54 protein-coding genes (1 of these 54 running past the window's edge) are annotated in these 57,671 nt (G+C 46.7%); 20 read left to right on the forward strand and 34 right to left on the reverse strand.

Features of this window, described 5'->3' with window-relative positions:
* Positions 1 to 457: 457 nt before the first annotated feature.
* Positions 458 to 904, forward strand: coding sequence for a hypothetical protein (locus QUA77_RS06580; protein ID WP_333082147.1), 447 nt, complete (start codon positions 458 to 460; stop codon positions 902 to 904).
* 433 nt (positions 905 to 1,337) lie between these two features.
* Here QUA77_RS06580 and QUA77_RS06585 read toward each other — a convergent pair whose 3' ends face one another.
* From QUA77_RS06585 to tyrS, 3 genes are read right to left on the reverse strand one after another with little or no spacing between them, the layout of a single operon-like run.
* Complete coding sequence (locus QUA77_RS06585; RefSeq protein ID WP_333449624.1) at positions 1,338 to 1,934, reverse strand: hypothetical protein; 597 nt, start codon at positions 1,932 to 1,934, stop codon at positions 1,338 to 1,340.
* A gap of 37 nt (positions 1,935 to 1,971) precedes the next feature.
* Positions 1,972 to 2,682 carry an orotidine-5'-phosphate decarboxylase gene (gene pyrF / locus QUA77_RS06590; RefSeq protein WP_333449625.1) on the reverse strand — a complete coding sequence of 237 codons (711 nt, stop codon included), beginning with the start codon at positions 2,680 to 2,682 and terminating at the stop codon, positions 1,972 to 1,974.
* A 42-nt stretch (positions 2,683 to 2,724) separates the two neighbouring features.
* Positions 2,725 to 3,957 (reverse strand): tyrosine--tRNA ligase, encoded by a 1,233-nt coding sequence (tyrS, locus tag QUA77_RS06595; protein WP_333039774.1) that lies wholly within the window; start codon positions 3,955 to 3,957, stop codon positions 2,725 to 2,727.
* Between the two features lie 310 nt (positions 3,958 to 4,267).
* On the opposite strand from tyrS, the gene QUA77_RS06600 reads away from it, so the two are divergent.
* Positions 4,268 to 6,187 carry a transglycosylase domain-containing protein gene (locus QUA77_RS06600; protein ID WP_333449626.1) on the forward strand — a complete coding sequence of 640 codons (1,920 nt, stop codon included), beginning with the start codon at positions 4,268 to 4,270 and terminating at the stop codon, positions 6,185 to 6,187.
* Positions 6,188 to 6,336: 149 nt separating this feature from the next.
* Here the strand turns inward: QUA77_RS06600 and QUA77_RS06605 are convergent, their stop codons facing one another.
* From QUA77_RS06605 to rimI, 4 genes are all read right to left on the reverse strand, one after another.
* Positions 6,337 to 6,660: a DUF1825 family protein gene (locus tag QUA77_RS06605; RefSeq protein WP_006632589.1), complete on the reverse strand. Its 324-nt coding sequence runs from the start codon at positions 6,658 to 6,660 to the stop codon at positions 6,337 to 6,339.
* Positions 6,661 to 6,884: 224 nt separating this feature from the next.
* Entirely contained in the window at positions 6,885 to 7,478 is a 594-nt protein-coding gene (lepB, locus tag QUA77_RS06610; RefSeq protein ID WP_333449627.1) for a signal peptidase I, read from the reverse strand.
* Positions 7,479 to 7,876: 398 nt separating this feature from the next.
* Positions 7,877 to 10,354, reverse strand: coding sequence for an ATP-dependent Clp protease ATP-binding subunit (locus QUA77_RS06615; protein WP_006632591.1), 2,478 nt, complete (start codon positions 10,352 to 10,354; stop codon positions 7,877 to 7,879).
* Between the two features lie 743 nt (positions 10,355 to 11,097).
* Positions 11,098 to 11,775, reverse strand: coding sequence for a ribosomal protein S18-alanine N-acetyltransferase (gene rimI / locus QUA77_RS06620; protein ID WP_333449628.1), 678 nt, complete (start codon positions 11,773 to 11,775; stop codon positions 11,098 to 11,100).
* Between the two features lie 185 nt (positions 11,776 to 11,960).
* Between rimI and lysA the strand changes: the two genes are divergently transcribed.
* From lysA to QUA77_RS06640, 4 genes are all read left to right on the forward strand, one after another.
* The gene (gene lysA, locus QUA77_RS06625) at positions 11,961 to 13,379 is read left to right on the forward strand and encodes a diaminopimelate decarboxylase (protein ID WP_333449629.1); all 1,419 of its coding nucleotides are present in this window, start codon (positions 11,961 to 11,963) and stop codon (positions 13,377 to 13,379) included.
* Positions 13,380 to 13,609: 230 nt separating this feature from the next.
* On the forward strand, positions 13,610 to 14,503 hold the full coding sequence (gene cdaA / locus QUA77_RS06630; RefSeq protein WP_333062910.1) for a diadenylate cyclase CdaA: 894 nt from the start codon (positions 13,610 to 13,612) through the stop codon (positions 14,501 to 14,503).
* A gap of 20 nt (positions 14,504 to 14,523) precedes the next feature.
* Complete coding sequence (locus QUA77_RS06635) at positions 14,524 to 15,270, forward strand: isoprenyl transferase (RefSeq protein WP_015176364.1); 747 nt, start codon at positions 14,524 to 14,526, stop codon at positions 15,268 to 15,270.
* A gap of 87 nt (positions 15,271 to 15,357) precedes the next feature.
* Positions 15,358 to 15,540 carry a hypothetical protein gene (locus tag QUA77_RS06640; protein ID WP_333184719.1) on the forward strand — a complete coding sequence of 61 codons (183 nt, stop codon included), beginning with the start codon at positions 15,358 to 15,360 and terminating at the stop codon, positions 15,538 to 15,540.
* Between the two features lie 46 nt (positions 15,541 to 15,586).
* On the opposite strand, the gene QUA77_RS06645 is transcribed toward QUA77_RS06640, so the two are convergent.
* From QUA77_RS06645 to QUA77_RS06670, 6 genes are all read right to left on the reverse strand, one after another.
* Positions 15,587 to 15,859 carry a DUF3143 domain-containing protein gene (locus QUA77_RS06645; RefSeq protein WP_333039717.1) on the reverse strand — a complete coding sequence of 91 codons (273 nt, stop codon included), beginning with the start codon at positions 15,857 to 15,859 and terminating at the stop codon, positions 15,587 to 15,589.
* Positions 15,860 to 15,949: 90 nt separating this feature from the next.
* Complete coding sequence (locus QUA77_RS06650; protein ID WP_333039716.1) at positions 15,950 to 16,429, reverse strand: J domain-containing protein; 480 nt, start codon at positions 16,427 to 16,429, stop codon at positions 15,950 to 15,952.
* Between the two features lie 158 nt (positions 16,430 to 16,587).
* Positions 16,588 to 18,174 (reverse strand): chloride channel protein, encoded by a 1,587-nt coding sequence (locus QUA77_RS06655; RefSeq protein WP_333039714.1) that lies wholly within the window; start codon positions 18,172 to 18,174, stop codon positions 16,588 to 16,590.
* Between the two features lie 410 nt (positions 18,175 to 18,584).
* Positions 18,585 to 20,021: a hypothetical protein gene (locus tag QUA77_RS06660; protein ID WP_333449630.1), complete on the reverse strand. Its 1,437-nt coding sequence runs from the start codon at positions 20,019 to 20,021 to the stop codon at positions 18,585 to 18,587.
* 50 nt (positions 20,022 to 20,071) lie between these two features.
* On the reverse strand, positions 20,072 to 20,587 hold the full coding sequence (locus QUA77_RS06665; protein WP_333039711.1) for an isoprenylcysteine carboxylmethyltransferase family protein: 516 nt from the start codon (positions 20,585 to 20,587) through the stop codon (positions 20,072 to 20,074).
* Between the two features lie 176 nt (positions 20,588 to 20,763).
* Entirely contained in the window at positions 20,764 to 21,708 is a 945-nt protein-coding gene (locus QUA77_RS06670; RefSeq protein ID WP_333449671.1) for an aldo/keto reductase, read from the reverse strand.
* A gap of 150 nt (positions 21,709 to 21,858) precedes the next feature.
* Here QUA77_RS06670 and QUA77_RS06675 point away from each other — a divergent pair, with 150 nt between their 5' ends.
* Together QUA77_RS06675 and QUA77_RS06680 are read left to right on the forward strand one after the other, a co-directional pair.
* On the forward strand, positions 21,859 to 23,292 hold the full coding sequence (locus QUA77_RS06675) for a BCD family MFS transporter (RefSeq protein WP_333449631.1): 1,434 nt from the start codon (positions 21,859 to 21,861) through the stop codon (positions 23,290 to 23,292).
* A gap of 75 nt (positions 23,293 to 23,367) precedes the next feature.
* Entirely contained in the window at positions 23,368 to 24,201 is an 834-nt protein-coding gene (locus tag QUA77_RS06680; protein ID WP_333449632.1) for an inositol monophosphatase family protein, read from the forward strand.
* Positions 24,202 to 24,710: 509 nt separating this feature from the next.
* Here the strand turns inward: QUA77_RS06680 and QUA77_RS06685 are convergent.
* From QUA77_RS06685 to QUA77_RS06700, 4 genes are all read right to left on the reverse strand, one after another.
* Positions 24,711 to 25,292 carry an NAD(P)H-dependent oxidoreductase gene (locus QUA77_RS06685; RefSeq protein WP_333449633.1) on the reverse strand — a complete coding sequence of 194 codons (582 nt, stop codon included), beginning with the start codon at positions 25,290 to 25,292 and terminating at the stop codon, positions 24,711 to 24,713.
* A gap of 38 nt (positions 25,293 to 25,330) precedes the next feature.
* On the reverse strand, positions 25,331 to 26,212 hold the full coding sequence (locus QUA77_RS06690) for a ChaN family lipoprotein (RefSeq protein WP_333449634.1): 882 nt from the start codon (positions 26,210 to 26,212) through the stop codon (positions 25,331 to 25,333).
* A gap of 549 nt (positions 26,213 to 26,761) precedes the next feature.
* Complete coding sequence (locus QUA77_RS06695) at positions 26,762 to 27,124, reverse strand: cupin domain-containing protein (RefSeq protein ID WP_333039703.1); 363 nt, start codon at positions 27,122 to 27,124, stop codon at positions 26,762 to 26,764.
* 95 nt (positions 27,125 to 27,219) lie between these two features.
* The gene (locus tag QUA77_RS06700) at positions 27,220 to 27,495 is read right to left on the reverse strand and encodes a hypothetical protein (RefSeq protein WP_333039701.1); all 276 of its coding nucleotides are present in this window, start codon (positions 27,493 to 27,495) and stop codon (positions 27,220 to 27,222) included.
* Positions 27,496 to 27,655: 160 nt separating this feature from the next.
* On the opposite strand from QUA77_RS06700, the gene QUA77_RS06705 reads away from it, so the two are divergent.
* From QUA77_RS06705 to QUA77_RS06725, 5 genes are all read left to right on the forward strand, one after another.
* Positions 27,656 to 28,294: a peroxiredoxin gene (locus QUA77_RS06705; protein ID WP_333039700.1), complete on the forward strand. Its 639-nt coding sequence runs from the start codon at positions 27,656 to 27,658 to the stop codon at positions 28,292 to 28,294.
* Between the two features lie 191 nt (positions 28,295 to 28,485).
* Entirely contained in the window at positions 28,486 to 29,067 is a 582-nt protein-coding gene (locus QUA77_RS06710) for a Uma2 family endonuclease (RefSeq protein ID WP_333039697.1), read from the forward strand.
* Between the two features lie 35 nt (positions 29,068 to 29,102).
* Complete coding sequence (locus QUA77_RS06715) at positions 29,103 to 29,687, forward strand: Uma2 family endonuclease (protein ID WP_333039696.1); 585 nt, start codon at positions 29,103 to 29,105, stop codon at positions 29,685 to 29,687.
* A 65-nt stretch (positions 29,688 to 29,752) separates the two neighbouring features.
* A complete protein-coding gene (locus QUA77_RS06720) occupies positions 29,753 to 30,727 on the forward strand; it encodes a cysteine synthase A (protein WP_333449635.1) in 975 nt (324 codons plus the stop codon).
* Positions 30,728 to 30,848: 121 nt separating this feature from the next.
* The gene (locus QUA77_RS06725; RefSeq protein WP_333039692.1) at positions 30,849 to 31,148 is read left to right on the forward strand and encodes a (2Fe-2S) ferredoxin domain-containing protein; all 300 of its coding nucleotides are present in this window, start codon (positions 30,849 to 30,851) and stop codon (positions 31,146 to 31,148) included.
* Between the two features lie 14 nt (positions 31,149 to 31,162).
* Here QUA77_RS06725 and QUA77_RS06730 read toward each other — a convergent pair whose 3' ends face one another.
* From QUA77_RS06730 to QUA77_RS06760, 7 genes are all read right to left on the reverse strand, one after another.
* Positions 31,163 to 32,395, reverse strand: a complete 1,233-nt coding sequence (locus QUA77_RS06730; protein ID WP_333039690.1) for a hypothetical protein — start codon at positions 32,393 to 32,395, stop codon at positions 31,163 to 31,165.
* A gap of 165 nt (positions 32,396 to 32,560) precedes the next feature.
* Positions 32,561 to 32,935 (reverse strand): HNH endonuclease, encoded by a 375-nt coding sequence (locus QUA77_RS06735; RefSeq protein ID WP_333449636.1) that lies wholly within the window; start codon positions 32,933 to 32,935, stop codon positions 32,561 to 32,563.
* Positions 32,936 to 33,010: 75 nt separating this feature from the next.
* Complete coding sequence (locus QUA77_RS06740) at positions 33,011 to 33,634, reverse strand: heme-copper oxidase subunit III (protein WP_333062934.1); 624 nt, start codon at positions 33,632 to 33,634, stop codon at positions 33,011 to 33,013.
* Between the two features lie 122 nt (positions 33,635 to 33,756).
* Positions 33,757 to 35,562, reverse strand: coding sequence for a cytochrome c oxidase subunit I (gene ctaD, locus QUA77_RS06745; RefSeq protein ID WP_333039685.1), 1,806 nt, complete (start codon positions 35,560 to 35,562; stop codon positions 33,757 to 33,759).
* Positions 35,563 to 35,640: 78 nt separating this feature from the next.
* On the reverse strand, positions 35,641 to 36,642 hold the full coding sequence (locus tag QUA77_RS06750; protein ID WP_333449637.1) for a cytochrome c oxidase subunit II: 1,002 nt from the start codon (positions 36,640 to 36,642) through the stop codon (positions 35,641 to 35,643).
* A gap of 221 nt (positions 36,643 to 36,863) precedes the next feature.
* Positions 36,864 to 37,622, reverse strand: a complete 759-nt coding sequence (locus tag QUA77_RS06755; RefSeq protein WP_333449672.1) for a class I SAM-dependent methyltransferase — start codon at positions 37,620 to 37,622, stop codon at positions 36,864 to 36,866.
* Between the two features lie 97 nt (positions 37,623 to 37,719).
* Positions 37,720 to 38,757, reverse strand: coding sequence for an LD-carboxypeptidase (locus QUA77_RS06760; protein WP_333449638.1), 1,038 nt, complete (start codon positions 38,755 to 38,757; stop codon positions 37,720 to 37,722).
* A gap of 73 nt (positions 38,758 to 38,830) precedes the next feature.
* On the opposite strand from QUA77_RS06760, the gene QUA77_RS06765 reads away from it, so the two are divergent.
* Entirely contained in the window at positions 38,831 to 40,264 is a 1,434-nt protein-coding gene (locus tag QUA77_RS06765) for a carotenoid oxygenase family protein (RefSeq protein WP_333449639.1), read from the forward strand.
* A gap of 760 nt (positions 40,265 to 41,024) precedes the next feature.
* The gene (locus QUA77_RS06770) at positions 41,025 to 41,846 is read left to right on the forward strand and encodes an SDR family NAD(P)-dependent oxidoreductase (protein WP_333449640.1); all 822 of its coding nucleotides are present in this window, start codon (positions 41,025 to 41,027) and stop codon (positions 41,844 to 41,846) included.
* Positions 41,847 to 42,109: 263 nt separating this feature from the next.
* On the opposite strand, the gene QUA77_RS06775 is transcribed toward QUA77_RS06770, so the two are convergent.
* From QUA77_RS06775 to QUA77_RS06785, 3 genes are all read right to left on the reverse strand, one after another.
* Positions 42,110 to 42,343, reverse strand: a complete 234-nt coding sequence (locus QUA77_RS06775; protein ID WP_333449673.1) for a type II toxin-antitoxin system RelE/ParE family toxin — start codon at positions 42,341 to 42,343, stop codon at positions 42,110 to 42,112.
* 71 nt (positions 42,344 to 42,414) lie between these two features.
* A complete protein-coding gene (locus QUA77_RS06780; protein ID WP_333449641.1) occupies positions 42,415 to 42,690 on the reverse strand; it encodes a type II toxin-antitoxin system ParD family antitoxin in 276 nt (91 codons plus the stop codon).
* A gap of 33 nt (positions 42,691 to 42,723) precedes the next feature.
* Positions 42,724 to 46,023, reverse strand: a complete 3,300-nt coding sequence (locus tag QUA77_RS06785) for a CHAT domain-containing protein (protein ID WP_445302064.1) — start codon at positions 46,021 to 46,023, stop codon at positions 42,724 to 42,726.
* Positions 46,024 to 46,173: 150 nt separating this feature from the next.
* Between QUA77_RS06785 and QUA77_RS06790 the strand changes: the two genes are divergently transcribed.
* Positions 46,174 to 46,437: a hypothetical protein gene (locus QUA77_RS06790; RefSeq protein WP_333449643.1), complete on the forward strand. Its 264-nt coding sequence runs from the start codon at positions 46,174 to 46,176 to the stop codon at positions 46,435 to 46,437.
* Between the two features lie 29 nt (positions 46,438 to 46,466).
* On the opposite strand, the gene tsaB is transcribed toward QUA77_RS06790, so the two are convergent.
* The 3 genes from tsaB to QUA77_RS06805 form a co-directional block, all read right to left on the reverse strand.
* Positions 46,467 to 47,330, reverse strand: coding sequence for a tRNA (adenosine(37)-N6)-threonylcarbamoyltransferase complex dimerization subunit type 1 TsaB (gene tsaB / locus QUA77_RS06795; RefSeq protein ID WP_333449644.1), 864 nt, complete (start codon positions 47,328 to 47,330; stop codon positions 46,467 to 46,469).
* Positions 47,331 to 47,332: 2 nt separating this feature from the next.
* Positions 47,333 to 49,045, reverse strand: a complete 1,713-nt coding sequence (locus QUA77_RS06800) for a serine/threonine-protein kinase (protein ID WP_333449645.1) — start codon at positions 49,043 to 49,045, stop codon at positions 47,333 to 47,335.
* A 263-nt stretch (positions 49,046 to 49,308) separates the two neighbouring features.
* Entirely contained in the window at positions 49,309 to 49,557 is a 249-nt protein-coding gene (locus tag QUA77_RS06805; RefSeq protein WP_006632635.1) for a Ycf34 family protein, read from the reverse strand.
* Positions 49,558 to 49,665: 108 nt separating this feature from the next.
* Between QUA77_RS06805 and QUA77_RS06810 the strand changes: the two genes are divergently transcribed.
* Positions 49,666 to 50,916, forward strand: a complete 1,251-nt coding sequence (locus tag QUA77_RS06810; RefSeq protein WP_333449646.1) for a CCA tRNA nucleotidyltransferase — start codon at positions 49,666 to 49,668, stop codon at positions 50,914 to 50,916.
* Between the two features lie 127 nt (positions 50,917 to 51,043).
* On the opposite strand, the gene QUA77_RS06815 is transcribed toward QUA77_RS06810, so the two are convergent.
* From QUA77_RS06815 to QUA77_RS06830, 4 genes are all read right to left on the reverse strand, one after another.
* Entirely contained in the window at positions 51,044 to 51,391 is a 348-nt protein-coding gene (locus QUA77_RS06815) for a DUF952 domain-containing protein (protein ID WP_333449647.1), read from the reverse strand.
* Positions 51,392 to 51,410: 19 nt separating this feature from the next.
* Positions 51,411 to 53,003: a CocE/NonD family hydrolase gene (locus QUA77_RS06820; protein ID WP_333449648.1), complete on the reverse strand. Its 1,593-nt coding sequence runs from the start codon at positions 53,001 to 53,003 to the stop codon at positions 51,411 to 51,413.
* A gap of 141 nt (positions 53,004 to 53,144) precedes the next feature.
* Entirely contained in the window at positions 53,145 to 53,597 is a 453-nt protein-coding gene (locus tag QUA77_RS06825) for a cupin domain-containing protein (protein ID WP_333449649.1), read from the reverse strand.
* Positions 53,598 to 53,810: 213 nt separating this feature from the next.
* The gene (locus tag QUA77_RS06830) at positions 53,811 to 54,581 is read right to left on the reverse strand and encodes a cysteine hydrolase family protein (RefSeq protein WP_333449650.1); all 771 of its coding nucleotides are present in this window, start codon (positions 54,579 to 54,581) and stop codon (positions 53,811 to 53,813) included.
* Positions 54,582 to 54,794: 213 nt separating this feature from the next.
* Between QUA77_RS06830 and QUA77_RS06835 the strand changes: the two genes are divergently transcribed.
* The 3 genes from QUA77_RS06835 to QUA77_RS06845 form a co-directional block, all read left to right on the forward strand.
* Positions 54,795 to 56,240: an amidohydrolase gene (locus QUA77_RS06835; protein ID WP_333449651.1), complete on the forward strand. Its 1,446-nt coding sequence runs from the start codon at positions 54,795 to 54,797 to the stop codon at positions 56,238 to 56,240.
* A 110-nt stretch (positions 56,241 to 56,350) separates the two neighbouring features.
* The gene (locus QUA77_RS06840; RefSeq protein WP_333449652.1) at positions 56,351 to 57,484 is read left to right on the forward strand and encodes a serpin family protein; all 1,134 of its coding nucleotides are present in this window, start codon (positions 56,351 to 56,353) and stop codon (positions 57,482 to 57,484) included.
* A 131-nt stretch (positions 57,485 to 57,615) separates the two neighbouring features.
* A protein-coding gene (locus QUA77_RS06845) for a glycoside hydrolase family 10 protein (protein ID WP_333449653.1) crosses the window boundary here: on the forward strand, positions 57,616 to 57,671 show its beginning. The gene runs 1,147 nt beyond the window's last position; the window shows 56 of its 1,203 coding nt (coding positions 1–56); its start codon is at positions 57,616 to 57,618; its stop codon lies off the right edge, out of view.

Consider the following 57,671-nt stretch of genomic DNA (forward strand, 5'->3'; position numbering starts at 1 on the left):
TCAGAACCAATTTTTCTTTGAGACATCTTCTCAAACCCCCTTGACAACTGCCATACAAGCTTAACTTGTTACCAATGGTCAGGAACAGGCAAGATGCCTGTTCCACAGTAAAATTATTTTCTGTGGGGAGTAGGGGTTGGGCGTCTCGCCCGCAAGATGGGGAGCGTGTCATTTTTGCGATGAGTATAAATACTGGTTAACCCCACCATGACTTTTTTGCCGATCATCAGTATCAATAGTCGGGACAGTTTTTATATAGCCCAATGGCTTATGCTCGCTTGATTTTGAGCCACTATGGATAATTAAATCAATGTCAGATCCACGCCTGACTTACATTGAATTCGACTTTTTTATGATCCTTGCCCCGCGTAAGCTTGTAGTCTCGTTCCAAAAACTGTCCGGAGTATTGCAGTATAATAGGGAATAATTATCATCTCTTCCCACTTGATATATAATCATGAACAACTTTATTGAAGCTATTGGTGGACTAATAGGAATCCTAGCTTTTGTGAAAGGCATTCTTGAGTTCGTAGAACTCAATAGGATAAGTAGATATGAGAAGTTTCATGAGATGAGCAAAAGATTCGATGAGAACGAGTCAATCCAGAAAGTCTGTGAGCTTTTGCATGATAGCTCTAGCAGCATATCAGTCACAAAACAGGAAAAAGAGGTATTTATCTGCTTTTTGGAAGAGATTTACTTTATGATTATGTCTGGTATAATGAAAAAGGAAATTGCACTGTACACATTTGGCTATTATGCAAGAGAAGCAATGCACAGCCAAAGATTTTGGCACGATCTTGATAGGGGAGAAGAGTATTACACAGTATTCCATAAGTTCTGTCGAATGGTCTCTATCTTTGAGCCAAGCAAACTCGGAGTCAAGGAAACTCTGAAATACTGAGCACCATGAAGATAAATTCTTAGGTCACAATGTACTTTTGACGGGTTATCCTTTGATTGAGAATTGAGTATTTCCTAATTTATAAGGTCAAACATCTTCGGAATTTCCAACTTATCTATTTCCACCTCGTGATTTATTAACAGCGGACATTATACTAGATATTATAAAAAAAGGTGTTATTAAAAAAAGAGGTAAAAGTAATGACACAGGTATAAGTCCTACAACCATTGGGACTCCAACCCAAGGGTTAGAACTAACAAAAGACATGAAGCCGCTCCAATCCAGACTGTTAATTAGACCCCAACCCACAACCAACCGCAAGATGCCTGTTCCACAATAAAATTATTTTCTGTCCGGAACAGGCAAGATGCCTGTTCCACAATAAAAATTATTTCATGTGGGGTGGGCGTCTCGCCCGCCCAAAAAATACAATTTAGTTGCGAGACAACTTATTTTTTGCATGACAATCGCGCAACCACAAACGAATAGCCTCACCAAGTTCGCTGGCACTATCTTGACTTAATAAAGTACGAATATTCGCCGCATTACCAAACCGAGAAACAATTTTTACTAATTCCCACCCCTTCTCAGTTTTAGTTAAAAACAACCAATGATATTGCTGAATTTCAACTCGTTGTCCGCCGCGATACTGCCGTTCTAATGTAGTAATAAAAACTTGACTAGCATTGTCAGGAAGTGCATCTTCAAAATTTAAAGGTAACGGTTCAAACTCCGGCCGGCCGGCTAAAATTATTTGCGGCAGCGCGTAACCGGGCGGTGTGTTTTTATTAGGAGAAAAGTGCGATCGCACAATTACGCGATTAGCATAACTCGGCAAATCTTGCAACAGGCGCTCGACCAAAGTTTCTAACTCAGCGGGACAGGGCGATCGCACTAACAAACCATACCGACTTGCATTGATACTGTTAGTATGATTTGTCACCCAATTAACTGCCAAAGTCGGAGTTGCAACCGCAGATATCAGCAGATAAACACAGATAAACGCAGATAAAATTTTATTGGCGTTCATCGGCTTTTATCTGCGGTAAAAAACAACATTTCTATTGTTACTCCAACTCTTCACAAATACGGGTAAAAGCCGCCACTGGATCGGGCGCAGCAGTAATTGGCCGCCCAATCACCAGATAATCCGCACCAGCTTTCAAAGCAGCCTTCGGAGTCATCGATCGTTTTTGATCGCCCCCATCAGCCCATTTCGGACGCACACCGGGACAAACTAACAGAAAATCATCCCCGCAACTCATTCTTAACTGTTCCACCTCTTGCGGAGAACAAACAGCACCAGCTAAACCCGTTTCCTTAGCCAACAATGCCATGTGCAAAGCAAATTCTGGCAACTCCAAAGGTATTTTCAACTCAAAAGCCAACTGTCGCGAATTCAAACTCGTTAACAGGGTAATTGCAATCAACTTAGGAGTCGGTTTATCCACAGCCGCCGCCCCTTCAGTCAAAGCCAAATGTGCCGCTTTCAAAGCATCTTTACCACAAGTAGAATGGATCGTCAATAAATCCACCTTATACTTAGCAGCAGCCCGACAAGCACCAGCCACAGTATTCGGGATATCGTGAAACTTCAAATCGAGAAAAATCCGCTTTTCCCGCTGTTTTAAAATTTCCAAAATCCCCGGCCCGGAACTCACAAACAGTTCCAAACCGACTTTCCAGAAAGATACATCAGGCAGTTTGTCCAGAAGTGCGATCGCCTCTTCTTGACTGGAAACATCCAAAGCAACAATAATTCGATTATCAGCGTTCATCAGCGTTCATCTTCAGTATTCATCTGCGGTTAAAAAAGAGATTCAAGACACCAATCGCACAAACTTATTCTTCCCAACCTGCAAAACCTTACCGCATAAATCAGCAGGTGATTCAAAAGCAATATTAACATCAGAAACTCGATCGCCCTCCAACTTCACCCCGCCGCCCTGCATCAACTTCCGCGCATCGCCGCTGCTTTTACAAAGCCCGCTAGCACTCAGAATATAAAACAACTTAGCCGGAAACTGGACATTTGCCAAAGAAAACTCGGGCACTGCATCAGCTTGTCCAGCAGCACCTTTAACCAGCGCCATTGCATCTTGTTGTGCGCGATCCGCCGCTTCCGAACCGCGATACTGGCGCACCACATCCACAGCCAAAAGTTTCTGTTTTTCTCGCGGATTTTCTGGCAATTCATCAAGTGGCAAATCTGTCAATAGTTCAAAATACTGGGCGATCGAACTATCAGCAATTTTCTCCAACTTAGAATACATCGTCAGCGGGTCTTCCGACAAACCCACATAATTGTTCAAAGACTTCGACATCTTCTGCACCCCGTCAGTCCCGATCAAAATCGGCATCAGCAAACCAAACTGCGGTTTCATCCCAAAATGCCGCTGCAAATCTCTCCCCACCGCAATATTAAACTTTTGGTCACTTCCCCCCAACTCAACATCAGCTTCCAAAGCCACCGAATCGTAACCCTGCATTAGTGGGTACAGAAACTCATGCAGATAAATCGCATTCTCCTGCTGCATCCTGTTATCAAATCCCTCTTTAGCGAGCATCTGCTGCACCGTCATCGTGCCTAGCAGTTCCAAAATCTTCGCCATGTCCAATTTTGACAACCACTCGGAGTTATAGCGAATTTCCAAACGTCCGGGCGTGTCAAAATCTAGAATCGGACGCACTTGGTCTAAATAAGTTTTGGCATTTTCCGCCACTTGTTCTGCCGTCAACTGGCTACGCATCTCCGACTTACCTGTGGGATCGCCAATTCTTGCGGTAAAATCTCCGATGACCAGTACCGCTGTGTGACCAGCATCTTGAAAAGCCCGCAGCTTGCGGAAGCAAATGCTGTGTCCCAAGTGAATGTCCGCCCCTGTGGCGTCAATTCCGAGTTTGACGCGCAAAGGTCGATCGACTTTTGCCATAAATTGGGCCAGATTTTCGTCAGGGTTGCTAGAATCAGGTCGATCAGGAAAAATCTCGCTGACGCCGCGGTAAAGCGCTGAAAGGTTAGGAGTTATCATCGGGGAGCGATCGTCCATCATATTATTTTGCCAAAGTGCAGCAGAATTAGTTACACTCACTGGTTGACGCATAAAAACATAACTATCAAGCTACTATAATCCCAAAGCTGACCGGCTTTCATTAGCTGACCCCGCCCAAAAACGGATACCAGCCCCCGACAACAGTCGTGGAGATCCCCAAATTTTAGACTCTTGTTCAAACTCCCAGATTCATCTGTGGAATCAATCTAAAATCTAAAATCTAACATCTAAAATCGACTGACAGTCTCTAGGTTTCGCATCTAAAATTAAAAGTCTTAAACCCCAAATCGAGTGAGGAAGTGAAATCCACGTGTCAACCAACGCAGTCCGCAATAACACGGAAAACTCAGCCCCCGTATTCGAGTTTGTTCAGTCAGTCAGTAAAGTGACCGCCGGAACCATACTCAGCATGACAATGCTTGCCAGTTCCGTAGTCGCTGGTGGACTGGTTGGCTTAGCGATCAGCTTCCGCAATTTGCCAGATGTTCGGATCTTGCAAACCTACTCTCCCACAGAAACTACCCACATTTACGACATCAACGGCAAGCCGCTAGCCAGCATTCACGACGAAGCCAACCGGGATGTCGTACCCCTTGACCAAATCTCCCCGAACCTGAAACGAGCTGTTCTGGCGATCGAAGATAGCAACTTCTTCACCCACAAAGGCATCAACCCCGGCGGGATAGCCCGAGCTCTCATAGTCAACCTAGAGAAAGGTAGAACCGTTGAAGGCGGCTCCACTATGACTATGCAGCTAGTCAAGAACCTGTTTCTATCTCCCCAGTCAAAATTTAGTCGCAAGGTAGCTGAAGCGGTAATGTCTATCCGCTTGGAGCAAATTCTCAACAAAGACCAAATTCTGCAACTATACCTGAATCAAATCTACTTAGGGCACAACTTGTACGGCGTAGAGACAGCCTCTCGAAGCTATTTCAACAAATCAGCAAGTAATTTGACTCTTTCGGAAGCAGCGATGCTGGCAGGCTTAATTTCTGCCCCCGAAGAATACAGTCCTTTCGTCAATTACAAGTTGGCAAAAGAGCGGCAAACCCTCGTTTTAGGCCGCATGAAGGATCTTAAATGGATTACGCCGGCCCAAGAGACTGCTGCCCGCCAGGAAAAAATTAAGCTAGGCAAAATTACCTCTTTTGGGGGATCTCAAGTTCCTTACGTAACACAAGCCGTAGTCCAGGAACTAACAAGGCGTTTCGGGCGAGATGCCGTGGTTAAGGGAGGAATGCGCGTTCAAACCACGATCGACCTCAAAATGCAGCGCATAGCCGAAGAAACCGTGAAAGCGTGGCACAATCGGCTTTACTACCAAGGGCTGTTTTACGATCGCGAGGAAGGTCAAATTGCCCTAGCCGCCGTCGATCCCCGCACCCACTTCGTCAAAGCCATGGTTGGCGGCGTCGATTACGAAAAAAGTCAGTTCAACCGCGCCATTCAAGCACGCCGCCAGCCCGGATCTTCTTTTAAGCCTTTTATCTACTACGCTGCCTTTGCTAGCGGCAAATACGGCCCGGATTCAGTTGTCTATGACTCCCCTGTCGGCTACCGCGACGGCGACGGCTACTACTACCCTCAAAACTACGGTGGCGGCTTCTCCGGTGCCGTCAGCATCCGCAGAGCTTTGGAAGTATCTCTCAACATTCCCGCCGTCAAGCTGGGCCAAGAAGTCGGATTGAATAAAGTGATTGAGATTTGCCGCGTGCTAGGCATCAGAAGTCCGATGGAACCGGTGATTTCTTTGCCCTTGGGTGCCGTTGACCTCACTCCTTTAGAAATGGCCGGAGCTTTTGCTACCTTTGCGAACAACGGCTGGCATTCTGACACCACATTTATCGTGCAAGTCACTGACAGCAGTGGCAACGTCTTGCTCGACAATACGCCAAAACCCAAATTAGTTCTTAATTCCTGGGCTGCGGCATCTGTCAATAGCGCTCTACAAGGGGTAATTAGCAGCGGAACGGCAAGGGCTGCTCAGCTTGGGCGACCGGCTGCTGGGAAAACTGGTACAACTTCCTCAGAACGGGATATCTGGTTTGTGGGTTACGTGCCGCAGTTGTCGGTGGCTGTTTGGATGGGCAACGACAATTACAGACCGATGAGCTACGGTGCTACTGGCGGTACTATTGTCGCCCCTGTTTGGCGCGATTTTATGAGCCAAGCTTTGGAGGGAGTTCCCGCAGAAAATTTCAAACCCGCTTCATCTTTTGAGCGGCCTTAATTATCAGTGAGTAGGCAGTAGGGAGTAGGCAGTAGTTGAAAATTACCCCTTAGTTGTTTTATCTTCCTTCTTCCTTCTTCCTGACATCCGTTACATCCGTTACATCCGTTACACAATCCGTTGCCGAACTTCCTTCTTCCTTCTGCTCCCTAGGATTGTTTTTCCAGCTCAGATTTCATCCGCTCCAGCGTTGAGTTCATTTGCTCAAACATCTGCTGGGGCGTGATACCAAATTGATTGAGCTGTGTTTTTAACTGCTCTACAGTCATCTGAGCCATGAAGTCCTCAGACAGCTCAAAGCGCTTCATAAAAATACGGTAGCGCTCCATCATCGATTCCATCTGAGCGATGAACATTTTCTTGCCTTCGCGATCGAATTTGCCGTAATTGCCACCTAGTTTGATGAGAGATTGATAGTCTTCAAACAACAGCTTGGCTTCTTGCTGAACAATTTCTGAATCAAAAAATCCCATAGCTTTCCTAATTTTTTAATATTCTACTAATTTTGATCTAGGCGAGAAATCCCGCTGCTTTTTCTACTATTTTATCAGTTGCCGGAGGAAGTCCCTACCCCTTAAGGCGCAACAATAAGTAGAAATTTCCGTACAGGATAAGGCATGGGAATGGGGGATTGGGCATTGGGCTTGCGATGACAACAGTCAACTGTCAACAGTCAACTGTCAACAGTCAACTGACTTTAAACTTCCCCGATGCGTTCTAGAGGCCAAAACCGCACTACAGCGCGGCCGATGATATTCTGCTTAGGTAAAAATCCCCACCTGCTGGAGTCGTTGCTGTTGTTGCGGTTGTCTCCCATCACAAAGTATTCATTTTCTGGGACGCGATAAGGCCCCCACTGGTATTTAGGGGGTTCGGCAATATATTTTTCGTCGAGGGGTTTATCGTTGAGATAAACTAAACCTTTTTTAACGGCGACGGTTTGACCCGGCAAGCCAATTACCCGCTTGATGAATGCTTGGTCTTGGGTAAAGCCTTGTTCTTGCAACTTTTCGGGCGGGGCAAATACTACGATGTCGCCAGTTTTGGGAGGTTCGAGGTAGTAAGAGATTTTTTCGACGACGACCCGATCGCCCACGTGCAAAGTGGGTACCATAGAATCTGAGGGTATGTAGCGCGGTTCGGCGACCAAGGCTCGAATCACTATTGCTAAACTCAAAGCAATAATCACTATCTGAAGATTTTCTCGCTGCGACTTCCACGCTTTCTGCCACCAGCTTTCAGGCGGATTTTCTGCTACTTGTGTACCCAAATTCTTTTTTTCAGATGTCATGAAAGTCCTCGCTATATAGTTGCCACTAATTATCTGATTAAGCTCGCTCAGCATTTAAATTGCATCTCAAGAAATAATCCAACCATGAGCGAGCTGGGCACGCGAACCCGCCCAAAATATACAATTTAAATGCTGTCCAGCTTACCATTGAAGTATGTCGCTGTTAATTACTAGACGTGAAGTGCAGGCATTCGCAAACAATCTTGAAAAGCATCTGCGTTGCATCTGCGGTTTCCCTATCAATCAAAGATTTATGCCATAACTCTCCTCTTGATATTAACTCATAAAAAAGGCAGAGAATTTAAATTCTCTACCTTTTTTATTTGAGGATTTTGAGTTGTTTGCGATTACGAGATTGGTTATTTCCAAACTTAACTCGCGATCGCACTTACTCAAACTTACTCAGCGCCTTGGGGCAGCAATTCCCGCTTTTGACCTTGCAGCACCTTAACAATTCCGTCCTCGCCCACATCCACAACAGCGGTGTCACCGTCTTTGATGCGGCCAGAAAGGATTTCCTCAGCCAAGCTGTCTTCCAGCAAGCGCATGATGGCGCGGCGCAGGGGTCGGGCTCCGTAGCTGGGGTTGTAGCCTTCTTCTACCAGCCGTTCTTTGAATTTTTCGGTCACTTCCAGGGTGATTCCCTGTTCTGTCAAACGACCGAACACTTCTTTGAGCATGATGACCGCGATTTCCTTGACTTCTTCCTTGTTCAACTGGCGGAAGACGATAATTTCGTCGAGTCGGTTGAGGAATTCGGGGCGGAAGTAGTTTTTGAGTTCTTCGTTAACCAAAGAACGAATGCGGTTGTAATTAGCATCGGCTTGGTTGTCGCTGAACTCGAAACCGAGGCCGCCGCCGCCTTTTTCAATCACCTTAGAACCGATGTTTGAGGTCATGATCAGCAGCGTGTTTTTGAAGTCCACGGTGCGACCTTTGGCATCTGTTAAGCGGCCGTCTTCCAATATTTGCAAAAGCATATTGAAGACATCGGGGTGGGCTTTTTCGATTTCGTCGAACAGCACGACGGTGTAAGGACGGCGGCGGACTGCTTCTGTGAGTTGGCCGCCTTCGTTGTAGCCGACGTAGCCCGGAGGAGAACCGATGAGTTTGGAGACGGTGTGCCGTTCCATGTACTCCGACATATCCAACCGAATCATCGCGTCTTCGGAACCGAAGAAGTAGCCGGCTAGGGCTTTGGTGAGTTCGGTTTTGCCGACGCCTGTGGGCCCGGAGAAGATGAAACTGGCGATCGGGCGATTGGGATTTTTCAAGCCGACGCGAGCGCGGCGGATGGCGCGGGAAACGGCTTTCACTGCTTCTTCCTGTCCGATCAAGCGCTGGTGCAAGGTATCTTCCATGTGCAGCAGCTTTTCGGATTCGGATTCGGTCAGTTTGTTGACCGGGACGCCCGTCCAGCTTGCCACGATTTGAGCGATATCTTCTTCGGTGACTACTGGCGATGGGTCGGTTTCGCCGGTGCGGGCCGAGTCGGTTTTTTTGGCTTGGGAAATAGCGCGAATTTCGGCTTTGATGGTCATTTCTCGATCGCGCAATTCGCCGGCTTTGTCAAAGTCTTGAGAACGCACCGCTTCGTCTTTATCTTTCAGGACTTGGCGGAGTTCTTTGTCAAGTTCTTTGGCTGCGGGGGGCAGTTGGGAGTTGATCAAGCGAACTCTAGAACCAGCTTCGTCTACCAAGTCAATTGCTTTGTCTGGGAGGAAGCGATCTGAGATGTATCGGTGAGAGAGTTTGGCTGCCGCTTCGAGGGCTGTATCCAAGATTTTCAGCTTGTGGTGCTGTTCGTAGCGTTCTCGCAGACCGAAGAGAATCTCGATCGTCTCGTCAACGGTGGGTTCGCCGACCATGACGGGCTGGAAGCGCCGCTCTAGGGCTGCATCGCGCTCGATGTGCTTGCGGTACTCGTCGAGGGTCGTAGCACCGATGCACTGGAGCTCGCCTCTAGCCAAAGCCGGCTTGAGAATGTTGGCGGCGTCGATCGCCCCTTCAGCCGCACCTGCACCGATCAAAGTGTGCACTTCGTCAATCACCAAAATCACGTTACCCGCCGTGCGGATTTCGTCCATGATTTTTTTGAGGCGTTCTTCAAATTCGCCCCGGTATTTCGTCCCGGCAACCAGCAAGCCGATGTCGAGGGTAACGACGCGCTTTTCTTCGAGGATGTCTGGGATGTCGTTGTTAGCGATGCGTTGGGCCAGGCCTTCGGCGATCGCAGTTTTACCAACTCCCGGTTCGCCAATCAGCACCGGATTATTTTTGGTGCGGCGACCCAGGATTTGAATTACCCGTTCGATTTCTTTTTGGCGTCCGACTACTGGGTCTAGTTTGCCATCGACCGCCATTTGAGTGAGGTTGGCTCCAAATTCGTCGAGAGTTGGAGTTTTGGTGCGAGCGCCGCCGCCAGTGGCTGCGACTTCTGCGGTTTCTCCCAGCATCCGAATCACTTGGGTGCGGACTTTCGACAAGTCTACTCCCAGGTTTTCTAAGACTCTGGCCGCTACTCCTTCACCTTCGCGGATCAGGCCCAGCAGCAGGTGTTCAGTGCCGATGTAGTTGTGTCCGAGTTGGCGAGCTTCTTCTAGGGATAGTTCTAGAACCCGCTTGGCGCGGGGGGTGAACGGAATTTCGACTGCTACGAAGCCGGAACCGCGCCCGATGATTTTTTCCACTTCAATGCGCGCGTCTTTCAGGTTGACGCCCATTGATTTGAGGACTTTTGCTGCAACCCCGGTTCCTTCACCGATCAGACCCAGGAGGATCTGTTCTGTCCCTACGAAGTTGTGACCCAGGCGGCGAGCTTCTTCCTGGGCCAACATGATTACTTTTATTGCTTTTTCTGTGAAGCGTTCAAACATGATTTATTCCCATCACCTGCTGCTATGTGCCCGTTTCGAGGTCACGCTCGCACAACGAGCGTTTGTGTTCGAGTGTTAACTCGTACTGCTTATTCTAGCGCGACACTCCCAACCTATCTGCCGCACTCGGCTGCGGTTGCAGATTCCAGGCTCATGTTGCAGGGTGGCTTTCAACTGGGAAGACCCAAATGGTGGCTGACCTACAACCTCCCCTAGACTGCAAGAAGATTGCTCTTCTCGGCCCGTGCCCAACCTACGACTGCGTATTGATGGATTCTAGCATAATCTTTTTGGCTGTCATGCAGGCGCAAAATGGATATTTCTCCAAGTGACAGGCCAGGTTTTGTACAAAACTTATTAGTTAGATTCACGATCGATCCCCTAAACTCACCCTTAAGCTGTTGTCCATCTCAAGAATCTGTTGGTTTGGGAGGGCGAGAGCGAGCTGGGCTTTCTTTATCTAAAATTTTGCCCCCGATTCGTTGAAGATTTGGGTATTGTTCCTGTTGTTCAGTTGTGCGATCGCTCCTGATCAATTAGTGAGTCTTACTACAGTCCGAGGGGTTTGGCTCAGACTATACTCAGCACGGTTCAAACGAGCGCGAAGCAAAGCGGTAAGTATGATCATGCAGGCAGAGGTTTCTTCCCATGCTGAAGTTGATTGCCTATGAGGATTTTGAACTAAATTTATATTGAGTAACCCATTATTGGTCAATGCAAGTTAAAGACTCAATAAATTACATTTAAAACTCAAAACTATCGATCGCCAAATGCCAGCTTTTCTGATGCAGCCGAGCGCAAATTTGCACTTTCTCAACCGCCAAATATTGCTTAAATTCTGGTTTTTCTATGCCGCTGCGCCACATTACCAGAGCATCTTCTCCGGTATCTTCGTAGTATCGTTTCCGCCGTCCGGCCTCTTTAAATCCAAATTTTTGGTAAAGAGAAACTGCTGCTAAATTAGATTCCCGTACTTCTAAGGTTGCCCGTTCTAATTGTCTATAGTGAGCCTTTTTTAGTAAATCCCAAAGCAGAGCTTGTCCTAAACCCTGACCTTGAAAGCTAGGATGAATTGCCAAAATTGTAATATGAGCTTCTTCTAAAATTGCCCACAGGCAACCCAAACCGATCAGGGTTGGGGTAAGTTTTGAGTTGGGAGTTGGTGGCGAGGAATTCTCAATACTGAGCGATTTTGAGTTGAGAATGCTGTTCGGCTCGATCGACTCGAGTTCGCTGTCGAATCCTTCTGACGCGCCGACCTCGGTTTCCGATGCCCACAAACCCAGTAAATCGCTGTTAGGACTGCCTAACTCGCGCCCATAGCCTTCTAAAGTCCACAGTCCGCCAAAACAGAGGCGATCGAGTTCGACTGCACTTTTGAGGTGTTCGGCGGTGAGATGTTTAATTTGTAGAAAACGCACGGCTGTAAATTGTACACTGGAAAACACAGTAGCGATTAGCTGTTTGTTGCTAGTTTTGAGTCATAACTCACAAGTCTCCAGACATTAGTCTACTGCCAACGACCAATGACTGCTGATTAATGACTGCCGACTGCTGACTGCTGATTAATGACTGCTGACTAATAACCTAGGATAGTTATTGCGCGATGGTATCAACTCAATCTTTCGGGGTCGAATCGGGACTTAAGTATCTGTCTGAGTCGAAGCCGACCCTGCAGAATCGATCGCCCAATCAAGAACTGTTACCGCTGACAGCCAGTGTTAACAGCAGCGATCGGTTGGAAATCGGAGGCTGCGAGGTGACAGCTTTGGTGGAGCAATTTGGCTCGCCGTTGTATATTTTAGACGAAGAAACGCTGCGCGCGGCTTGCACCCAGTACCGGGATGCTTTTAAGCGTTACTATCCGGGCGAATCTCAAGTGCTCTATGCTTCTAAAGCTTGGAGTTGTTTGGCAGTTTGCGCGATCGCAGCTTCCGAAGGCTTAGGCATAGATGTCGTATCCGCCGGAGAAATCCACACTGCACTGCAAGCCGGCGTCAACCCCGACAAAATCTACTTCCACGGTAACAACAAGTCTCGCGAGGAACTACAGCTAGCTGTCGAAAACGGCTGCATTACCGTTGCCGACAATTGGCGGGATTTAGAGACTTTAGCAGAGTTGGGAAAATTGGGTGTCAGCAGCCTCACAGGTGGACCGACACGAGTTATGGTGCGGTTTACTCCTGGAATTGAGTGTCACACCCACGAGTACATTCAGACGGGTCAAATCGACAGTAAATTTGGCTTCGATCCCAACTCGCTCGATCGAGTATTTACCTTCATCAGCCAACAGCCGTCGTTATTTTGCGTCGGAGTGCACGCTCACATCGGCTCTCAGATTTTTGAACTGCAACCCCATGACGATTTAGCTGAAGTCATAATTCAGGCCTTGACTAAAGCACAAAGTTATGGTTTGCCAGCAACAGAAATTAATATTGGCGGTGGGTTGGGCATTCGCTATACTGAAGCGGACGATCCTCCTAGCATTGAAGATTGGGCTCGTACAATTTGCTCCGCAGTTGTAGCAGCTTGCGAGCGGCAGCAATTGCCCTTGCCTAAATTGCTTTGCGAACCGGGTCGATCGCTCGTCGGTACAGCTTGCGTTACAGCTTACACCGTTGGCTCTAAAAAAGTCATTCCGGAAATGCGGACGTATATAGCTGTCGATGGCGGGATGTCGGACAATCCGCGTCCTATTACCTATCAATCAGTTTATCGAATCCTCGCAGCCGGCAAAATGTCTGCTCCCTTAACGGAAACAGTGACAATTGCTGGGAAACACTGCGAATCAGGCGATGTTCTGATTAAAGATGCCAAATTGCCAGAGTGTCAGGCAGGAGATGTCCTCGCCGTTCCGGCTACAGGGGCATACAATTACAGCATGGCTTCTAACTACAACCGAGTGCCCCGACCGGCAGCGGTTTTAGTTAGAAATGGGGAAGTTAACACGATTATACAGCGGGAAACTTACCAGGATTTGCTGAGGCTTGACCGCCTTCCTGAACGACTCGGAGCTCAAAAGTAAAAACTTAGAAGTTAAAAGTTAAAAGTTAAAAGAAAGACAATCCATGTTTACTTAGTGATGATTGCCTTTTCACTTTTAACTTTTGCCTTGTTCAGTCACGCGATTGGATTGACACTCCCCGGTCTAAAAACACGGGGATTTTCAGCATATTCCTTATAACAACTGTTCATGGTTCATGGGTTCGAGTGCATCACGGTTCGCGGTTCACAGGCGGTAGCGTTCGATGAACCATGAACAATCAACAATCTGGCTTTGACTTGGCCCTGGTTCAGTCCTTATTGATTCAAGGGATCGATATTGGACTGGTTTTTGCCCTTGCGTATTTGGTGCTCGTCATTGTTGGCGAGCGCAGAACGCTGTGGATGGTACGGGGATTTATTATTTTGATGCTGGCGGCGGCGGTGAGCAACTGGGCTGGATTGAGGCTGTTGCACGTTGCCCTCAACAGCTTGGTGACGGGTTCTGCTGTGGCAATGGCGGTAATATTGCAGTCGGAGTTTCGCCGATTTCTGGAACAATTGGGTCGGGGGGAATTTCGGCAATTGTTTGGACGCGATCGCCGACAAAAACCCGAACCGGACAGCGTAATAGATGAAATTGTGGACGCAGTAAAAGAACTTTCGCAAAACCGCACGGGCGCTTTACTAATTATAGAAACAGATTCTCCGATCGACGATCGAGATTTTTCGGTGCCGGGACTAAAGCTAAATGCTGAAGTTTCTAAAGAATTGTTGCAGACAATCTTTCAGCCGCAAACTTTGCTGCATGACGGAGCTGTTTTGATTCGAGGTTCGCGGATCGTGTCGGCGGGGGTAATTTTGCCTTTGTCCGATCGCACTGCGTCGCGGCAGTTGGGAACCCGCCACCGGGCGGCAATGGGGATTACGGAACGGGTGCAAGCTTGCGTGTGCGTGGTGGTGTCCGAGGAAACGGGTTCTATTTCTTTAGCCCAGATGGGAAGTTTAAATCGACCTTTGACTAGCAACAAACTTAAGGAATTGCTGGAAGCAAAGCTGTTTCCGTCCGAGGGAGAAAGAGCTGTGCCTCCAATTCCGATCGGCAATCTCGGACGCCAGATAGGATTGAAGGGAGTGACGCTATTAAAACGGATACTGCGCCGTTAGTCGGGTAATCGGGAGAAACCATGAGTCAAGGAATTTGCTTGGAAAAGTTGCCGGAGGATCTGCAACAAGAACTACTGCCTAAGCACATAGCAGTGATTATGGATGGGAACGGGCGCTGGGCTAAGAAGAAGGGGTTGCCGCGGATTGCGGGACACCGCCGAGGAGCTAGCACTCTGAAGGAACTGCTGCGCTGCTGCAAAGATTGGGGGATTCCAGCTTTAACTGCCTATGCTTTTTCGACGGAGAATTGGGGGCGGCCGGCTGGAGAGGTGGATTTTTTAATGAGTTTGTTTGAGGGTAAGCTGCGGCAAGAATTGCGGGAGATGGTGGACGAGGACGTGCAAATTCAATTTATGGGGAATTTGCAGGCTTTGCCGAAGTCTTTGCAGGCGGAAATCGAGCGTTCTGTGACGGCCACTCAGCACAATCAGGGGATTTTGTTTACGGTGGCGACGAATTACGGGGGGCGTCAGGAGATTGTACAAGCTTGTCGGGCGATCGCCACTCAGGTGAAAGAGGGCAAGTTGCAGCCGGAGGAGATTGATGAGGTTTTATTTAAACGCTATTTGTATACTGCTGATGTTTGTGACCCGGATTTGCTGATCCGGACGAGTGGGGAAATGCGGTTGAGCAATTTTCTACTATGGCAAATGGCTTATTCGGAAATTTACATTACTGAGACGCTGTGGCCGGATTTTGATCGATCGGAGTTTCACCGCGCTTTGTCTGATTATCAGAAGCGCAGTCGCCGATTTGGCAAAGTCTAACGATTTTGGATTTTGGATTTTAGATTTTAGATTTTTTGGTGGATTTTTCAGTTTCTAAGTAGGTGTCGATTGTGACCGAGTATCTCCATGAAAGTAAAAAACGTTTTTACGCCACGTGCGATCGTCCTGCACAGCACAATACAGCGAGCGGGACGATCGCAATCTCATGTAAATGCTTGCACGGTTGATGCTTCTTACCTGGATTCCCCATCTAAAATCTCATACCAATTTCACTCATCTCCTGCTCAACATAACGATTTTAGATTTTAGATTGGAGGACAAATCTAAAATCTAAAATCTAAAATCTAAAATCTAATTAGGGGCCGGAGAAAACGGCCGCTTCAATGTCCTGACGTGAGAGGGAGTATTTGAATGCTCGCTGAATGTCTTGGCCGTCGGCTCCAGCATCGATGTAGCGGACGGTGAGTTGGTCGATATCGAGGGAGAGTTCTGCTTTCCATGTAAGTTGCTCGATCTGCCAGCAGTGGAGTTCTCGCCGATCTTGCTGGCAGCCGCGGCTTTTTAGCCACTGCTCGATTTCCGGGAGTGGATGGTTGTACAAAGGAGTGTCAGCGGAAGGAAGAGTCATACGATTTTAGATTTTAGATTTTAGATTTTAGATTGGGGATTTCGGATTGAGGATTTCCGATTTTAGATTGGAGATTTGGGATTTGAGGCTTTAATTGCCACGAATTAAGCCGATCGCGATCGCCAGTAACAAACATCCGATTAAGCTAGCTCCCATGATAAACAGGGCGAACATTTCTCCGGGGGAAAGAGGTCGATCCGTGGGGTCTAGGTAAGCGGAGTTGGAAGTTTTTTTGCCCGATCCCGAAACCGGAGTATTGAAACTGGGCGGCGGCTGAATCACGTTCACGCGAGAATAGCCTATTTTGAGGTCGTAGGCGAGGCGACGTTCTGGGTTGCTGAGGGTGGCGTAGGCGTTGTTGAGCTGCTGAAATTTGGCGGTGGCGACTGCAGGTGGCAGCTCGGTGGTATCGGGATGGTAGAGTTTGCTCAGTTCCCGGTACGATCGCCGAATTTCGATCGGCGATGCGGAAGGATGCAGCCCTAACAAGCTGTAATGAGTGGAGCCCAAGGGGGTTTTTCCGGGTATTTTTTGACTTTTGTTTTTTGCAGTTGCCTCGTTTCCTGCCACCGAAGCCCCTCTCTGCCTATTGTTAATAATATTTGGTTATTTTAGCTGAAATCTGAAGGAAGAGGAATTAACTGCAGAGGACGCAGAGAACGCAGAGGGAGGAGGGAAGAATTCTAAATTCTCCCGTTCTTCGTCTGTTTCTGCTGTCACGCGGTTTTTTATTCTTTATTGGGGTTGACTTTTTCTGAGGATTGTGAGTTGGCTAGGGCTAGGACTGGGGCGTCGGTGGGTGCTGGTCGATCGATACTGTGTTCGCCCTCAATGGGAATTTGGCAAGAAATCAGTTCTGTGACGATGCGATCGCCCAGAACATCTTCCCAATCCTGCAACTGTTCTCTGGCTTTGATCGGTGTATTGAGAGCCACGTCTACGCCCATTTGCTGAAGGTTGAGGCTGTGGGCTGTCGATCGGCGGTTGACCCACTCTACCAGCCAAACGCTCAATCCGACTGCTGCCATCAAAGGCAAGACAATTCGATAATCGCGGGTTAATTCAAACATCAACAGGATGGCTGTCAGCGGTGCTCTGGCGCTGCCGGCGAGGACGGCGGCCATTCCCACCATTGCGTAGGCGGCAGGACCGGCGACTCGATCGCTCATTGCCGGCAGCATTTCCAAAAAGAGGCCGTAAGCCGAACCCAGGGAAGCTCCCAAAAACATCGCCGGAGCGAAGATGCCGCCCACTAAACCGCTGCCGAGGCTGATTGCGGTCATCGCCAGTTTGACAAACAGCAGCAGCAGCAGCAAAGGCAAGGAAAATTTAACATCTTGAAGCATTGCTTGGACTGTTTCGTAGCCGACACCCAAAATTTGAGGCAATTGCAGGGCGACTAAGCCGACTCCGGCCCCGCCGATGATCGGGTGAAGCGGTCGGGGCAGTCGTCCGAGCCAAGCAAATCCTCGGACTTTTCCTTGAAAACAGCGATCGGCCAATTGAATTGCTTCTGTGTAGGCTAGAGACACTCCGCTAGCTAAAAGTCCCAATCCCATGTACAGAGGCAATTCTAGGGGGCTGCGGACATCGTAGACTGGCAAAGAAAAGGCAGGCTGAGCTCCCAAGCAGATTTGAGCGATGAGCGCGGAAACTACGGCGGAGAGCAAGACTACGCTGACTGACGAAGTAGCGAAGGTGCTGCCGAGCACGACTTCTAAAGCAAAGAAGACTCCGGCGATGGGAGAGTTGAACCCGGCAGATAAACCTGCTGCTGCTCCAGCGCCGAGGAGCAAGCGCTGCCGTTCTGGGGATAGCTGTAAAACTTGAGCCAGCAGCATTCCGAAGTTGGCGCCGATTTCGACGCTGGGGGCTTCCGGGCCAAGGGAGGCGCCGGTGCCGAGGGAAACTGAGGCTGCCACCATTTTGGTGATGGGTTTGAGGGGGGAGAGTTCTTGCAGGCCGCGGGTGGCGGCAATTAAGGAAGACATATTCGGGCCAAAGTCGCGAAATCGCCACCGCATCAGCCCGATGATGACTCCGCCGAGGGTGGGAATGCAGGCTAGCGTCCAAGAGCCTTTCGACGCGATCGCCCCCATGAAGTCTTCCAGCATCAAGCTGTGGATGAAGTGGATTAGGTAGTGAAAGGTGACGACGCCTGCACCCGTAACTCCCCCGATGACTAGGGAGAGGATGAGCAGGAGGGTTTCAGGGCTCGGGTGCAGGCGGTTGAATAGCGGACTTAGTCGGGAGGCTTGGGGAGTTGCTGCGGTTGGCCCGGGTGGCGGCAGATCCACAGGAGGGATGGCTCTCATTTAGCGGTTAATTCTTCGGTGAGAAGTTATATAATATTACAATTTATTTCTTATTTTCATTTTGAGTGATTTTAGGGGAATTGACAACTTAATTAAGGCGTAATTTAGGGTAAATTTTTGGGGCTGGCTGCTGGGGTGGAATGACTGATTCTGAGGAGCGGCGGATTTGGCGTGATTGTATGCTCAGTTACATTCAAACTTAGATATACTCTGGCGATAATGCTAACTAACTATATTTACCGTGGAGGTGGTTAGGCCGATCGGATCAGTGAACTCGCAATATCATATAAATCAGTAAAAAACAACTTTCAAATTAAAGAATTGGCGATTGGAGATTTTACCTTACAACCACAAATCTAGAACCACAAATCTCAAATCTCCAATTTTAAATCCCTTACTCGCGCATACTATCACATCGGTTGTTGACTGGGCGGGATTCTTGGTCGGGGTTTGGCGATCGACATTAGCGGATCGCCGATGGTGGCGACTTTCCAGGGAGGGGATTCTAGCTGGCGTGCTGCGATTAAAAAGGGTGCTCCTCGCTTCAGGCGATCGACCATTAATTTAGGTGGGATAAATGCCGATAAAAAAGGTTCGTTCACGCTGCCAATATATGCGTAAGCACCATTTTCTAGCCACCTCCCGGCCACGGTGTTTTTGTCATCTGGCGCTGCTGCTGACCAACTGTGGATCATGTGGATTGCTGCGGGAAATTGAAGTTTTGGTAGGTCTTCAACTGAAGCGTCGCCGTTGCCGACTTGGAATGATTTTGGATAGCCTTTGGAATTCATTAATATTAAGTCAAATGTCCACGGTTTTGAGGCTAAACTCCGCCACTTTTCCAGGCTCGATTCTGGTTTCTGCACTAATTCAACATTCAAACCTATGGTTTTTAGTCCGCTAGCTGCTTCCTCCATTTCATATTTTCCCCAATTTCCTTCCTTGGGGTAACTGTCATAAAGCATGGCTGTTTGGCTGTCTAGAAATATGGCACACATGGCTTGATAGATCGATCGTACCTCGGAACCGTAAATCCAGCCTGCAGCCGCCCAGCGTTCGCCGTTGGGGTGTCGTCCCAAACCGTCGGTAACGGCTAGTTGTTCGTCTGGTTTTTCAGGAGATTGATATTTGACTGCTAGTTGGCGTACAATAGTGATTGTGTCGATCGGGTCTGCGAGTTGAGAGTAAAAATATCCGGTTGATTCGACGGCTTTTGTCACTGCTAGTTGCAGAGTTTTCCACTGTGTGTTATTGAGGGTATCGTTGGGTTTTCCGAAGTTGCCTTCTAGAAAGACTAAAGGTTGACCGTGAGCGGCTGCTAAGGCAACTGCTGCAGAACGTGCCGGGTCGTTTTCTGATGTGATTACTACTCCTGGGGGTTCCCAGCCGAGTTTAGTCCATTTGGCCTTTAAGGTTTGAGTATCGGTGGCATTCCAGGCTGCTGCTGCTGCGTTCAGCATTAATTGCTGGAGTTTTTGATTTTTTGGCAGTTGCTGTTTGATGCTTGGCAAACGGACTATTTCTTCGGGTTGAAAGCGCTGCAAAAAGAGGGGCGCATATTTTTTGTCTTCGATGAGAATAGGCCAGTTTCCTTTGAGATTCCATTTTTGGATTGCTGCTAAGAATGTGGCTTCGTCTGGTACTAAAACAACGCGGTTGACTGTTGGTATGTTGTCGCGGACAATGGCTGCTCGGAGGCCTGTTTGAATTGGCCAGGGTTCTTGTTTGGCTGAGGCGGGAAGCTGAAAGGGTTTTGTGAGAAAGCTGCACGCCGTTAATTGTTGTGATAAGCATAAAAATAGTGTTAATGCTAGCAGTTTAAGTTGTAGGTTTTTGTTATAATTCATTTTTTTAACCGCAGATTGAAGCAGATTAACGCAGATGCAGAGGGGATCTGTTAATAGATTCCGGGAATTAGTTTTTTGACTCGCTGGCTGTATTCTGAATAGTCTGGATATTTTGCGGTTAACCAGGCTTCTTCGCGGCTGGCTTTGATGTCGAAAAATATTATTAATATTGCGCTGGCTATTAAATGGGATATGCTCATTTGAAAAAGTGTCCACCCGAGAGCGGCTAAAATTAAACCACTGTATAATGGATGCCGCACTATTCCGTAAATGCCTGTTTGGACTAATTCTCCGTTTTCTCGGGGATACGGTAAAGGTGTGAGATTTTTTCCTAAGTCTATCAATGCTTTGATGATTAAAATTAAGGCGCTTAAGCCGAGAAGAGTTGCTACAATCCAGGTAAGAGCAAGTAATTGAGTTGATTGAATTTTTAATCCTGGCAGTTGATAAACTGGTAAGATTACAAATCCTGTGAGCAATCCTCCTTGAAGCAGGACTAAATATTCGCCGCGGCTGTTATTGCGCCAGCCCTCGCGCGTGAAGCCCCAGTCAGTTAATATTTTCATAGTAAGAGGAAGAAGGAAGAGGGAAGAAGGAAGAGGGAAGAGGGAAGAGGGAAGGAGGGAGAAGGAAGAGGGAAGAGGGGAGAAGAAAGTGAACTTTAGGTTGGGTACAGTGAAGTAAAACCCAACCTACGGCGAACAGCGAACAGTCAACAGTCAACAGTCAACACTTAACAAATTTATTCTCGCCAAGGACGTGTCATTAATTCTAATTGATTGACTTCATCTTGGCTCAAATTCCAGCCTAATGCGCCTGCATTTTCTTGGGCTTGTTTGGCGGTTTTGGCGCCGGGAATGGGGATGACTCCGTTTTGGCATATCAACCAGTTTAGGGCAACTTGGGCGGGCGTGCGATCGCGCTTTCTGCCCATTTTTCGCAGGGTAGACATGACTAATTCAATTTTTTCGAGGCCGCTTTTGCTGAAGCGGGAGTCCATTTTGCGGGCTCCTGTAGGTGGTTCTTGGGCTGTGTATTTGTCGGTGAGCAATCCTTGGGCTAAGGGGCTGTAAGCTAAAATTGTGACGCCCAATTCGCGGGCTGCACTCACAATTCCTTGTTTTTCTACTTGCCGCGACAGCAAGGAGTAACGGACTTGATTTGTTGCTAGGGGAACGCCTCTTGCTGCTAGTATTTTGTGGGCTTGGCGCATCTGTTCTACTGAATAGTTGCTGACTCCTACTGCTTGAATTCTGCCTTGTTTTACTTCATCGGCTAAGGCGTTCATCAGGGTTTCTTGACTGAGTAAAAAAGTGAAAGGCCAGTGCACTTGGTAGAGGGTTATTTGTTCTACTTGCAAGCGTTTTAAGCTGGCACTCAAGGCTTCGGAAACTGATTTTCCTGTAATCCGCCAAGGTACGGGGCCGAATTTGGTGGCTATTTGAACGGGCTGGGTGGTTTTTTTGAGAAACTGCCCCAGCAATTCTTCTGACAAGCCGTTACCGTAGACTTCGGCTGTGTCGAAGAAGTTGACTCCGCTTTCTAAGGATGTTTTGAATGCTGCTTCGACTTCGGCGGCGCCGTAGTTGCTGCCGTAGTTCCAAAATAGTTTGTCGCCCCAAGCCCAAGTTCCGACGCACAGGGGAAGGACGGCTGGGCCATTTTGTCCTAGGGTAATGGTTGTCACGGTTGGTAAATCCACAGTTATTGATTCTCTTTATTTTTATATGAATTTATACGAATAATCGCGATCGAGCTTCTAGCCGGGGGAGGAAAGGCGGCGGGTTGCGATATCTCAGTTACTATAAATTCAAATGCTGTGTTTATTTGAATAGTTATGTCGATCGACCGTTTACCAGATTCAAGATTAACAGATTCCGCGACTCCTGCTATCAAGAGAGTTACCCTGCTGACTATGTTCCGGTTGGGTTTGTTTCAGATGGGATTGGGCATGATGTCGGTTTTGACCCTGGGGGTACTCAATCGCGTGATGATTAAAGAGTTGGCGATTCCGGCTACTGTGGTGGCTGGTACGCTGGCGATGCAACAGTTTGTCGCGCCGGCTAGGGTGTGGTTCGGGCAAATGTCTGATGCTAAGCCTTTGTTTGGCCATCACCGCACGGGTTATGTATGGGTAGGAAGCGTTTTGTTTGTGATTTCTGCTTTTTTGGCGGTGCAGGTGATGTGGCGCTTGGGCGCTAGTTTGGAGGCTGTGGGATGGACGACTGCTACTTACGGTTGGGTGGGTTTGTTGGGTTTGATTTTTGCACTTTACGGTATTGCTATTTGTTCGAGTTCGACTCCTTTTGCTGCTTTGTTGGTGGATGTTTCGGATGAGGAGGATCGATCAAAGTTGGTGGGTGTGGTGTGGTCGATGCTGCTGGTTGGTATTATTATTGCGGGGATTGTTACCAGCATTTTGCTGAAGAAAATTGACGGGGATGTGCCACGAGAAGTTTTGCAGGCTTCGATTAATGGTTTGTTTGTGAAGGTGCCGGCGCTTGTTTTGCTGTTGGTGGGGATTGGGACTTTTGGGGTTGAGAAAAAGTATTCGCGCTACGGGGTGCGATCGAGCGCAGTGAATCGAGAAGATAAAATTACTCTGGGAAGTGCGCTGCGGATTTTGACTGCTAGCCGCCAAACTGGTTTGTTTTTTACTTTCCTGCTGATTATGACAATTTGCTTGTTTATGCAGGATGCGGTTTTGGAACCTTACGGCGGGGAAATTTTTAAGATGTCGATTTCGGAAACTACGTGGTTGAATGTTATTTACGGTATCGGTACGCTGATTGGTTTGAGTGCCACTGGTTTCTCAATTGTTCCGCGAATTGGCAAGCAAAATACGATTAGGTTGGGCTGTTTGTCGGTGGCGGTTTGTTTTGGTTTAATTATTGCATCGGGATTTACTGGCGATCCGGTTTGGTTGAAGGAGGCTTTAATGTTGTTTGGTTTAGCTTCGGGAATTACGACGACGGGTGCGCTGAGTTTGATGTTGGATTTGACTGCTGCGGAAACTGCTGGGACTTTTATTGGTGCTTGGGGTTTGTCGCAGGCGATGGCGCGTGGTGTGGCGACGATTAGTGGCGGTGCTATTTTGGATTTGGGCAGAAGTTTGTTTGGGGTGCCGATGTTAGCTTACGGGTTGGTTTTTGCAGTGCCGGCGGTGGGTATGATTCTGGCTGTTTGGCTGTTGGGTAGGGTGGATGTTGGGGAGTTTCAGGATAATGCTAAAAGTGCGATCGCCACTATTCTTGAAAATGAATTAGACTAAGGTTTGTAGTGAGAGCTTTAGTCCTCATTCTCTTGTTAATCAAGGGCTTTTGTCCTTAATACAAAAAAACTGCAAATGAAAGATTTTTGGGATTCTATTTTAAGTTTTTCTCAGACTACTGTCAAGACAGTCGGCCAGCAGTTTTTGAAAGATTTTGGTTCTGCACAAGCAAATGAGAAGGATGATGGGAGTTTGGTTACGCAGTCTGATAATTGGGCGGATGCGGAGATTAGAAGTGCGATCGCATCTACTTTTCCCAGTCACGGAATTTTGAGCGAGGAAGGAGAACACGTTTTCCCAGATACGGAATGGTGTTGGGTTGTCGATCCTCTGGATGCTACGACTAATTTTGCTCGGGGAGTTCCGATTTGGGGGATTTCTTTGGGTTTATTGTATCGCGGAACTCCGGTTTTTGGCTGCGTGCATTTGCCGCCGGTGAATCAATCTTTTCACGGTTTTTATGCAGGGGATTTGGCGGGCGACAATGTATTGGCAAATATGCCTCAAGGTGCATTTTTGAACAATCGGCCGATTTGTCCCACTGCTGATAAAATGAGCGGAAATCATATTTTTAATTTGTGTTCCCGGAGTGTGGGAATCGGGCCTCATCTTCCGAGTAAAATTCGGATGTTGGGTATGGCTAGTTACAATTTTTTGACTGTGGCTTCGGGTGTGGCTATGGGTGGGGTGGAAGCGACTCCGAAAATTTGGGATATTGCGGGGAGTTGGGTAATTGTGAAGGCTGCTGGTGCGGTTTGGCTACCGCTGGAATCCCAGGCTATTTTTCCGCTGGAAGTGGGGAAGAATTACGGGAGGATTTGTTATCCAACTTTAGTGATGAATCGGCAGGAGTTGGTGTCGGTATTTTTGCCGTTTGTGGAGGCTTGGAAGAAGAGAAAAATGGGGTAATTTAGGTGCAGCGAAGCTATCCCGTAGGAAATCGAACAATTATTAAATAAAACGGCAGGGCAGGCGTGACGGAGGAGTCTCCCACGCCTGCCGTGCTGTTTGGAAGAAATATACCGACCGATGACCGATGGTTCAAGTATGCCTACTCTTGTCTATTTCTGCCAATCTGCGATCGGGTGGTTTTGTTTTACGTCGATCGGGTGATGTGGTGCTGGTAGAATTTGTGGTAAGTTTTCCACGATTTATTATCTCTCGTAAATAAAATTCTACCCGTTTTTAAGTAGAGGCACAAGGGTAAATAGATTTACTGAGGTGTGCGAAAAAGTAGATGAGTGGTATATTGGCTAGGTCGAAGAGTTAGCCTGTGGGAAGATACAAAAATAAACTTTGGAAGAAACTCGGAAAAGTCTGCGGTTTGCGATCGCACTTGATACAGCCAGCAAGATAACAGATACTAGGATTAGGGACACAACATTGCTGTGTCCCTACTGCAAAATGAATTTATTGCTTCAGGCGATTAATTTCGACAGCACATTAGACAACTTAGCACCGAGATTCTCAACAGCGTCCTGCTGTTTGGGATCTTTCATCGTACCGTCAGGATTAAATACTTCAAAAGCTTGGGGAATTGCTTTCTGATCCGGCAGCACCAATACGTTAATATTCCCCAGGATCGATCGCAAATGAACCAATCCCCGCAAACCGCCGATTCCGCCTGGGGAAGCACTCATAATGACCGCTACTTTGCCAGTAAATGCCACCAACCCCGGTTCACCCGGTGCTGGCCGCGATACCCAATCGATCGCATTTTTCAACACAGGGGTAATTGAACTGTTATACTCAGGGGAAGCTATCAAAAACCCGTCATGCCCTATCATCAATTCCTTCAATTTGCGGGCATTTTCTGGCATTCCCTCTTTTGCTTCCAAATCTTCGTCAAATAGCGGCATCGGCAAATCGCGCAAATCTACATAAGTAACTTCTGCGCCCGCCGCCGTAGCCCCAGCCGCCGCAACTTTTACCAGCAGTTTGTTATAGGATGCTTCGCGGGTACTTCCGGCAAATGCGAGAATTTTTGGTCTGTTTGTCATTGATTTTTTCCTGATTATTGCTTGCGCGTATAATTGTACTATTTGGAGTGATTCCAAACAAAGTCAGCAATGGGTCTATCTGCCGATAAAGCAGGATTGTAACTGGAATTGAGTAAAACCGATCGCATTTTTACATTCCCGACTCCCAAACGCCTCTCGACGCGACTGGGAATGCCGTAACCGTAAATAATGTGTCCTTTCCCCGCCAACACCACAACTTGATAGTCGGGGTTTGCTTTGACAAATTCAGCTATTTTTTCCGCCATAGTTTCGTCCCACAAAACTTGGGCTTGCAAAAATCTTTCAAAAGCCGTACTATTTCCCTGTTCTGCCTTTTGGTGTTGCTGGTAAACTTCTAGCAGCAGTTGCCGATATTCGGTGTTGTCGGTGCGAATTTCGGATATTGGGGGAATGTGCTTTTTTTCCTCTCCAGTGAGGCTTTCTAAACCTTGACTGGCAACTTTTCTCGTTACTTCGGATGGTGTATTTAAGGCGAGGACGGGTAGTTGATTTTCTTTGGCAAACCGCAAAATGGGGGCGTAAGATTCCCAGGGAAAGCGCCATCTGCGATCGTACTCTGTTTGCTCGACTAATTGCTCTTCAGTCAGTTTACCTGCTAAGTAGTTGTCGATCGCGCTTTGAAAGGGACGCTGAAACATTTCCATCGCGATCGCAATTTTCCGATTTTGCCGCTGCATTTCTCGGACAATCTTTAGTTGAGCTTGGTGGTCTTCCGCGCTATCGTGGGTTTCTCCCAGATACACGACTTTTGCCTTTACCAACTGTTGTAGAATCTCTTGGTTCGTGTAAGTCTGCCCAGGTTGAGGGTTCGCCGTCGTTTGCGCTGTCACTGCACTGCTGCACAGCAGGAAGATACTCAGCGATAAGGCGCACAGTTTGATGAGTTTGGTTGTTTTCATACAAATATTATGCCGTTTCTCGCAGCAGCAAGCACAGCCGAACTCTACTATTTTAGCTGAGCAGCTAGAAAGCTCAATGCTTAATTTAAGTTCATAATTATCCGTGGTTACTTCTAAAAATGTAAAGTTTAGTTGCAGGTACTTGCGCTTCTAGAAGAAGGTGCTAAATTAATAATATGAAGCGAACAAAAAGCTTCTCTGACAGATACAACCTCTAGATACCACAGCGAAGTTCACAATAGAATCTAAGGAGTAAAAACGCTGTTTAATCTCACATCTGTCTCATCAAAAACCAATAGCAGCACTCACCAACAAAGCTGACACTTCCTCAACTAATTAGAGGGGAGCAATGCAACTGAATCCGAGGATTATTGCAACTCCACATCGAAGTTGAAAAAAGAGGAAATCACTCGGTACATATGGCTGGGTGCTGTTGTTGTTAAAAGAGATTTTCGGCTTGTGATGTTTTTTTCAGTAGAGGCAGAGCCTCTAGATATGCGTTACCGCGCAGAGCCTGGTAACGAGTATACGAGAATAAAAACTAGACAATTACTGGAAAATTGTCTCGTCTTCCTTTCGCCACGCGGGATCGACAATACAAATAAATATTAGCGGCTCTGTGCCACAGTTGTAAATAAACTGCTTGGCGTTTGGGGGAATGTAAACTGCATCTCCGGCTTCCACGAATTGATTTTCGTCGTCGATGTGCATTTCCCCAACGCCGCTGAGGATGTAGTAAACTTCAGAAGTCGTCAGGGAGTGCAGCGCAGAAGTTTGTCCCGGTGGCAAAACGGCGTGGGCTAAACTGTAACGCAAATCCACAGCTTGTTTGTCTGGATGCAATAATTCTCGCAGTTGAGTACCGTCGCCAGCAATAAACTCATCGCAGGCATTTAGCTTTTGAATTAGCATTCTTTCCCCTCTCCTGAAAATCTCTTTACCACAACTTAAGTTTAATTGAAAGAGCCAGAGATGTTAAGAAATATGTAAAGCAGCGGCCGGATTTTTTAACCGTAAATTCCCGAATGCCCTCGATAATCAGGACAGTCGATCGCATCTTCAGATAAAGCTATAGTAGGCTGAACGGGACACTTGAGGTGGTAGTCGCCGGTGAAAAATACGCAGTTAGCACAAGGGATTTGGTGCATCCGCTGAGCTCGACGCAGGGAGTCGGTGACAGTACGCCCGACACTCAAAAAAAGCAAAAAAACTAAACCCCAGGCGGACACAAAACACAGCGGGACTAAAATAGGCTGTATTGCCTTCAGCAGAAAGTAAAGCATAGGAAGAAAATTTAGCGGTATAAGCCACACATACATTACAGTAGTGGAATTGCCGATCGATCGACCAAAAAGTTTAGAATCCTTTACAGCTCGATCGAGAAACCGGGCAATTATGGCATGATAAGGAACAGTCCTTAAATAAAATTAGAGGAAATCCGTTATGACTCTGCGATTAGGCGATACAGTTCCCAACTTTACCCAAGCTTCGTCTGAAGGCGAAATCAATTTCTACGACTGGGCTGGGGATAGCTGGGTCGTGTTGTTTTCTCACCCGAAAGACTATACTCCAGTTTGCACCACAGAACTCGGTGCAGTGGCCCGTCTAAAGTCTGAATTTGAAAAGCGGGGCGTCAAAACCATTGCCCTCAGCGTCGATGATGTGGATTCTCACATGGGCTGGATTAAAGATATTGAGGAAACTCAAAATGTCACCCTCAATTATCCGATTTTAGCAGATGGCGATCGTAAAGTCTCCGACATTTACGACATGATCCATCCCAACTCGCTGAACAACTTAACAATCCGCACAGTTTTTGTAATTGACCCGCAAAAGAAATTGCGTTTGAGCATTACTTATCCGGCGAGCACTGGTCGGAATTTTAATGAAATTTTGCGAGTAATTGATTCCTTGCAACTTACGGACAACTACAGCGTTGCGACTCCAGTTGATTGGAAAGACGGCGACGATTGCGTAATCGTACCTTCGATTACCGACCCGAAAGAGTTGGAAGAGAAATTTCCTAAAGGTTATACGCCGATTAAGCCTTATTTGCGGATGACTCCTCAGCCGAATAAATAGGTTTAACATTCCTGGACGCAGAACCTAATTATGTAAGGTGTGCAGTGCACACCTTACCTCTATAATTCGCGCGTCAAACCACCTTGTAGTTAGGACTTGAGTCCTTAACCTGGTTTTTGAGGAGTCAAGTCCTCACTACAAAAAAAATTGTGCAATCTTGTGTAAACACTTTAGATTTGAGGAAAGGCAAAATGCTGTCATCAACAATTGTGTTGCGAATACCGCCCAAATTGCAAATGACAGACGAGGAGTTTTTCGAGTTCTGTCAAATCAATAGTGAATTACGCATTGAACGCAACAAATCGGGAGAATTGCTAATTATGCCCCCTACTGGTGGAACAACAGGAAATCGCAGCGGTAGCGTCTTTGGAGAGTTGTATATTTGGGCCGGGCAAGATGGAACCGGTATGTGTTTTGACTCCAGTACGGGATTTAAGCTTTCAATGGGTGACAAGTCTCCAGATACCTCGTGGATTAAACTGGAACGGTGGAATGCTTTGTCACCAGAACAGCAAGATAAATTCCCACCTATTTGCCCGGATTTTGTAGTAGAACTGAGGTCTGCTTCTGACAATCTCAAGCCATTGCAAGAAAAAATGCAAGAATATATGAGAGAACCTGGAGTGCAATTAGGCTGGTTAATTGACCGCAAAAATCGCAGAGTTTATATTTACCGTCCTGGTTGGCCAGAGGAATGTTTGGAGAATCCCGCGACAGTCAGCGGCGACCCCGTTTTGCCGGGATTTGTACTCAATATGAGCAGGATTTGGTAAGCTGAGTATAGGAGCCAAGATCGAGGAAATCAATTATGTTGACATCAACAATTGTGTTGCGAATACCGCCCAAGTTGCAAATGACAGATGACGAGTTTTTCGAGTTCTGTCAAATTAATAGTGAGTTACGCATTGAACGCAACAAATCGGGAGAATTGCTAATTATGCCTCCTACTGGTTCGGAGACGGGAAACCGAGAAGGTAATATATTTGGGCCGCTGTGGGTTTGGGCAGAACAAAATGGTACTGGTTTAGCGTTTACTTCGAGTACAGGATTTACTCTGTCAACAGGTGCACAAAAGTCGCCGGATGCTGCTTGGATAAAATTTGAAAGATGGAATGCTTTGTCACCAGAACAAAAGCAAAAGTTTGCCCCGATTTGCCCGGATTTTGTAGTAGAACTGAGGTCTGCTTCTGACAATCTCAAACCATTGCAAGAAAAAATGCAAGAATATATGAGAGAACCCGGAGTGCAGTTAGGGTGGTTAATTGACCGCAAAAATCGCAGAGTTTATATTTACCGTCCTGGTTGGCCAGAGGAATGTTTGGAGAATCCCGCGACAGTCAGCGGCGACCCCGTTTTGCCGGGATTTGTACTCAATATGAGCAGGATTTGGTAAAAGTGGTAGCAATAAATATCAACTTATTGTAAAAATTAATCATAGGATACACACAGGCAAAAAATATGGATATTAAAAATGGCTTTGTAGGCACAATCGGCAACACACCACTAATTCGCTTAAACAGCTTCAGCGATGAAACTGGCTGTGAAATTCTCGGCAAAGCAGAGTTTCTAAATCCAGGCGGTTCCGTTAAAGATAGGGCCGCTTTATACATCATCAAAGACGCAGAAGAAAAAGGCTTGCTGAAACCGGGCGGCACTGTTGTTGAAGGCACCGCCGGCAATACAGGCATCGGTTTGGCCCACATTTGCAACGCTAAAGGTTACAAATGTTTGATTGTGATTCCCGATAACCAATCTCAAGAAAAAATCGATGCTTTGAAAACCTTGGGCGCTGAAGTTCGGACTGTTCCCGCTGTTCCTTACAAAGACCCGAATAATTATGTCAAATTGTCGGGAAGATTGGCTTCAGAAATGGAGAATGCAGTCTGGGCAAATCAGTTTGACAATTTAGCCAATCGCCGAGCTCATTACGAGACAACGGGCCCGGAAATTTGGGAACAAACCAACGGGAAAATTGATGCTTGGGTAACAGCTACTGGTACTGGCGGCACTTTTGCTGGCGTAGGAATGTTTTTGAAAGAAAAAAATACTGCTGTTAGAATTGTCTTGGCAGACCCGATGGGCAGCGGGCTTTACAGTTATTTCAAAACTGGGGAAATTAAGACTGAAGGTAGTTCGATTACTGAGGGAATTGGCACCACTCGCGTCACTGCAAATATGGAGAATGCCCCGGTAGACGACGCCATTCAAATTGATGATACTGAAGCTGTCCGGGTGATTTACCAACTGCTGAGGAAAGAAGGGCTGTTTATGGGCGGTTCTGTGGGGATTAATGTAGGGGCGGCTGTGGCTTTAGCGAAGCAAATGGGGCCTGGACATACGATTGTTACGGTACTCTGCGACGGTGGGGCTCGGTATCAGTCGCGTTTGTTCGATCGACAATGGTTGGCTTCCAAAGGTTTGTCACCAGATTAACCGTAGGGTGCGCTGCGGCGCACCTTAAAATCTGGCTCTATATAAAATCTGGGCGTATATGCGCGCACCTATTCCCATGATAAAAAATAGCATATATGCAGCAGAATGTCAAGTAAAAAATATGAAAATTATCCAATCTTCTAGGCAAGTTCTTGTTTGTCAAAACCGCACTTGTCGCAAGCAAAATTCAGCAAAGGTACTGGCAGCTTTTCAGAAATTGTCGCCCTCAGAAGTTGAAGTTGTTGCTAGCAGTTGTTTGGGACAGTGCGGCAACGGGCCGATGGTGTTGGTGCTGCCAGAAGAGGTTTGGTACAATGGCGTTTGCCCTGAAGAAGTGGCGACAATAACTGAGCAACATTTGCGGGGAGGAAAGCCGGTGGAGAGGATGCTTTACCGCAAGTTTCACCGACTTTCTAATTAGTCGATCGCCCGCCTTTAAAATTCTTCCGCAAACAACCGGCGGAGAATCTCGGTGACTTCGGCGGCGACTCTAGCGTCTTGTTCGATCGCCAAGCGATCGACACTGCTGGAACCGCCTACAGCTTTTTCTGCCCGCAAACTCATCGCCAAAGTTCTGACTTTTGCCGGCTTTCCCGCCGCCTTCGGCCGCTCGTCAACAAACCGCACTAAAGCCACATAAACTGTTTCTAGAGTTCCCCGGATCGAGCTCAGTCCGTAACCCAATTTTGAGATAATTACTGGAGAAGTGATCAGGCCTTCCATCCCCAAAGTTTTAATTGCTACGTCCACATATCGAGCGCTGTCGTGTCCCATTGCTCTGACAATGCTTTCTAAGCTGTTCCACTGAGATGCTTTCATGCGCGATCGCTGTTCGATGTGGAAGTGCCATCCTAACATGGAAATTAGCCTGGTCAAGTCATAAGCAGATACGGAATTTTTTTGTTTGGTGCTGTTTACTGCGGCACTTAAAAGCACTTGTTTTTTGGTGAGATCGAATATTTTTGGGTTGGTGAGATAAGGATTTTCGCCGTAATCGCCGCGAAAAATTAGGTCATTATTGCCAGTAGCGCTTTTCAGCCATTGCTCTAGTCCTATGCGAGTATCGAAGCGTTTAAACATCGCAGCTAAGGAGTTTGAACTTCCTATATTTGAGGCATAGCTAATCATGTCTTTTGCTACATCGTAAAAGTAAAAATCGTGTCTTAGCCCGTTGCCATCTCTAACAACGCAGTTGTCAATATCGCAGTCGGGATATTTGCTATTTATTTGACTGACGATATTAAGGAGTGCGATAATTTTAGTGGCACTCCACTGCTCAGCATTGGTAAGTGCGTTTTTTCCCAGCCACTGCGCCTGAATTTTGCCGTCTACAAAAGTACCAATGCAAACGCAGGCTTCCTTAATTTCTGCGTGCAAAAAATTTAAAGCTTGAGAGTTAATTTGAGGTAGTTCTACCACGCTGGGAAACGGGGTAAGTTTGAGGGGATTATTGGGGCCGGGAATAGAGCTAATTACTTTTAAGCCGTCGGGTTTCTGTTTGAGATAATCGGGATAGTTTTTAATGTGTTGTTGGTAAGGTGATTTTTCAATGCCCCTGTCTAAAAAAGCTAGTTTGTTTATGTTAGCTTTGGCATCTATTTCCATTTGGAGGTAGTTTTTGAAGATGCGCGCTCGGTCTTTTGCGAGTTCGAGGGAGGTGAGGTTCATGATAATTGTTGGCAGCTTGTTACCAATAAGTAAATCACTATACTAGGATTTACGCAAACAAACCGGGTTTCTCTGTAAAATTTTGGGTTAAGGAACGAAAAATTTATGAAGAAACCGGGCTTCAGACAGTAACTGCGTCCCGGAGTATATATCTGATTTCTGGCCCTACGATCGAGCTTTTTTGCCGCGTACTTGAATACGTTTGTCGGTTTTTTGTTTCTTAATCCAACAGACAAATTTCTGGAGTTCAGGGTCATTTTTGAGCTTTTCCAGGGTGTCGAGCTCTTGGGCGAGGTGTTTGTTGTCAAATAGAGAGTGAATCTGGCGGTGACAGGCTGAGCAAATGTCGATTGTCTGGCTTGGATCTTCGTTTTTCCGCTTGGTGTTTTGTTTGGGGATGAGGTGATGGGCGGTTAATGCTTCCATTTGTCGATCGCACAATTCGCACTGCATAATTTTCTCAATGCTGCTGGATAAGAGAATTGCTACTTTTAGTTTAGCGCGATCGGCTTTGAGGAGGTGAATGAAAGGCGATCGCACTCTCCAAACAATAAAAAAACCCCCAATTGGGGGTCGTACAAATCTCTTGTGGCAGAGGTCGAGAAGCCTCTGGGATCACAAAATATACAGCAGCAAAAACAAAACAATCCAAATCACATCGACAAAGTGCCAGTAAATCTCAGTCGCTTCGATTCCAAAGTGGTGCTCGCTAGAATAATGGCCTTGCGCGCGCGATCGCCACACCACCGCCACCATAAACAGCACTCCCAAGGTAACGTGCAAGCCGTGAAAAGCAGTCAAAACGTAAAAACAACTGGCATACAAATTAGTCGTCAAGCCAAACTCTAAATGAGCGTATTCGTAAACCTGACCGAACAAGAAAACTGCGCCCATAGCAATAGTTACGAGCAACCAATTCCGCATTCCGGCGGCATCATTCTTTTTAATTGCAGTATCCGCATTGTGAATCACAAAACTGCTAGCAATCAGAATTACCGTATTGATTCCCGGCAGCAATAACTCGCGCTCCGGCGTACCTTCAGGAGGCCACACGGGGGCCATCGCCCGATAAATCAAATAGGCGGCAAACATACCGAAAAATATCATGCCTTCAGCGCACAGGAACACAATTACACCTAACATTCGGTGGTCGGGATGCTCGACACCGTGTGCTTCTACTTCGCCCTCGTGGTGGTAATTTAGGGCTGTTTTTGTCGGATCGATCGCTGGAATTTGCATAAGAAATTGGTAATGAAGAAGTCAGTTGTCAGTTGGCAGTTGGCAGTTGGCATTAGTCATCAGTCATTAGTTAACAGTCAACAGTCAACAGTCAACAATGCCTAATGACTGATGACTAATAACTATTCGCCATCTTGACTTTCATCAGCAGGAGAATCAACATTTACCTCTGATTCAGGAGCGACCAAAGTTGCAGTACCGCCAAAGAAAGTTGAAGCTTGAGCCTCCGCAATAGGAATACCTGTTTTCTGGGTATTGCGGGTGGCATTTTCCCTCAGCTTGAGCCTGAGACGTTCCCCTGTATTCTGAATTTTTTCCATGCCGTAATCGTAAGGCCCCGTTGCCAATACCGGCACTCCTTCAAAATTTTCGATGGGGGGCGGCGAAGTCGTCATCCATTCCAAACTCAAAGCTTGCCAAGGATTGTCACCTGCTTTCGGGCCGTACCTCCAGCTCCAAATCACATTAATGATAAACGGGATTGTAGACACTGCCAGCATATAAGCACCGACAGTACAAATGACATTAATTGTGGTAAATTTCGGGTCGTACATTGCCACCCGCCGGGGCATTCCTTGCATACCTAAAGCGTGCATCGGCAAGAAAGTTACAGTAAAGCCAACATAAGTTAAAACAAAGTGAACTCTACCCCAAAATTCATTAATCATCCGCCCCGTCATTTTGGGGAACCAGTGGTAAAAAGCAGCGTAAATGCCAAACACTGAGCCGCCAAACAGCACGTAGTGTAGGTGAGCGACGACAAAATAAGTGTCGTGAACGTGAATGTCGAAAGGTACGGAAGCCACCATGATTCCGGTGATGCCGCCGAGCACAAATGTTGAGATAAAACCCATCCCAAATAGCATCGCGCTGACAAGCCGGAGTTTTCCTCCCCAAATAGTTGCCAACCAGCTAAATATTTTAATCCCAGTTGGTACGGCGATGATCATAGTCGTGATCATAAAAAACATCCGCAGCCAGCCGGGAGTGCCGCTGGTAAACATATGGTGCGCCCACACGATCAAGCCCAAAAAGCTGATCGCGAGACTGGAATATGCGATCGCCAAATAACCAAAAATTGGCTTGCGCGAATGCACCGGCAAAACTTCTGAAATCACCCCGAAAAAGGGCATAATCATAATGTAAACTGCCGGGTGCGAATAAAACCAGAATAAATGCTGGTAGACGATGGGATCGCCGTTGCCTGTCGGGTTAAAAAATGCCGTCCCCGCTAACAAGTCAAACGACAGCAAAATCAAAGCTGCGGCTAAGACTGGAGTAGCAATCAAAGTGAGCGCTGAAGTCGCAATCATCGCCCAGCAAAACAAAGGCATTTCATTGAGACTCATGCTCGGAACGCGCATGGTAAAGATGGTAACGGCAAAATTCACCGCCCCCAAAATCGAAGAAGTTCCCAGAATCAAAACGCTGAGAATCCAAATTTCTTCCCCCGCTTGAGCAGTAACTAAGCTCAAAGGCGGATAGGAAGTCCAACCCGCCTGTGGAGCTCCCACCAAAAAACTGCTCAACAGCAACACGCCGCCTACGGGAATCAGCCAAAAGGCAAGGGCATTCAGTCTGGGAAATGCCATGTCTTTTGCCCCAATCATTAAGGGGATCAAAAAGTTAGCAAATCCGGCTCCGGCGGGTACGATCCACAGGAAGATCATCACCGTGGCGTGAACAGTAAATAAACTGTTGTAGAGTTCGGGGGTGACAAAATCGGCGTCGGGGGTGGCGAGTTCTGTTCGCACCAAAGTTGCCATCACGCCGCCGATTAGATAGAAAATAAATGTTGTTACCAGGTATTGAATACCGATGACTTTGTGATCGGTATTAAAAGTGAAGTAGTCGCGCCAATGTCTATCAGCGGGCGCTGTTCCGCGAGCCTCAGTGTTTGCACTTTCTTGGAACTGTGCTTGTGTCATAGTTATTAGTCATTAGTTATTAGTCATTAGTTATTAGCTCAGGATAAAATACCCAGTGGCCAGAACTAATGACTATTTTTAGTGATGAGTTGGGTGAAGTTGTTCTAGGGCTTCGGAATTAATTTTTATTTCCCTGACGTAGGGAGCCAAAAATTCACCGTCTGACAATTCCCCAGGATTGACTGCAACTGCTTGGTCTAAGTTTTGACTGCTAGCAACTTGCTGGCTTTGCAGCCAAGTGTCGAATTCTTCTGGCGTGTGAACGACTGCTACAGCTTTCATCGCTCCGTGATAAGCGCCGCACAATTCAGCACAAACAACCCGGTATTCGCCGGTTTTAGTTGGTGTAAATCTCAGTTCGCTCGGCCGGCCGGGAATTGCATCTTGTTTGAGGCGAAATTCCGGCAGCCAAAATGCGTGCAGCACGTCTTGAGCTGAGATATTTAGCTGTACGTCGCGGTTGACTGGCATATGCAGTTCGCCGGAACTAACGCCGCTTTCTGGATAGCTAAAAATCCAGGCGTACTGCAAACCTGTGACATTTACAACTAAGTCTGCTGGTTTGTCTTCATTTTCTGGGGAAGCGCCTACGCCTAAAGCAACGAGTTTTTGAGATGGAATTTGAGGGGCGTTTTGGGGTGTATCTGAGAGTGTGGCTGCGATCGCACTTCCCCGCATTTTAGAGTGCGCTTGCATGGTGCCGTGGTCGTGATTTCCCATCGGATCGAGGCCGCCCATTGAGTTGTAAATCTCAAAACTGTAGACTCCGATTCCTAAAATAATCACCGCCGGCACGGCTGTCCAAAGAATTTCTAAGGGAAAGTTGTCATGCCAAGGCGGCCCGTCTGTGTTGTCTCCTTGACGGCGGCGATATTTAATTGCAGCAAAGATCAGCACTCCCTGGACCATGATAAATAATCCAGTGGAAATGGTCATCATTGTATTGAATAGTGCGTCTATGTCGGATGCTTCGTCAGAGGCGGCGATCGGCATCAAACCGTGATTCTGCCCGTACCAGAGACTGATCAGAGTCACTACGATGCCGGCGAGCATGGTGAGGATGGAACTTGGAATGTTCACGCTGGTACTTCTTAATAGCGACACTTCTTCGCTTGAAAAATGAAGGAAGCGCCTCTGGGTTATCAATTTTTAATTGTAAATGGTATTTTTAGTAAAATGTCTATCTTAAGGGTTACTTAAGGCTTAGTATGTTTGACCGAGCGATCGCGAGCCTCAAAAATACGTCTTTTGTACCTTGACAAAAATGAGTAAAAATGGTACACAATCGCTCTGTTTGGCTGCTAAATTTGAGATGGTTTCTCAAACACCATCAAATGCTGCTGGGGTAACATATCTTTTGTCTCTTTCCATACTAAACCGACGGCTGCCATTTCTTTTTTCACCTGCTTCTGCGTCATTTTGTGCAAACCTTTAATGGGAATCAGCGGGTTTTCGCCGCGATACTCGATCGATACCGTGCGGCCTCCCGGTTTGAGTGCTTTCACAATTCCTTGCATCATTTCTCTGGGATATGCAAATTCGTGATAAGCATCGACCATCACAACTAAATCTACGCTATTTTCCGGTAAATTCGGATTGTCGATACTGCCCAAAACTGGCTCAACGTTAGCAAGATTTTTTTCTTGTTTATTCAATTTAATAAAATCAATCATTTCCGGCTGCACGTCAACTGCTAAAACCTTTCCTTCTGGAACTAAGGGAGCGATGCGAAAGCTAAAATATCCCGTTCCCGCTCCAATGTCTGCTACAATATCGGTTGGTTTTAAATCGAGATTGTTGACTAATCGAGCTGATTTTTCTTCCATGCCGCGAGACGGTCTTTCTAGCCAACCAGCGCCTTGATATCCCATGACTTGAGCAATTTCTCGACCCATATAAAATTTGCCGATGCCGTCGGGATTGTGGACAGTTCGCTGCTGGTAAATTGGGTCGCCATTAGCGGTTTCACTTGCTGCTGCACAGGCATTGAGCGGCAACAGGCAAATTATTGCTAAGATAATTGCTGCTAGATGTTGGAGGAATAGTCGGTTTTTCACGATCGTCCTAATTGTATGTTTAATTTTTTCATTACCAGGCTCTGCGCGGTAATGCAGGAGCAGAGCAAGAGCTTCGCGAATATCGAAAATAGTTTAAGATTTAGCTGACAGCGGATTCTAACAATTTAATTGTACCAGAGTCAGCGTCGATTTCGACTTCTTGACCGATCGGCAAAGTGAACTTATCCCGAATGTGTCCCACCATTGAACCGTACCACGCGGGAATCTTCAAGGGGCGAATGTGGTCGGACAAGACTTGAGGTAAGGTTAGCGATTCTTGGGGTTTTTCAGCTTCGCACTTGGTACAGTCTCCGAAAATAAAACCGGATATTTTATCGAGAATGCCCGCTAATTTGAGCTGCGTCAACATTCTATCGATGCGATAAACTTCTTCGCCCACTTCCTCGACAAACAAAATACAATTTTCCCATTCCGGCAAATAAGCCGAACCCACCATTGAGGCTATTACTGATAAATTGCCACCAATTAGTTTTCCCCTAGCTCTTCCGCCCGTGATTGTTTGAACTTGTACGGTTTTGGAGTTTTGCATCGTAACAGAACCTCCGTCAAACAAAACTTTTTTGAGGTAATCTACTGTAAAGGGACTCCAAGTTGAGGCACCTAAAGGGCCGTGAAAAGTAACTATATTAGTTTTAGCATAAATCGCCAATAACAGCGCAGTAATATCGCTGAATCCCATAATAATTTTGGGATTGTTGCGGATAATATTGTAATCCAGGAGCGGCAATATCCGACCGCAGCCCCAGCCGCCCATCCCGGTAAAAATAGCTCGCACTGAGTCATCGGCAAAGGCTGCGTTGACATCGGCGGCGCGATCGGCATCCTTGCCGGCTAAATAGCCGTAGCGGTCGTAAAAATGCTCTCCCAATTTAACTTTTAAACCCAGCTTTTCCATAACTTTAAAAAAATCCTCGATTTCTTTTTTGTAGTTGAAAGCGGCAGGATTGATTAAAGCTACAGTATCGCCAACTTGCAGGCGGCGCGGCTTCACGATCGCACTTTTGGGAGATAGGTTGGTTTGCGCGATCCGATTCGAGGGCTTCGCTAACGGCACAAGCTGAGTACCAATAGCAGTCAGCCCAAAAGTTGTCAGCAGAGCACGGCGGCGGAGAGTCATAGCTGTTAGGTAATTTTTGCTATAATTGTAAAGGAAAATTTCTGCAATATCAGTTTAAAATTGCCAGTTTCAAATGAAAACAGACACTAAAATCTCAGCTCAAAAATCTTGGGCTCAAGCTTTAGCCCGTCCGGCTGCGGAATTTCCGCTGACTCAGTTATCCGTTAAAAGCGGTAAAATTCCTGCAGGATTGCGCGGCAGTCTCTACCGCAACGGGCCCGGACGTTTGGAACGCGGCGGTGTTGCTGCGGGACACTGGTTTGATGGCGACGGTGCAATTTTGGCAGTACATTTTACCGATGTCGGTGCTACGGCTGTTTATCGCTACGTGCAAACAGCGGGATATCTAGCTGAAGAAAAAGCTGATAAATTTCTCTACAGTAATTATGGCATGACAGCACCGGGCCCTGTGTGGTTGCGGTGGACTAAAACTGTTAAAAATGCTGCCAATACTTCTGTTTTAGCTTTGCCCGATCGCCTTTTGGCATTGTGGGAAGGTGGCCCGCCTCACCGCCTCGATTTGCAAACCCTGGAAACTCAGGGAACGGACGATTTAGGCAGTTTAGATAGTAAATTTGTTTATTCTGCTCACTGCAAGCGCGACCCGATTACTGGCAATATTTTCAACTTTGGAATTACCAACGGTGCGACTACAAAGTTGAATCTGTATAAAAGCGATTTTACGGGCAAAGTCGTGCAACAATCAACATTTGCTTTAGATGGAATTTACGCGCTCCACGATTTTGTTTTTGCGGAAAAGTATCTGATATTTTTTATCCCGCCGGTGCAAGTCAATTTTTTGCCATTGTTAACGGGAATTAGCAGTTATAGCGAGTCGTTTAAGTGGAAACCGGAGTTAGGTACTCAGATATTAGTTTTTGACTCAGAAACTCTATCTTTAGTTAGTCGCGGCGAAACCGAACCTTGGTTCCAGTGGCATTTTGCTAACGGTTTTGTCAAGGAAGATGGTTCGGTGGCTGTAGATTTTGTGCGCTTCGCTGACTTTCAAACTAATCAGCGACTGAAAGAAGTAGCGGCGGGCGAAACTCGCACCGATGCGGAGGGGACTCTGTGGCGGGTGCATCTCAATCCTCAAACTGGCAAAGTGACAGCAGCCGAAGAATTGTTGGATCAACCTTGCGAATTTCCGACGGTACCTGCTTCACAAGTAGGGCAAGACTCACGATATATTTATCTGGCAATGTATCGGCCTGACGTTGATATTGTACCGGAACGTTATGGTGCGATCGCCCGTTTCGACACGCAAACCCGCAATCTCACAATTGCCGACTTGGGCGAAAATCGCTATCCCGCAGAGCCCATCTACGTTCCAGATATTTCCTCGGAGAAAGGTTGGATAGTAACAGTTATTTACGACGGCAATTCTGACAGCAGCGAAGTCTGGATATTTGACAGCGACGGACTTTCTGATTCCCCTGTTTGCAAGCTAGAATTGCCCGGTGTCATACCTTTGGGCTTTCACGGCACTTGGAAATCGGCAGTATGAGAAAATTGTAAAGAAGTGTTGCGGAAGATTTATTAAAAATTGTTGCCGCTTTAACTTCTAGTTGTTAAGGTGTGTGTAGATAGGAAATTCTCATATCTAGGAGGTGTGGAATTGATAATCTGCATTGCTCAATTATCCTGTGCCAATTCGCACGAATCCCCGGCGATTTTAAGTCGCGGTTGCACAGGATATCGTCTGCCTCTGCGGACTAAAAAAAGAGGGGTAATTAAGCCCTGGCGAATAACCAATCCCGGCGAATATTCCCGGCGAATAAATTCGCGGCTGCACAGGCAAAATCCGCCTCCACGGAGTGAAGAAAGAGGGGTTCTCCAACCCCGCTCAATGACCAATTCGCGGATCGCCAATCCCAGGCGAGTTTAATTCGCGGCTACACAGGCAAAGTCCGCCTCCGCGAACTGAAGAAACAGCGGTAATAAAGCCCGCTTGACCATGATTTCCGACTCGGTTTTCTCATCTCAGCTTGGTCTGCTGGAATGAGGTTAAAAGACCAGATATTGGACTGATTTCTGGCAAACCCAAAGTAAAGTTTAGTTCAACTCACGCGCACGTTAGCGATTCAACAGTTTTTAGTTTTGAGTTAACCCCACAAATAGATGAGGTCTATCGAAACAAGATAGCCTTTTCAACAATTATGAATTATGAGTTGTTATCGCCAAAACATTCAACTCATAACTAATAATTCACAACTCACAACTCATAACTCCGTGCCGCGATGAGCATCAACCAAAAGGTTTAATCTATGCAACTTCAAGGAAAAACAGCTCTTGTTACAGGAGCTTCGCGCGGAATTGGGCGATCGATCGCCCTGGAATTAGCGAGACAAGGAGTCAAACGTTTGTTGATTGTGGCCCGCAACCGCAGGCAATTAATTGAACTGGCAGAGGAAATCGATCTTTTTGGCACAGAAGTAGTGCCGTTAGCTTTGGATTTAACTCAGTCAGTAGCGGTGAATATTGCGATCGCCCAAGCTTGGCGAGATTGCGGCCCGATCCACCTGCTAGTCAACTGTGCGGGTGTCGCGCACCAAGCATCTTTCTTGCGTTCGCCACTGCCGTTAATCGAGGAAGAAATCGCCTTAAATTTGCTGGGAACCTACACAATTACCCGCTTGATAGCTCGGCGAATGGCGACTCAAAAAGAGGGAACAATCGTCAATGTTTCGAGCTTGATGGGAAAAATTGCCGCTCCCACAATGGCCACTTATTCTGCTACCAAATTTGCGATTTTGGGATTCACCCAAGCTTTACGCAGCGAGTTAAGTCAGTACAACGTTCGAGTCACAGCTTTATTGCCCTCTCTAACAGATACCGACATGGTGCGAGACTTGGAACAATTTCGCTGGGTAGTGCCCACAACTCCCGAAAAAGTTGCCCTAGCACTTGTCGCGGGATTGCACAAAGATGCGCCGGAAATCTTAGTAGGATATCAAAGTCATCTAGCAGTTTGGTGTCACCGAATTGCGCCTTGGTTGCTGGATTTTGTGTTGCGGATGGCGACTCCAGAACTTCGGGATAAATCGCGGGGCCGTAAATTGCGGGAGGCTTTAGCTAGCGGGCGATAAACCTTTTTATGGGCGGGCTTTCCGGCCCAACCCCTACTCCCCACAAGAAAACTCATTCTTTGTGGAACGGGCATCTTGCCCGTTCCTAAGCGCACCTTACATTTAGCAAACACTCTAACTGTTAGTCATATCGTTTCCGGTTGCATCGGAATGATATAGAGGACACGGCAGTGCCGTGTCCCTACCCCCATTAATTGTAGGGACACGGCACTGCCGTGTCCTGACTGTGAGTAATATTAATTCCCATGCTACCGGATTTGATATCAGTCATCCTCCTCAGAAAATAGCGACCGTAAATCCCGTTCTCCCTTCACCACCCTGATAATTTCAATTCCACTGTCTATCGCCCGATAAAGAATAATGTAACCCATGAGAGGAAGCCCCCGCACAGAAGCAGCTAGTTCCTCGTAACTACGGCCCATATTAGGAAAGTTAATTAAATTGCGACACTTGCGATTGAACTCCTCGACAAACTGTTCTCCGGATTCAATATTTATAGCTGCAAAGTAATCCTAAATTTCATCTAAATCGATCCTCGCTTCTGGAGAAACAATGTAGCGACTCATCTTTAGTTCTCCCGCATTTTCCGAAATTTTTCCTGCAATCTTGCTATGACTATTTCTCCATCAATCCCTTCACCGCGATCGAGTTGATCTATTCCTGTTGATACTTTTGGTCGCGTTTCTTCTACCCATTTGTGATAGCTGTTGCTCTCTTTGGGCTCACTCTTGTCGGCTAGGAGTTCTAATGCCGCTGCGATTACCTCCTCCGCCGAAGGATATCTGCCACTTGTAACTTGTGCTTCTATGAATTTTTGCTGCTCAGGCTTGAGAGTAATTTTCATGGGGTTTACCTCTGAGAACCTCTAACTATTATATCATTTCCACTCCCCTTGCAAGGTAAAAGCAGCCCAATAATAGGGAGATTTCCATTTTTCCTGCTGCATCATTTCCATCTGTGCCGCCCTCAAAGCTGCCGCCGGCGCTAATTTTTGTTGCACCATTTTTTGATAAAACTTTTGCATTAACACAGCAGTCCCTTCATCATCCACACTCCACAAACTCACCGCCACCCGCTGAGCACCTGCATACATAAAACCCCTCGTTAATCCCACCATTCCTTCGCCTTTAACATTCTGTCCCATTCCCGTCTGACAAGCACTTAAAACCACTAAATTTGCCGCTAATTTCAAGTTGAAAATATCCGTGAGACGCAAAAAACCATTGACAAAATTGCCTTTGTCATCTATCATCGACATCAGAATTCCTGACAGTTCGGGATTTTTGCTGTTGGCAAGGCCGTGGGTGGCAAAGTGAACGATTTGATAATTGGCTAAACTGCCATCGGTAGCAGTAGTGCGACTGGCATTAAAATCAAGTATTTGACTGCTAGAAGCTGAGGGGAATAAGCTGGATATTGTTTGGGCTTCTTTGCGGGTAAATGGGAGGCGTTCGGGCGGCCATTGCCGATTAGAAGCACGAAGCGAGCGATTTAAACCCAGGTTATTTGCTTCTAATTTTTCTGTCGTTGCTTGGGTAAGTTGTCCTTTAACTCTTTCATCGTCTGGACTGAAAACAGGATCTGCTAAAATTGCTAAAGTTTGGCCCGGCGGTTTTCTATTTCCGTAATTTTTCCTGAGAATGGCGAGACTTGAGGCGGAAGGCAGGGTAATAATTTCATGTGAGACAATTAAGGGAACATTGGTATTTTGTCCCCGGGTTTGGTCAAGAGTTAACGCGAGAAAAGGGGTATAGTGCAGCACGCCGTCGGGAACAATTAATAAGCGTTTATTTCCTAATTTGGCTGCTGCGGGCTGTAAAATTAATTTGCCCAGATTGGCACTCGCTTCGGCAACTTGTTGGGGAATATCTCTCTGAATTCGGCTAGTTACTGCGTCTTGAAATTTGCGGGCTGCTGTTTCAATGTGTGCGCGTTTTGGCAATTCATAGCTAGTTAGCCCGGTTGATGTCACTACCCACAAATAACTGCGGTTTGTGCCAAGGGAATACTGCAATAAAATCGTGTTTTCATCGAGAATCTGTTTTTGAATTTCTGGCAGCGTTAAAGGTTGGGGTTGGGTGAGGGCAGCGTAGCGGGGGCTGGCGCTACGAATCTGGGTTTGAATTTGCTGATATTGTTCCAACAGTGCGAGGCGCTGTTTGTCGATTTCAGCGATTTTATTTGCGTTGGGGTTGGGGGTGCTGACTGCTTCGATGCGCTGCTTTTCAATGGCATCGAGTTGCTGTTGCACCCTCTTTTCTTGTTGCAGTAAATCGGGGGAAATGCCTTCGCGAATGTTGGCGTTACTTTCAAAGAGGAGTTCGAGGAGACTGCGGGCCCTCGAACGTTCGCTGGCTTCTAAGGCTTTTGTATCATAACCGGATTTAGGATTAGTTTTATGCAGTTGCATTAACAAATCGATGTAGAATTCGTAGTAGTCCTGAACTGTCGCAAAGTATGAGCTGCGGAGTTCAGGGCTGGCAATTTTGGTGCGGAGATTTTCGATTATTTTGAGAGAGGATTCAATGTCGTTGAGGGCTTCGCTAAGATTGTTTTGATCGCGTTTGTCATAAGCCATATTGTAAAGGGTGACAGCTTCCCCAGAGCGATCGCCTACTGCCCGAACTAGGGGAAGCGACTGGCTGTAATACTCTAGCGCTTTCTGTTTTTCTCCCAAAGCTGAGTACACACTGCCGATGTTGCTGAGGGTGGTAGCTTCCCCACTGCGATGGCCTATTGCTTGAGACAGGGGAAGCGACTGGCTGTAATACTCTAGCGCTTTCTGTTTTTCTCCCAAATCTGAGTAGACTAAGCCGATGTTGTTGAGGGTGGTAGCTTCCCCGCTGCGATGGCCTACTGCCCGAAATAGGGGAAGCGACTGGCTGTAATACTCTAGCGCTTTGAGTTTTTCTCCCAATTCTGAGTACACCTCGCCGATGTTGTTGAGGGTGGCAGCTTCCCCACCGCGATCGCCGACTGCCCGACTCAGAGGAAGGGATTGGCTGTAATATTCTAAAGCTTTCTGTTTCTCTCCCAATACTGAGTAGAGATTCCCAATGTTGGTAAGGGTCGCAGCTTCTTGCGAGCGAGCGCCGACAGCACGAAACACGGGAAGGGACTGGCTGTAATACTCTAGCGCTTTTTGCTGCTCTCCCAATACTGAGTAGAGATTCCCAATGTTGTTGAGAGTGATAGATTCTTGCGAGCGATCGCCGATTGCCCGACTCAGGGGAAGCGACTGGTTGTAATACTCTAGCGCTTTTTGTTGCTCTCCCAATCCTGAGTAAACAGCCCCAATATTGTTGAGGGTCAGAGCTTCCTGTGCCCGATAGCCCACTGCCCGACTCAGAGGAAGCGACTGGTTGTAATACTCTAGCGCTTTTTGTTGCTGTCCTAATCCTGAGTAAAGGAAACCAATGCTGTGAAGGGTCATACCTTCCCCACGACGATCGCCCACAGCCCGATTCAGAGGAAGAGACTGGTTGTAATACTCTAGCGCTTTTTGTTTTTCTCCCAATCCTGAGTAAACTAAGCCGATTTTGGTGAGGGTGATAGCTTCAAGGGAGCGATTGCCCACAGCGCGAAACAGGGGAAGGGCCTGGCTGTAATACTCTAAAGCTTTTTGTGGCTCTCCTGAGCCTGAGTAGACACTGCCGATGCTGATGAGGGTGGTAGCTTCCCCATTACGATCGCCCAGGCCCCGACTCAGGGGAAGAGACTGGCTGTAATACTCTAACGCTTTCTGTGGCTCTCCTGAGTCTGAGTAGAGAGTGCCGATGCTGGTGAGGCTGCGAGCTTCCCCGCCGCGATCACCCAGGGCCCGACTCAGAGGAAGGGACTGGGTGTAATACTCTAGCGCTTTCTGTTTTTCTCCCAAATCTGAGTAGACTTTGCCGATGTTGCTGAGGGTGATAGCTTCCCCGCCGCGATCGCCTACTGCTCGAAACAGCTTTAATGCTTCTTCCCACTTGGCTATCGCACCTCTTAAAGCTTCCGCCGTTCCTTGATTATAGAGTTCTAATCCTTCAACATATACTTTTTGGGCAGCCTCGCTACTGTTAGTTTGTGCTGTTTGTACGGCTTTACCAACAGGCACGGCTGCTGCCACTGGCTGACTTAACTGAAGCGAAAGTGCGATCGACATACCAGCCAAAAACCATTGAGTGCGATCGAACATAGCCAGCCCTTTTGTATTTGCTTCAATCTTACTCACTAGCCTGCTTAGTGTAAAGGCAGGAAGAAGTAAGGGCGATCGGCATTTTTGCTAAAGTTAACGAGTAGTGCGATTCCCTGCAGGATCGCTACGCCGCGCGTACTTTTTCCCAGCATGAACAACATCCCAACTACCCCCGATCCCGTAACCAGCCACTGGGATTGCCCCGAATGCGGCGGCACCGGTATCCTCAGCCCAGAAATTTGCCCTGTTTGTCTCGGAGCAAAATACATCGATCTCGCTACAATAACGAACTGGATGCTCGATTTTATGGAATCTCGCGGCTGCGATCGAGCTGAGATCGATCGATTGCGAACCGAAAACCCAGACCCCCTAACATTAACTTTTTGCCTCGAAGTTTGTATCGCCCTTAAATAAACAATTTACCAATTCCCTATTCCCAATATTCAGTGTCCCTTAACCGGATGTTGCCCGTAAAAAGGCAAAGCCTCCGACCAATCAGGGCGACTTCCTTGTTTCCACTCCAAATAAGCCAATTCCAACACACTAGAAACCGACCAACCCAACTCGCTACCAACTTCAATTAACTGATAAGAATTCCCCCAATTATCCAACTTTTCCTGCCAAGATTCAGGAGTCATCACCGTATCAGGAAACAACTCAGTTAAACCCGAATCTTTGTTAACTGAATAAACCGCCCCAAACAATTGTCCCCGCTGTGCAGGCATTTGCAGCGCCATATCCTCTCTCAAAAGCCCCCCCTTGTAGGGGCGGTGCCCTCGTGCCCGCCCTGGTTGGGACTGGGCGGGTTCATTTTCTTGTAGGGGCAAACCCCCCGTGGTTGCCCCGATGCCTGAAATGCCCATGAAATCATCTGTGGGTGGGGGCGGGCACGGGGGCACCGCCCCTACAAAATCGCGGGGAGGTTCAGTATTCAAAAGCCCCCCCTTAGCAAGGGGGGGTTGGGGGGGTTCCGCCCAAGCGACAGCCGCCAAAGTTGAAATCGCAAAAACCGGAATATCCAACTGTTGGGCCAAAGTCCGCGCCGTCACCATACCCATCCGAGTCCCCGTGAAACCTCCGGGCCCCTTCGCCACCGCAATAAAAGCCAAATCCGCCCAAGTTTGCGGCTGAATAAACTCAACTAAATACTGATGCAAATGAGTTGCTAAATCGCGATCCAAATTCCAAGTTTGGCAGCGAGAATCCCCCGCAAAATTGCTGATGGCTAAACCGAGTTCGCGACTAGCTGTGTTCAGGGCTAAGCCGTATTTTTTAACTGATGTTCCGTCTTGGGGATTGCTATTCACGATTACTGATAATTTTCCTTAACAAAAAACAGCGGCAAAGCCACAACTAAGCAACCCAAAAGAATGCCAAATATTCCCGTATTTAAAATCCTGGAATTCCCCATGCCACCAGTCATCAAAAACAGCACAACTAAACTTGCAAATAAATTTTTATTGGCAAATTCTTTGTGTTGGGAAACTTGATGCTTCACCGCCATAAAACCAGAAGAAACTATTAGCGCAAACCAAGAATTAAAAATGACTATTTGAGATCCAAAGATAAACCAAACTAAGGCAAACATTAGCGCATCTATCCAAAAATCCTGAGTTTTCAACTTCGGCAGCCAAAATTCTTGGGTAGTAACAGGGGCGATTTTCTTGACTAATTGATTGTGTTGCAGCCGCACGAGTTTGTTTCTCAATTTAATCTTGGGATCGATTTGCAATATTTGCTTCCACTCCGGGCGGCGAGAATTGTTGACTCTTCCCAACAGCTTCACGGCTGCGACTTTATTTAACTGCAAATCGGTGAGTCTGGTGGCAATTATTTGAGATAAGTGCGGATAGTAAACGGGGTTGTCTTCGGTTCTGTTGATGACGATATTGAGCTGTTGCTTGGCTTGACTGACTTGGATTGTAACATTGTACGGGGCGATCGCCTCTTGCAAAGCTTGCTGAATTTCGGCTTGCTCTTGGCGAGTGAAAAGCGACACACCGGGCGCGGGTGTAAGCACCCGTTCTGCGGGCGTTTCCGGCGCGTCTAGCACAGGCTCTGCGTCTAAATACACCGGTTTGGGGTTCAAGTGCCGGATGACTGCTGATGCTGAACTGTAGCGCCGATTGGTGGCACTTTGAAGCATGGTGTCGAGGATGCGGCCGAAATCGTCGCTAACAGCAGTCTTCAAATAATTTCGCCAAGCCCAAGAATCCTCTGTACTGTCGAACAAATCGAAGGGAGGAATTTCAGTCAGCAAGTGAATGCAAGTAACGCCCAAACTGTAGATATCGCTGGCAAAAACTGCTTTCCCCATCAATTGTTCTGGGGCTGTATAAGCCGCACTGCCGATGATTGTACCAGTTTGCGGCAAGCCGGTTGCTGTTACTTTCTTAGCTGCACCAAAGTCTACTAAAACAATATCTTTTTGGAAAGGAGAGGGTTGATAGGAATTTTCTAAAGCGGGTAAAGGGGCTGGAGATAGCCGGCGGCGAATGATATTTTCTGGTTTAATATCGCGGTGAATGACTTTGGATTTGTGGACGAAGTGGAGCACTGGCAATAAATCGTTGAGGATTTGCCGAATTTGAGTTTCGGTGAATGCTCCTTTTTGTTCTAATTCTCTAGCTAGGTTTTTGCCGTCTATAAATTCTTGTACTAAATACTGTCTCCCGTCTTGTTCAAAATGCGCGATTAATTCGGGAATCTGGGGATGTTTTCCCAATGTTTCTAGCTGGGCTGCTTCTTGGTGAAATAGTTGAGCGGCTTTTTCTGCTGCGGTATTTTGCGGGAAAAATTGCTTGATTACGCACTGCGAAAAAATCAGGGGTTTGGTTTCATCAACTGCTAGAAATGTTCGGCCGAAGCCTCCTTGCCCGATCGGCTTTATGGTTCGGTATCGAGATGCTGATGGCGTTTCTGCGTCAATAGTTAACAACAATTTTGAGCCGCAACTTTGGCACAATTCTGCATCCCCTGGGTTTTGCGGATTCTGACAAGTTGGGTTTAAGCAATAGCACATTGGATTTTAGATTTTAGATTTTAGATTTTAGATTTTTAATTTGGAATGGGGAAGGGGGAATGGGGAATGGGGAATTGGGCATTGGGAATTAAAAATTAGGAATTGAATATTGGAAAGGAAAAATTAAAAATTAGGTAAAAAGAAGAAATAAGAAAAGGAGATCGTTTTATTTTTTTCCTTCTTCCTTCTTCCTTCTTCCTGACATCCGTTACATCCGTTACAGAATCCGTTGCCGAACTTCCTTCTTCCCTCTTCCTTCTTCCTTAAGTCGGGACGAGTTCGCCTGGCCGCAATTTTGCCCATTTGCCGGTCTCTTGCTTGAAACTCTGACACCCGACTACATCCCATTCCATTTCAATTTCGTCTTGGCGGGGGCGGATGTTGACGTTGATGGTGGGTTCTACGGGGTCGAAATCGGGTGTTTCGGTGAGGTGAAGCTGTTCGTGCTGTTCTTCTACGGCGTGGTAGGTGAAGCAGCGGTCTACATAGTGGCAGTTAATACAAATACACATTCTTGATATCCTCTGTGCATTTCAAAAAGATTGGTGAAAATTGAGCTTTCTGTTAATCTAGCGTAGCAAGAGTTTTATTGTTTGTAAGGAAAGTAGATTTTTGTTGCAATGCCGATTAATTTGCCCTCTTCATTATCTCCTGATACTTGGCCGTTTGATTTGGAACTGCTGACACCGCCTGCTTATCTGGTGGGCGGTGCGGTGCGGGATGCGCTGCTGGGGAGGCGATCGCACTATTTTGATTTGGATTTCGTTATGCTAACACGGGCGGTGAAAACTGCTCGAAAAATTGCCGATCGCACGAAAGGTGGATTTGTCTTGTTGGATGCGGAACGCCAAATTGCGCGGGTGGTATTTGCGGGCGGTACGGTGGATTTGGCGCAAGCGGAAGGGGGGAGTCTGGAGGGGGATTTGTTGCGCCGGGATTTTCGGATAAATGCGATCGCCTACAATCCTTTTACAAGAGAAATCATCGATCCTTTGGACGGTCAAACTGATTTGCGGTTGGGTGTGCTGCGGATGATTTCGCGGTCAAATTTGGAGGACGATCCGCTAAGGTTATTAAGAGCTTACCGCCAAGCGGCGCAGTTGGGTTTTGCGATCGAACCTGAAACTCAATCGGCGATTCGGGAATTAGCACCGCTGTTGAGTCGGGTAGCGGTGGAACGGGTGCGGACGGAATTGGGTTATTTGTTGAGCAATCCTAACGGTGTTCCTTGGATTTGTCGCGGTTGTGAAGACGGTTTGTTTTCGATTTGGTTTGAAAGTGCGATCGACCGTTTTGATATTTTGACAAAAATTGACGCATCTGCTGACAAATTAGCGGCAATTTACCCGGAATTAGGGAAGGAATTCGGGCATCAGATTCGAGATACAATTAAAACGCCTTTGTTGGCTGTCGCGAAGCTGGCTATTTTGGCAGATTCTGACCCGACAATGGCTGAAGCCCAGTTGCTGCGGTTGAAGTACAGCAATGCTGAGATTAAAAGTGCGATCGGTCTTTTGAAATACTTGCCACAATTGCAAGCCAAACCTATCGCGGAAATGTCTTTGCGAGAACAGTATTTTTTGTTTCGGGATGTGGGAATAGTATTTCCCGTTTTAGCGGTTTTAGCAGTGGCGGCGGGAGTTGCGGTTGAGGATATTTCACTATTAATTAATCGCTATCTTGATGCTGATGATATTATTGCTCATGCCACACAGTTAGTTAGCGGCAATGATTTAATGGAATATTTGAAATTGCCCCGAAGTCCGCGCATCGGTCAAGTGTTAATGGAGATTCAATTAGCGCGGGTGGAGGGGAGAATTGCGACTCGCGAAGATGCGCTGAAATTGGCGGCAGAGTTGGTTAATCAGTAAGTTTAAATTGATATATTGCAGAAATTAGAACGGGCAAGATGCCCGTTCCACAAAATTTAACTTTCCCGTGGGGTGGGCTTCTAGCCCGCCCTAAAAAGTTAGTTTACAAGGCTAAAAAATCAGAATATTAAACAACATTTTTTAATTCTTCCGGCAATTCAAACTTGCCATCGGCAGCCGGTTCAAACTCAACAACTTTCAACACAGCATCAACATTCAGCGGCCCGTAAATGTGGGGGTAATTTTCACCGGCGGCATATTCATACTTAACTTCAGCTTGCACTTTGTCCGAGTCAATCCAAAGCAGCAGCAATTCTGTTTGTCCCACAAAAAACTTATTAGCAGATCTAAGAACTTGTGGCAGAGTCGAACAGTGGATAAATCCTTCAGTATCTAGCGTATCTCCGCGATAGGATTGAACTTGTTTTGCTTGTTCCCACTTTTGGCTGCTGGTGATGTGAAAAATAATGCTCATAATTGAATAAGTTCTAGGTTTAATTGAGAATTGGCAGCAAAATTTGAGACGGACAATTCCCGCCACAACTTACTGTCAGCGTGATAATTTTAGCATCGATCGCCCGCGCTTCACCGTCCGGCGCACCCGTTCCCGGATTCACGCCGTAAGCGGGAAAACAAGCCGCACTCAAACTCAGACGCAGCGCATTACCTTTGGCAATTTGCATACAAGTTGCTTGCAGCACAATTCTTACAGGTATTTCACCTGAATTCACCCGCACGTAACCTTGAGTAAAATTGTAGACGCTGCCGCTATCTTTTACCTCAGAAAGTATGGCACACAAATCAAAAGTCGGCGCATCTGCCGTACAAAATACTTCGACAATTATATCTCCAGCTAAGTGCAAATCTGCTGTTAGCGGTGCCGAAGTGTATGTTAACACATCGGTGCGGCAGTCAATTGTCGATCGCTCGATCGCACCTGCAGGAAATGCAGCGTGACCTCCCAAGGATGGCACCGGCCGCCAAGGATCATGTACGAATATATCATCAGTGCAAACATCCGGGCCACTCTCTGTTAAAATACCCGCATCTTCTCTCATCGCGGCAAGTCCATTACTTGCTAAAAAATAAGATTTATGATTATTATTAGGCCATTTATCAAATTTCCGCCAATCATTCCTCCCCATCTCAAATAGCGAAATAGGCAGATCGTCTAATATTCCTGTATCAACTCCTTTGAGGAAGCGCTCGAACCAGCGAATTTGCAACTCATCCACAGGATTTGAAGCTGTAAAGCCATAATCCAACGCTCCCACTTTTCGCCCCCAAGGTAAATGCGCCCAAGGGCCAATTATCAAATGCTGCGGACAGGAACTCCGGCTCGCCATTTCCTTGTAAAGATGAATTGTTCCCCGCAAATAAGTATCAAACCAACCGCCAATGTGCAGCATTGGCAAGTCTAAATTTTTGATGTTTGGCGATAACTTTTCCCAATACTCGCTCGGTCGATAATTATCCAACCAATCGTGATAATATGAGTCTGGGGCCAGATTTTTAATAATCTCAGGACGCGCCGGCACGCTATCGTATAGTGGGAGATTTCTCGAAGCTGCATAAAAGGCTTGATAGGCAGAAATATCGGCTTTTAAGCGAGCGGTTTCGGCGGCTAGCTGAATTGCCCAGCCGAGATTTGATTGCAGACAAAATGCGCCGCCTTCATAGGCCCAATCAGCGTATAAATTGCAGCCTACCATTGCCGGACAAATTGTGATTAATGCGCTGGGTTTAGCAGCCGCAGTGTAGAGTTGAGTCATGCCTTGGTAGGAAAAACCGTACATTCCGACTTTCCCGTTACTTCCCGGCAAATTAGCAGCCCAATTGACGCTATCAAACCCGTCTTGTGTTTCGCTAACAAAAGGGTTAAATTCGCCTTCGGAAGTGCCGCGTCCCCGCACGTCTTGGATGACAACGATGTAGCCGTGTTTGGCGTACCACGCGGGATGGGAATATACTACTGTAGAGGCGATCGCCCTTCCGTAAGGTTGCCGCATTAATAATACTGGAAATTTGTCCTCCGCATCGGGGCGGTAGATGTCAGCATCTAAACGCACGCCATCTTTAGTTAGCATTGACGCTGTTTCTTTCGGACAAAGTTTCAGCATAAATCCTAAAAAATATCAAATAAAAAAGTTCGTAGTAAGGGCTTTAGCGGTTTTTCTAAAGAATTAAGTCCTTACTACAAACCTAGGCATCAAGTTCTTACTACAAACCTAGCACGGTACGAGTACATCCGATCGCCCCAGCACTCTCATATCCTCCTCATCGAGTTCGACTGGTGTACCGCTGCGAATTAGTTCCACAAAATCCTCATTCGGCACCATGATGCACAAAGTGTACAAACGTTCATTGCCCGTATTTTCAATTACGTGAGTGCCCGTTGGAGGCACTAACAAACTCTCTCCCGGTTGAATACTAACTGTTTTGCCGTCGCAGGTTGCTTGCCCTCTTCCTTTGAGTACAAAAAACATTTCTACTGCGAATTGATGGCGGTTGGGAGGAGTTTTTCCCCCCACATCGAAAATCTCCACGCAAACTGTTAATGAAACATTAGCTATTACCGGATCGAAGACGATAGCTAATCTATTAGTATCGCCCGGACTGATGCGGAATGCTTGGTAGTCTTTCGGAGACTTTATAACAGGTATCACGCACTGGTTTGTCATTTTTTTATTGTTAGTTGTCAGTGGTTATGTTTCTGCTGTCATTAATGAGAATCCAGAGTCATTAGTCCGCCGCTCAACCTCCAAAGTTTATTGATATCACAGGAGAGTTCGCTATCAGAGCAGGAAGCGAGATATATAGGCTTTGGTGTGCGGGACTCTCGCACTCCTAAAAAACGCTTTTTATACTCCAGAGGGATACTCCCCTGATGACTGCTATTTAATTGCTTCTAACATAGCCTGAGAATCCGACAAAAACCCAAAACATTGTTTAACGTTATAAAGAGTAGCTTGCCAGCAATACTCGGGAGATGTCGTAGCTGTACAATCTTTGACTAAAATACAGTCGTAACCGAGGAAATTAGCATCTTGCAGCGTAGCCATGACGCACTGATCGGCGTTTACTCCTCCGAAGAAAAGTGTAGTTCTGCCGAGGTTCCGCAAGATACTATCTAAAGGAGTATCCCAAAAGCCGCTCATCCGATATTTATCAACGCAAATATCCTCCGGTTTGGGTTTTAATTCATCGACAACCTGCGCCGCCCAACTCCCTGCCATCAGTACAGGTGCGTTGTTTTTTGGCAGCGGATCTCCCAAACCTACGCCGTCGCCTGTGGGATTGTAAACGTGACGGGAAGCTGCACTAATATTGAGTAAATCGGGGCGGTTTCCCCAGTTTATCCAAATAATTGGTACTGCGTGCGATCGCAATTTTGGCAGCAAATTTATTAAAGGATTAATTGGAGTTCTTGCGGGCGTTACATCTACGCCAATATGTGCTAGCCAACCGTCGGGGTGACAGAAATCGTTTTGCATATCTATCACCAACATTGCTGCTTTTGCTAAGTCCAAACGCAGGGTTTTAGTTTCTGTTTCCAGGGTAACAGGTTGAGGCGCGATCGGCGATCGCGTGATATCGGCAATTTTGGCATCAACTTTCCAAGCATTCGGCGGTACGCCCAAAGTGCGGAGAGAATCAGGATTCATATGATTGTGACTCAAAAACAATTTCAATCTTATAACTATTTGATTGTTAGTAACTTGTCATATCTTAAATCTTTGTTATAATTAAGTAGCCGTGGTAACTTTTTGATAAAAAATTAGAATTTATTAACTTTATTACCGTTGGGCGATCGTTAATGTTAGCACCTGGGAATCATACAATAAAAATCAATATAAATTTACAGAAAGGGTAAATCTATGAGCTTTATAATTCAAAATGCTTTAATTACGGTGGATAGCGGTTATGAAACCGCAGATGTGCAAGTGGTGGATAATTGCATAAGTGCGATCGCGCCCAATAACCTCCCCTCTCATTCCCCCGCTTACCAAGGGGGGGATAGGGGGGGTCAAACAGTTATTAACGGCAAAAATAAGCTGCTGCTTCCCGGTTTTGTCAACGCGCACACTCACTCTTCAGAAATGTGGCAACGGGGCATAATTCCCCCTTTGCCGCTGGAGTTGTGGATTGCCGAATTATACGATTTTACACCTCTAGAACCCGAACAAGTTTACTTGAGCGCCTTGGGAACTGCGGTAGAAACATTGCTGTCCGGCGGTACAAGCGTAGTCGATCATTTAGTGTTGATTCCGGGGCAAGAATTAGAGACAATCGCCGCCGCAGTTCGCGCTTATCAAGAAATCGGCATCCGCGCTTTTATCGGGCCGTTAATTCAAGATCAATCCCTGACGGCGGGAATGCCTTCTGGCGATAATGGCATCGAACACGCGGCTTACATTCGATCGACTAAGGCAACTTTGGAATTAATGGAAACAGCCATAAAACAGTTTCACAATCCCGAAAAAGGTGTTAATATGTTGTTGGCGCCAACGGGAATTCAACTGTGTTCCGATGCTTTGTTTGAAGGCTGCATCCAATTGAGCGATCGCTACAACCTTTGCCGTCACGCCCACCTCTTGGAAACGCCCGCTCAAAAACAACTAGCTCACGAAAAATACGGCTGTAGCGCTGTCGCACACCTGCAAAAAATTGGTTATTTGAGTCCGCGAACTTCTTTAGCGCACTGCGTTTGGCTGGACGATTCCGACATTGCGATTATGGCAGAAACTGGAGCGACAGTCGTACACAATCCCCTCAGCAACTTGCGCTTGGGAAGCGGGATTGCACCAATTTTGAAATACCGTCAAGCGGGAGTCAACGTATCTTTTGGCTGCGACGGCGCTGCTAGCAATGACTCTCAAGATTTGCTGGAAGCGATTAAAATTGGTTCGATTTTGCACAATATTACGGATTTGGATTACCGCCAATGGATTACACCGCGCCAGTCTGTAGAAATGGCATCCCTGGGAGGAGCAAAAGGCTTGAATCTCGCCGATGAAATGGGTTCGCTCACAGTCGGTAAAAAAGCAGATTTTGTGCTGTATGATTTAACCAGTTTATCATTGCTGCCGCGCACCGATCCGATTGGGTTACTAATATTGGGACGCCCGACTAATGCGGTAGACACCGTTTGGGTAAACGGCAAGCAAATTGTCGCCGAAGGTAAGGTGAAAACGATCGATGTTGATGCTTTGAGGCGGGAATTATTCGATCGCAGCGAGTGGACGGGGAAGCGTCAATCGCAAACGGTGAGTGAAATAGAAGCCCACTATCGAAAAGTCATGAACCTGCAAGGTTATTCTTAAAAAATTAACCAATAGAATATGATATCCAGTCCGGTTGAATCACATAATTAGCGCCGCCACTAAAAATTAACGCAATCAACCTCGCAAATCCTCACTCAGAAGCTCTAGCCATGACACCCCCTAACAACCAGATAAATGTAGACGCCAGACTTGTTGCAGCTAATACCAAATTTGGTTTTAACTTGTTCAACACCCTCAGCAAACAACAGCCGAATAAAAATATCTTTATTTCCCCTACTTCTGTCGCCCTCGCACTGTCAATGACATACAACGGAGTCAGCGGAGAAACTAAACAAGAAATGACAAAAGTTCTCGAATTAACGGGAATGACTCTGCAAGAAATCAACGCAGCCAATCAAGGTTTGCAAAATAGTTGGCAGACACTTGACCCCAATGTCCAAGTATTAATTGCCAACTCGCTTTGGGCGCAACAAGGCTTCTCCTTAAAACCAGAATTTCTGCAAACAAATCAACACTACTACAAGGCTAATCTGAGCGAACTCGAATTTATGAATCCGCAAGCTATTAGCATCATTAACAACTGGGTGAGCCAAAAAACTCAAGGAAAAATAGAGAGAATTGTCGATAAAATTAGCCCCGGTGAAGTCTTGTTTTTGATTAACGCTATCTATTTCAAAGGCAACTGGAAAACCCCCTTTGATAAATCTCAAACTGCGAACAAAACTTTCTCTTTAAGCGACGGCAGTTCCAAACAGCATCCGATGATGTCTCAGACAGCCATTTATGGGTACTACGAAACAGACAAATTTGAAGCAGTTAGTTTACCTTACGGCAAAGAAGGTTCTCTGAGTATGTATATTTTTTTGCCCAAGCTCAATAGCAACTTGGAAACTTTTTTGCAGCAATTAAGACCCGAAAACTGGAATAAATGGATGCAAGAATTTAGAGAAATAAATTGTATAATTGAAATACCCCGCTTCACAATGGAGTATAAAGTTGAACTCAAAAGCACACTCATAGCTTTGGGAATGGCAGGAATTTTTGAAATCTCAAAAGCCGACTTTTCTCCGATGACTGATGACAACGTAGCAGTAGCTTCAGTAAAACACAAAACATTTGTCGAAGTGAACGAAGAAGGTACAGAAGCAGCCGGAGTGGCTTCCATCGAGTTATTCAGAAGTTTGCCTTTTCTAATGAATGTAAACCGTCCATTCTTTTGTGCCATTCAAGACGATACTACAGGAACAATATTATTTATGGGTATCATCGTTGACCCCCAATAAGATCAAAAATAGTAGGTGCGTCAGGAAATGTTCGATCGACTTTTAATAAAATAACCCTAGCTGGCGCACCCTACCAAGCTAATTATACGGTAAAATATCAGTCTAAAAATAATCATATTTGCGAAAAATTAATGATTAAACTGCACAAATGGCAGCGGATACTGGCTTTAATACTTGTTTTTGCGAT

Source organism: Microcoleus sp. K5-D4, from assembly GCF_036704575.1.
Taxonomy (GTDB): domain Bacteria; phylum Cyanobacteriota; class Cyanobacteriia; order Cyanobacteriales; family Microcoleaceae; genus Microcoleus.

What these genes read in the sequence shown, in the direction of transcription:
- QUA77_RS06580 (WP_333082147.1), top strand. Translation starts at nt 458, where the DNA reads ATGAACAACTTTATTGAAGCTATTGGTGGACTAATAGGAATCCTAGCT.
- QUA77_RS06585 (WP_333449624.1), bottom strand. Translation starts at nt 1,934, where the DNA reads ATGAACGCCAATAAAATTTTATCTGCGTTTATCTGTGTTTATCTGCTG.
- pyrF (WP_333449625.1), bottom strand. Translation starts at nt 2,682, where the DNA reads ATGAACGCTGATAATCGAATTATTGTTGCTTTGGATGTTTCCAGTCAA.
- tyrS (WP_333039774.1), bottom strand. Translation starts at nt 3,957, where the DNA reads ATGATGGACGATCGCTCCCCGATGATAACTCCTAACCTTTCAGCGCTT.
- QUA77_RS06605 (WP_006632589.1), bottom strand. Translation starts at nt 6,660, where the DNA reads ATGGGATTTTTTGATTCAGAAATTGTTCAGCAAGAAGCCAAGCTGTTG.
- lepB (WP_333449627.1), bottom strand. Translation starts at nt 7,478, where the DNA reads ATGACATCTGAAAAAAAGAATTTGGGTACACAAGTAGCAGAAAATCCG.
- QUA77_RS06615 (WP_006632591.1), bottom strand. Translation starts at nt 10,354, where the DNA reads ATGTTTGAACGCTTCACAGAAAAAGCAATAAAAGTAATCATGTTGGCC.
- lysA (WP_333449629.1), top strand. Translation starts at nt 11,961, where the DNA reads ATGGTATCAACTCAATCTTTCGGGGTCGAATCGGGACTTAAGTATCTG.
- cdaA (WP_333062910.1), top strand. Translation starts at nt 13,610, where the DNA reads ATGAACAATCAACAATCTGGCTTTGACTTGGCCCTGGTTCAGTCCTTA.
- QUA77_RS06635 (WP_015176364.1), top strand. Translation starts at nt 14,524, where the DNA reads ATGAGTCAAGGAATTTGCTTGGAAAAGTTGCCGGAGGATCTGCAACAA.
- QUA77_RS06640 (WP_333184719.1), top strand. Translation starts at nt 15,358, where the DNA reads ATGAAAGTAAAAAACGTTTTTACGCCACGTGCGATCGTCCTGCACAGC.
- QUA77_RS06645 (WP_333039717.1), bottom strand. Translation starts at nt 15,859, where the DNA reads ATGACTCTTCCTTCCGCTGACACTCCTTTGTACAACCATCCACTCCCG.
- QUA77_RS06655 (WP_333039714.1), bottom strand. Translation starts at nt 18,174, where the DNA reads ATGAGAGCCATCCCTCCTGTGGATCTGCCGCCACCCGGGCCAACCGCA.
- QUA77_RS06660 (WP_333449630.1), bottom strand. Translation starts at nt 20,021, where the DNA reads ATGAATTATAACAAAAACCTACAACTTAAACTGCTAGCATTAACACTA.
- QUA77_RS06665 (WP_333039711.1), bottom strand. Translation starts at nt 20,587, where the DNA reads ATGAAAATATTAACTGACTGGGGCTTCACGCGCGAGGGCTGGCGCAAT.
- QUA77_RS06675 (WP_333449631.1), top strand. Translation starts at nt 21,859, where the DNA reads ATGTCGATCGACCGTTTACCAGATTCAAGATTAACAGATTCCGCGACT.
- QUA77_RS06680 (WP_333449632.1), top strand. Translation starts at nt 23,368, where the DNA reads ATGAAAGATTTTTGGGATTCTATTTTAAGTTTTTCTCAGACTACTGTC.
- QUA77_RS06685 (WP_333449633.1), bottom strand. Translation starts at nt 25,292, where the DNA reads ATGACAAACAGACCAAAAATTCTCGCATTTGCCGGAAGTACCCGCGAA.
- QUA77_RS06690 (WP_333449634.1), bottom strand. Translation starts at nt 26,212, where the DNA reads ATGAAAACAACCAAACTCATCAAACTGTGCGCCTTATCGCTGAGTATC.
- QUA77_RS06695 (WP_333039703.1), bottom strand. Translation starts at nt 27,124, where the DNA reads ATGCTAATTCAAAAGCTAAATGCCTGCGATGAGTTTATTGCTGGCGAC.
- QUA77_RS06700 (WP_333039701.1), bottom strand. Translation starts at nt 27,495, where the DNA reads ATGCTTTACTTTCTGCTGAAGGCAATACAGCCTATTTTAGTCCCGCTG.
- QUA77_RS06705 (WP_333039700.1), top strand. Translation starts at nt 27,656, where the DNA reads ATGACTCTGCGATTAGGCGATACAGTTCCCAACTTTACCCAAGCTTCG.
- QUA77_RS06710 (WP_333039697.1), top strand. Translation starts at nt 28,486, where the DNA reads ATGCTGTCATCAACAATTGTGTTGCGAATACCGCCCAAATTGCAAATG.
- QUA77_RS06715 (WP_333039696.1), top strand. Translation starts at nt 29,103, where the DNA reads ATGTTGACATCAACAATTGTGTTGCGAATACCGCCCAAGTTGCAAATG.
- QUA77_RS06720 (WP_333449635.1), top strand. Translation starts at nt 29,753, where the DNA reads ATGGATATTAAAAATGGCTTTGTAGGCACAATCGGCAACACACCACTA.
- QUA77_RS06725 (WP_333039692.1), top strand. Translation starts at nt 30,849, where the DNA reads ATGAAAATTATCCAATCTTCTAGGCAAGTTCTTGTTTGTCAAAACCGC.
- QUA77_RS06730 (WP_333039690.1), bottom strand. Translation starts at nt 32,395, where the DNA reads ATGAACCTCACCTCCCTCGAACTCGCAAAAGACCGAGCGCGCATCTTC.
- QUA77_RS06740 (WP_333062934.1), bottom strand. Translation starts at nt 33,634, where the DNA reads ATGCAAATTCCAGCGATCGATCCGACAAAAACAGCCCTAAATTACCAC.
- ctaD (WP_333039685.1), bottom strand. Translation starts at nt 35,562, where the DNA reads ATGACACAAGCACAGTTCCAAGAAAGTGCAAACACTGAGGCTCGCGGA.
- QUA77_RS06760 (WP_333449638.1), bottom strand. Translation starts at nt 38,757, where the DNA reads ATGACTCTCCGCCGCCGTGCTCTGCTGACAACTTTTGGGCTGACTGCT.
- QUA77_RS06765 (WP_333449639.1), top strand. Translation starts at nt 38,831, where the DNA reads ATGAAAACAGACACTAAAATCTCAGCTCAAAAATCTTGGGCTCAAGCT.
- QUA77_RS06770 (WP_333449640.1), top strand. Translation starts at nt 41,025, where the DNA reads ATGCAACTTCAAGGAAAAACAGCTCTTGTTACAGGAGCTTCGCGCGGA.
- QUA77_RS06780 (WP_333449641.1), bottom strand. Translation starts at nt 42,690, where the DNA reads ATGAAAATTACTCTCAAGCCTGAGCAGCAAAAATTCATAGAAGCACAA.
- QUA77_RS06785 (WP_445302064.1), bottom strand. Translation starts at nt 46,023, where the DNA reads ATGTTCGATCGCACTCAATGGTTTTTGGCTGGTATGTCGATCGCACTT.
- QUA77_RS06790 (WP_333449643.1), top strand. Translation starts at nt 46,174, where the DNA reads ATGAACAACATCCCAACTACCCCCGATCCCGTAACCAGCCACTGGGAT.
- QUA77_RS06800 (WP_333449645.1), bottom strand. Translation starts at nt 49,045, where the DNA reads ATGTGCTATTGCTTAAACCCAACTTGTCAGAATCCGCAAAACCCAGGG.
- QUA77_RS06805 (WP_006632635.1), bottom strand. Translation starts at nt 49,557, where the DNA reads ATGTGTATTTGTATTAACTGCCACTATGTAGACCGCTGCTTCACCTAC.
- QUA77_RS06810 (WP_333449646.1), top strand. Translation starts at nt 49,666, where the DNA reads ATGCCGATTAATTTGCCCTCTTCATTATCTCCTGATACTTGGCCGTTT.
- QUA77_RS06815 (WP_333449647.1), bottom strand. Translation starts at nt 51,391, where the DNA reads ATGAGCATTATTTTTCACATCACCAGCAGCCAAAAGTGGGAACAAGCA.
- QUA77_RS06820 (WP_333449648.1), bottom strand. Translation starts at nt 53,003, where the DNA reads ATGCTAACTAAAGATGGCGTGCGTTTAGATGCTGACATCTACCGCCCC.
- QUA77_RS06825 (WP_333449649.1), bottom strand. Translation starts at nt 53,597, where the DNA reads ATGACAAACCAGTGCGTGATACCTGTTATAAAGTCTCCGAAAGACTAC.
- QUA77_RS06830 (WP_333449650.1), bottom strand. Translation starts at nt 54,581, where the DNA reads ATGAATCCTGATTCTCTCCGCACTTTGGGCGTACCGCCGAATGCTTGG.
- QUA77_RS06835 (WP_333449651.1), top strand. Translation starts at nt 54,795, where the DNA reads ATGAGCTTTATAATTCAAAATGCTTTAATTACGGTGGATAGCGGTTAT.
- QUA77_RS06840 (WP_333449652.1), top strand. Translation starts at nt 56,351, where the DNA reads ATGACACCCCCTAACAACCAGATAAATGTAGACGCCAGACTTGTTGCA.